At 64.7% G+C, this 46,855-nt stretch carries 45 protein-coding genes; 27 read left to right on the forward strand and 18 right to left on the reverse strand.

Annotated features, from left to right (window positions below; translation table 11 throughout):
* Nucleotides 1-188: 188 nt before the first annotated feature.
* Entirely contained in the window at nt 189-695 is a 507-nt protein-coding gene (locus tag GGD63_RS32475; RefSeq protein ID WP_183248163.1) for a MarR family winged helix-turn-helix transcriptional regulator, read from the reverse strand.
* 82 nt (nt 696-777) lie between these two features.
* Between GGD63_RS32475 and GGD63_RS32480 the strand changes: the two genes are divergently transcribed.
* The 3 genes from GGD63_RS32480 to GGD63_RS32490 are packed head-to-tail and all read left to right on the forward strand — an operon-like array spanning nt 778 to nt 3,584.
* Nucleotides 778-1,986: a cytochrome P450 gene (locus tag GGD63_RS32480; RefSeq protein WP_183248164.1), complete on the forward strand. Its 1,209-nt coding sequence runs from the start codon at nt 778-780 to the stop codon at nt 1,984-1,986.
* Nucleotides 1,987-1,998: 12 nt separating this feature from the next.
* Nucleotides 1,999-2,322, forward strand: coding sequence for a 2Fe-2S iron-sulfur cluster-binding protein (locus GGD63_RS32485; RefSeq protein WP_183248167.1), 324 nt, complete (start codon nt 1,999-2,001; stop codon nt 2,320-2,322).
* Between the two features lie 50 nt (nt 2,323-2,372).
* A complete protein-coding gene (locus GGD63_RS32490; protein ID WP_183248168.1) occupies nt 2,373-3,584 on the forward strand; it encodes an ABC transporter substrate-binding protein in 1,212 nt (403 codons plus the stop codon).
* 300 nt (nt 3,585-3,884) lie between these two features.
* On the opposite strand, the gene GGD63_RS32495 is transcribed toward GGD63_RS32490, so the two are convergent.
* Nucleotides 3,885-5,147, reverse strand: coding sequence for an NAD(P)/FAD-dependent oxidoreductase (locus GGD63_RS32495; protein ID WP_183248170.1), 1,263 nt, complete (start codon nt 5,145-5,147; stop codon nt 3,885-3,887).
* A gap of 311 nt (nt 5,148-5,458) precedes the next feature.
* On the opposite strand from GGD63_RS32495, the gene GGD63_RS32500 reads away from it, so the two are divergent.
* Nucleotides 5,459-6,631 carry an ABC transporter substrate-binding protein gene (locus GGD63_RS32500; protein WP_183248172.1) on the forward strand — a complete coding sequence of 391 codons (1,173 nt, stop codon included), beginning with the start codon at nt 5,459-5,461 and terminating at the stop codon, nt 6,629-6,631.
* Between the two features lie 283 nt (nt 6,632-6,914).
* On the opposite strand, the gene GGD63_RS32505 is transcribed toward GGD63_RS32500, so the two are convergent.
* The 9 genes from GGD63_RS32505 to GGD63_RS32545 form a co-directional block, all read right to left on the reverse strand.
* On the reverse strand, nt 6,915-8,786 hold the full coding sequence (locus GGD63_RS32505; RefSeq protein WP_183248174.1) for a bifunctional sugar phosphate isomerase/epimerase/4-hydroxyphenylpyruvate dioxygenase family protein: 1,872 nt from the start codon (nt 8,784-8,786) through the stop codon (nt 6,915-6,917).
* Nucleotides 8,783-9,520, reverse strand: a complete 738-nt coding sequence (locus tag GGD63_RS32510) for an ABC transporter ATP-binding protein (protein ID WP_183248176.1) — start codon at nt 9,518-9,520, stop codon at nt 8,783-8,785. The genes GGD63_RS32505 and GGD63_RS32510 overlap by 4 nt, the downstream gene beginning before the upstream one ends.
* Nucleotides 9,521-9,532: 12 nt before the next feature.
* Complete coding sequence (locus GGD63_RS32515) at nt 9,533-10,276, reverse strand: ABC transporter ATP-binding protein (protein WP_183248177.1); 744 nt, start codon at nt 10,274-10,276, stop codon at nt 9,533-9,535.
* The gene (locus GGD63_RS32520) at nt 10,273-11,271 is read right to left on the reverse strand and encodes a branched-chain amino acid ABC transporter permease (protein ID WP_183248179.1); all 999 of its coding nucleotides are present in this window, start codon (nt 11,269-11,271) and stop codon (nt 10,273-10,275) included. Before GGD63_RS32520 ends, GGD63_RS32515 begins: the two co-directional genes overlap by 4 nt.
* Complete coding sequence (locus GGD63_RS32525; protein WP_183248181.1) at nt 11,268-12,143, reverse strand: branched-chain amino acid ABC transporter permease; 876 nt, start codon at nt 12,141-12,143, stop codon at nt 11,268-11,270. Before GGD63_RS32525 ends, GGD63_RS32520 begins: the two co-directional genes overlap by 4 nt.
* A 241-nt stretch (nt 12,144-12,384) precedes the next feature.
* On the reverse strand, nt 12,385-13,515 hold the full coding sequence (locus GGD63_RS32530) for an ABC transporter substrate-binding protein (protein WP_183248183.1): 1,131 nt from the start codon (nt 13,513-13,515) through the stop codon (nt 12,385-12,387).
* A gap of 56 nt (nt 13,516-13,571) precedes the next feature.
* Nucleotides 13,572-14,450 carry a shikimate dehydrogenase gene (locus GGD63_RS32535; RefSeq protein WP_183248185.1) on the reverse strand — a complete coding sequence of 293 codons (879 nt, stop codon included), beginning with the start codon at nt 14,448-14,450 and terminating at the stop codon, nt 13,572-13,574.
* 144 nt (nt 14,451-14,594) lie between these two features.
* Nucleotides 14,595-15,533, reverse strand: coding sequence for a LysR family transcriptional regulator (locus tag GGD63_RS32540; protein WP_183248187.1), 939 nt, complete (start codon nt 15,531-15,533; stop codon nt 14,595-14,597).
* A 247-nt stretch (nt 15,534-15,780) separates the two neighbouring features.
* Nucleotides 15,781-15,960, reverse strand: coding sequence for a hypothetical protein (locus tag GGD63_RS32545; RefSeq protein ID WP_183248247.1), 180 nt, complete (start codon nt 15,958-15,960; stop codon nt 15,781-15,783).
* A 164-nt stretch (nt 15,961-16,124) separates the two neighbouring features.
* Between GGD63_RS32545 and GGD63_RS32550 the strand changes: the two genes are divergently transcribed.
* The 7 genes from GGD63_RS32550 to GGD63_RS32580 all read left to right on the forward strand — a co-directional run bounded on the left by GGD63_RS32550 (nt 16,125) and on the right by GGD63_RS32580 (nt 21,440).
* On the forward strand, nt 16,125-16,853 hold the full coding sequence (locus GGD63_RS32550) for a LuxR family transcriptional regulator (protein WP_183248189.1): 729 nt from the start codon (nt 16,125-16,127) through the stop codon (nt 16,851-16,853).
* A gap of 82 nt (nt 16,854-16,935) precedes the next feature.
* Complete coding sequence (locus GGD63_RS32555; protein ID WP_183248191.1) at nt 16,936-17,595, forward strand: acyl-homoserine-lactone synthase; 660 nt, start codon at nt 16,936-16,938, stop codon at nt 17,593-17,595.
* Between the two features lies 1 nt (nt 17,596).
* Nucleotides 17,597-17,815, forward strand: a complete 219-nt coding sequence (locus tag GGD63_RS32560; RefSeq protein WP_183248193.1) for a hypothetical protein — start codon at nt 17,597-17,599, stop codon at nt 17,813-17,815.
* Between the two features lie 300 nt (nt 17,816-18,115).
* Nucleotides 18,116-19,033 carry a branched-chain amino acid ABC transporter permease gene (locus GGD63_RS32565; protein ID WP_183248194.1) on the forward strand — a complete coding sequence of 306 codons (918 nt, stop codon included), beginning with the start codon at nt 18,116-18,118 and terminating at the stop codon, nt 19,031-19,033.
* Nucleotides 19,030-19,974 carry a branched-chain amino acid ABC transporter permease gene (locus GGD63_RS32570; RefSeq protein WP_183248196.1) on the forward strand — a complete coding sequence of 315 codons (945 nt, stop codon included), beginning with the start codon at nt 19,030-19,032 and terminating at the stop codon, nt 19,972-19,974. The genes GGD63_RS32565 and GGD63_RS32570 overlap by 4 nt, the downstream gene beginning before the upstream one ends.
* Complete coding sequence (locus GGD63_RS32575; RefSeq protein WP_183248198.1) at nt 19,967-20,734, forward strand: ABC transporter ATP-binding protein; 768 nt, start codon at nt 19,967-19,969, stop codon at nt 20,732-20,734. Before GGD63_RS32570 ends, GGD63_RS32575 begins: the two co-directional genes overlap by 8 nt.
* On the forward strand, nt 20,727-21,440 hold the full coding sequence (locus GGD63_RS32580; RefSeq protein WP_183248200.1) for an ABC transporter ATP-binding protein: 714 nt from the start codon (nt 20,727-20,729) through the stop codon (nt 21,438-21,440). Before GGD63_RS32575 ends, GGD63_RS32580 begins: the two co-directional genes overlap by 8 nt.
* Nucleotides 21,441-21,555: 115 nt before the next feature.
* Here GGD63_RS32580 and GGD63_RS32585 read toward each other — a convergent pair whose 3' ends face one another.
* From GGD63_RS32585 to GGD63_RS32595, 3 genes are all read right to left on the reverse strand, one after another.
* Nucleotides 21,556-21,918, reverse strand: coding sequence for a hypothetical protein (locus tag GGD63_RS32585; protein WP_183248241.1), 363 nt, complete (start codon nt 21,916-21,918; stop codon nt 21,556-21,558).
* Nucleotides 21,919-22,508: 590 nt separating this feature from the next.
* Nucleotides 22,509-23,945, reverse strand: a complete 1,437-nt coding sequence (locus tag GGD63_RS32590; protein ID WP_183248202.1) for a glutamine synthetase family protein — start codon at nt 23,943-23,945, stop codon at nt 22,509-22,511.
* A gap of 193 nt (nt 23,946-24,138) precedes the next feature.
* A complete protein-coding gene (locus tag GGD63_RS32595; RefSeq protein ID WP_183248204.1) occupies nt 24,139-25,497 on the reverse strand; it encodes an aromatic ring-hydroxylating dioxygenase subunit alpha in 1,359 nt (452 codons plus the stop codon).
* A gap of 115 nt (nt 25,498-25,612) precedes the next feature.
* On the opposite strand from GGD63_RS32595, the gene GGD63_RS32600 reads away from it, so the two are divergent.
* Both GGD63_RS32600 and GGD63_RS32605 read left to right on the forward strand, forming a co-directional pair.
* Nucleotides 25,613-26,398: an IclR family transcriptional regulator C-terminal domain-containing protein gene (locus tag GGD63_RS32600; RefSeq protein ID WP_183248205.1), complete on the forward strand. Its 786-nt coding sequence runs from the start codon at nt 25,613-25,615 to the stop codon at nt 26,396-26,398.
* A 68-nt stretch (nt 26,399-26,466) separates the two neighbouring features.
* The gene (locus GGD63_RS32605; RefSeq protein WP_183248207.1) at nt 26,467-26,799 is read left to right on the forward strand and encodes a PRC-barrel domain-containing protein; all 333 of its coding nucleotides are present in this window, start codon (nt 26,467-26,469) and stop codon (nt 26,797-26,799) included.
* A gap of 40 nt (nt 26,800-26,839) precedes the next feature.
* On the opposite strand, the gene GGD63_RS32610 is transcribed toward GGD63_RS32605, so the two are convergent.
* Nucleotides 26,840-27,235 (reverse strand): group II truncated hemoglobin, encoded by a 396-nt coding sequence (locus GGD63_RS32610; RefSeq protein WP_183248243.1) that lies wholly within the window; start codon nt 27,233-27,235, stop codon nt 26,840-26,842.
* Nucleotides 27,236-27,372: 137 nt separating this feature from the next.
* Nucleotides 27,373-28,281: a helix-turn-helix transcriptional regulator gene (locus GGD63_RS32615; RefSeq protein WP_183248209.1), complete on the reverse strand. Its 909-nt coding sequence runs from the start codon at nt 28,279-28,281 to the stop codon at nt 27,373-27,375.
* Between the two features lie 137 nt (nt 28,282-28,418).
* On the opposite strand from GGD63_RS32615, the gene GGD63_RS32620 reads away from it, so the two are divergent.
* The 4 genes from GGD63_RS32620 to boxB all read left to right on the forward strand — a co-directional run bounded on the left by GGD63_RS32620 (nt 28,419) and on the right by boxB (nt 34,292).
* Nucleotides 28,419-29,960, forward strand: a complete 1,542-nt coding sequence (locus GGD63_RS32620) for a benzoate-CoA ligase family protein (protein WP_183248211.1) — start codon at nt 28,419-28,421, stop codon at nt 29,958-29,960.
* Between the two features lie 235 nt (nt 29,961-30,195).
* Nucleotides 30,196-31,008 (forward strand): alpha/beta fold hydrolase, encoded by an 813-nt coding sequence (locus GGD63_RS32625; RefSeq protein WP_183248213.1) that lies wholly within the window; start codon nt 30,196-30,198, stop codon nt 31,006-31,008.
* Nucleotides 31,009-31,138: 130 nt separating this feature from the next.
* Nucleotides 31,139-32,827, forward strand: coding sequence for a 2,3-epoxybenzoyl-CoA dihydrolase (boxC, locus tag GGD63_RS32630; RefSeq protein WP_183248215.1), 1,689 nt, complete (start codon nt 31,139-31,141; stop codon nt 32,825-32,827).
* Nucleotides 32,828-32,840: 13 nt separating this feature from the next.
* The gene (gene boxB, locus GGD63_RS32635) at nt 32,841-34,292 is read left to right on the forward strand and encodes a benzoyl-CoA 2,3-epoxidase subunit BoxB (RefSeq protein WP_183248217.1); all 1,452 of its coding nucleotides are present in this window, start codon (nt 32,841-32,843) and stop codon (nt 34,290-34,292) included.
* Nucleotides 34,293-34,458: 166 nt separating this feature from the next.
* Here the strand turns inward: boxB and GGD63_RS32640 are convergent, their stop codons facing one another.
* Entirely contained in the window at nt 34,459-35,259 is an 801-nt protein-coding gene (locus GGD63_RS32640; protein WP_183248219.1) for an SDR family oxidoreductase, read from the reverse strand.
* A 215-nt stretch (nt 35,260-35,474) separates the two neighbouring features.
* A complete protein-coding gene (locus GGD63_RS32645; RefSeq protein ID WP_183248221.1) occupies nt 35,475-36,533 on the reverse strand; it encodes a polysaccharide deacetylase family protein in 1,059 nt (352 codons plus the stop codon).
* Nucleotides 36,534-36,699: 166 nt separating this feature from the next.
* Between GGD63_RS32645 and GGD63_RS32650 the strand changes: the two genes are divergently transcribed.
* From GGD63_RS32650 to phoB, 10 genes are all read left to right on the forward strand, one after another.
* Nucleotides 36,700-38,094 carry an OmpA family protein gene (locus GGD63_RS32650; RefSeq protein WP_183248223.1) on the forward strand — a complete coding sequence of 465 codons (1,395 nt, stop codon included), beginning with the start codon at nt 36,700-36,702 and terminating at the stop codon, nt 38,092-38,094.
* 2 nt (nt 38,095-38,096) lie between these two features.
* Nucleotides 38,097-38,399 carry a hypothetical protein gene (locus tag GGD63_RS32655; RefSeq protein ID WP_183248225.1) on the forward strand — a complete coding sequence of 101 codons (303 nt, stop codon included), beginning with the start codon at nt 38,097-38,099 and terminating at the stop codon, nt 38,397-38,399.
* A 441-nt stretch (nt 38,400-38,840) separates the two neighbouring features.
* Nucleotides 38,841-39,896, forward strand: coding sequence for a lysylphosphatidylglycerol synthase domain-containing protein (locus tag GGD63_RS32660; RefSeq protein WP_183248226.1), 1,056 nt, complete (start codon nt 38,841-38,843; stop codon nt 39,894-39,896).
* 74 nt (nt 39,897-39,970) lie between these two features.
* Nucleotides 39,971-41,269 carry an ATP-binding protein gene (locus tag GGD63_RS32665; RefSeq protein ID WP_183248228.1) on the forward strand — a complete coding sequence of 433 codons (1,299 nt, stop codon included), beginning with the start codon at nt 39,971-39,973 and terminating at the stop codon, nt 41,267-41,269.
* A gap of 144 nt (nt 41,270-41,413) precedes the next feature.
* The gene (gene pstS, locus GGD63_RS32670; protein WP_183248230.1) at nt 41,414-42,427 is read left to right on the forward strand and encodes a phosphate ABC transporter substrate-binding protein PstS; all 1,014 of its coding nucleotides are present in this window, start codon (nt 41,414-41,416) and stop codon (nt 42,425-42,427) included.
* A 142-nt stretch (nt 42,428-42,569) separates the two neighbouring features.
* Complete coding sequence (gene pstC / locus GGD63_RS32675) at nt 42,570-43,559, forward strand: phosphate ABC transporter permease subunit PstC (protein ID WP_183248245.1); 990 nt, start codon at nt 42,570-42,572, stop codon at nt 43,557-43,559.
* A gap of 1 nt (nt 43,560) precedes the next feature.
* Nucleotides 43,561-44,406 carry a phosphate ABC transporter permease PstA gene (gene pstA / locus GGD63_RS32680; protein ID WP_183248232.1) on the forward strand — a complete coding sequence of 282 codons (846 nt, stop codon included), beginning with the start codon at nt 43,561-43,563 and terminating at the stop codon, nt 44,404-44,406.
* Complete coding sequence (gene pstB / locus GGD63_RS32685; protein WP_130363637.1) at nt 44,403-45,221, forward strand: phosphate ABC transporter ATP-binding protein PstB; 819 nt, start codon at nt 44,403-44,405, stop codon at nt 45,219-45,221. Before pstA ends, pstB begins: the two co-directional genes overlap by 4 nt.
* A gap of 11 nt (nt 45,222-45,232) precedes the next feature.
* On the forward strand, nt 45,233-45,949 hold the full coding sequence (gene phoU / locus GGD63_RS32690) for a phosphate signaling complex protein PhoU (RefSeq protein ID WP_183248234.1): 717 nt from the start codon (nt 45,233-45,235) through the stop codon (nt 45,947-45,949).
* 24 nt (nt 45,950-45,973) lie between these two features.
* On the forward strand, nt 45,974-46,681 hold the full coding sequence (gene phoB / locus GGD63_RS32695) for a phosphate regulon transcriptional regulator PhoB (RefSeq protein ID WP_008143479.1): 708 nt from the start codon (nt 45,974-45,976) through the stop codon (nt 46,679-46,681).
* Nucleotides 46,682-46,855: the final 174 nt, after the last annotated feature.

Below are 46,855 nucleotides of genomic sequence, written 5' to 3' on the forward strand. Positions count from 1 at the left end.
TCCTGTCGCAATATCCTGCCGATTCTTTTGTTGCCTAAGCAACTAATTTGTGCGAACCCTTTTGGACAAGGACAACAGCGGAGGAACCGCTGCGCCTACTCTCGGAGGAAACAATGCTCGGCAGGAATGGTGCCGCGGGCAAACGCAGGCGCATGCCCGAAGACACGACGCGCCCGCGGCGCGGTGCGTCAGCTGTAGCTGCTGTCCGTCACGGCGCCGAGATTCTCATGCAGCCGGCGAAGCAGGTCGATCAGCACCTCGCGCTCGTCCTTGCTCAGGCAGGACAGCAGGCGCCGCTCGCGCTCGAACGCCGCCACGATCACCTTGTCATGCGTGGCGCGGCCCCTCGGGCTCAGCGAGATCGAATGGGTACGGCCGTCGTTGGGGTCAGTGCGGATCGAGATCAGCCCGCGCTTCTCGAGGCCGGCGAGCGTCCGGCTCACCGGGCCCTTGTCGAAACCAATGACGTGGCAGATGCGCGAGGCTGGGATGCCGGGCTCGATCGCCAGCAGCGACATGATCCGCCATTCCGTGACGTTGACGCCGAACTGCTTCTGGTAGAACGCGGTCGCGCTGTTCGAGAGCTTGTTGGCGATGAAGGTGATGAACGCCGGTACGTAACGCTCGAGGTCGAGCGTCGGCCCCGCATCCGTGGGCGCGGGCTTCTGGCGGGCTCTGGTCGAGGACGGCGGCATATCGGGTTTCTGACTCGCGGCGTGCCAGAGACCTAAGGGCATGCGCCGCCCTTTCACAAGATCAAAATGAGGGAGGACTTCAATGAGCGCACCCGGCTCCGCCGCATCAGGCGTCCCGCATCTCGACGTCGATCCCTTCGACATGATGTTTTTTGCCGACCCCTATCCCACGCATGAGCTGCTGCGGGAGGCGGGGCCGGTGGTCTATCTCGACAAGTGGAAGGTCTACGGCGTGGCCCGCTATGCCGAGGTCCATGCTGTGCTGAACGATCCCGCCACCTTCTGCTCCAGCCGCGGCGTCGGCCTGTCCGATTTCAAGAAGGAGACGCCATGGCGGCCGCCGAGCCTGATCCTGGAGGCCGATCCGCCCGCGCACACCCGCACCCGCGCCGTCCTGTCAAAAGTGCTGTCGCCGACGGTGATGAAGCAGGTGCGCGACCGTTTTGCCGCGGCGGCGGAGGAGCGGGTGGATGCGCTGATCGAAAAGCGCAGCTTTGATGCGATTGCCGACCTTGCCGAGGCGTATCCGCTGTCGATCTTTCCCGATGCGCTCGGGCTGAAGCCCGAAGGCCGCGAGCATCTGATTCCCTACGCAAGCGTCGTGTTCAACGCGTTCGGTCCGCCCAACCAGCTGCGCCAGGAGGCGATCGAACGTTCGATGCCGCACCAGGCCTACGTCGCCGAGCAGTGCCAGCGCGAGAACCTGGCGCCCGGCGGCTTTGGCGCCTGCATTCATGCGCAGGTTGACGAGGGCGCCATCACGGCCGCCGAGGCGCCGCTATTGGTGCGCTCGCTGCTCTCAGCGGGCCTCGATACCACGGTCAACGGCATCGGTGCGGCGCTCTATTGCCTCGCACGCTTTCCCGATCAGTGGCAGCGCCTGCGCAGCGATCTTTCGCTGGCGCGCGGCGCTTTCGAAGAGGCCGTGCGGTTCGAGAGCCCGGTGCAGACCTTCTTCCGCACCACGACGCGCGAGGTGGAGTTGTCCGGTGCCAGGATCGGTGAGGGCGAGAAGGTGCTGATGTTCCTCGCCGCTGCCAATCGCGATCCCAGGCGCTGGGACAGCCCTGACAGCTACGACATCACCCGTCGCACCTCCGGCCATGTCGGCTTCGGCTCCGGCATCCACATGTGCGTCGGCCAGCTCGTCGCCCGCCTTGAAGGCGAGGTGATGCTGACCGCGCTGGCGCGCCGCGTCGCGAAGATCGAGATCACGGGCGAGCCGAAGCGCCGCTTCAACAACACGCTGCGCGGGCTCGACAGCCTGCCTGTCACCATCACCCCGGCCTGACGAGGAGTCTTGATGCCCGCCATCACCTTCATTCATCCCGATGGCAAGTCCGACCGCGTCGAGACCTCAGGCGGCGAGAGCGCCATGCAGGCCGCGACTCGTCACGGCCTCGACGGCATTTTGGCCGAATGCGGCGGCAACGCCATGTGCGCGACCTGCCACGTCTATGTCGACGAGAGCTGGCTCGCGCGCCTGCCTGCGGTCGCCGACGACGAGGACGCGCTGCTCGACGGCACCGCCGCCGAGCGGCTGCCGAACAGCCGGCTGTCCTGCCAGATCAACATCACGCCCGAGCTCGACGGGCTCGTGCTGCTTCTGCCGGATCGGCAGGTCTGAATTTCGATGTGCCGGCAACGACCGGCAACCAACAAACAGGGGAGGGAATCATGAAGCATCTGAAGTGGACGCTCGCGCTGGCCGCGAGCCTGGTGACCGGCGCGGTGAACGCCGAGATATCGGACAATGTCGTGCGAATCGGCGTGCTCAACGACATCTCCGGCATCTTTCAGGACACCAATGGGATGGGCTCGGTCGAGGCCGCGCGCATGGCGGCGGAGGATTTCAACGGCGGGGCTAAGGGCATCAAGGTGGAGATCGTCTATGCCGACCACCAGAACAAGGCCGATGTTGGCAATGCCATCGCGCGCAAATGGCTCGACGTCGAGGGCGTCGATGCCATCGTCGACGTGCCGAATTCGGCCGTCGGCCTCTCCATCAACACGCTGCTGCGCGACAGCCGCATGACCTTCCTGGCATCGTCGACGGCGAGCTCAGACCTCACCGGCAAGGCCTGCTCGCCCAATACCATTCAGTGGGTCAACGACACCTGGGCGACCGGCAACACCACGGCGGCTGCGATGGTCTCGCGTGGCGGCAAGGACTGGTATTTCCTCACGGTCGATTTCGCGCTCGGGAAGGGTATCGAGGCCGAAGCGCAGAAATACATCGAGTCCCACGGCGGCAAGGTGATCGGCTCGTCAAAACATCCGCTCGGCACCTCCGATTTCGCGTCCTTCCTGTTGCAGGCGCAGAGCTCGAGGGCGCAGGTGATCGGCCTTGCCAATGCCGGCGGCGACACCATCAATGCGGTGAAGCAGGCCGCCGAATTCGGCATCCAGCAGAGCGGGCAGAAGCTCGTCGCCTTCCTGCTCTTCATCAACGACGTCCACGGCATGGGCATCAAGGTCGCGCAGGGCCTTCAACTGATGGAAGCGTTCTACTGGGACATGAACGACGACACCCGCGCCTTCGCCAAGCGTTTCGCCGCACGGCCCGGCATGAACGGCAAGATGCCGAGCGGCAACCAGGCCGGCGTCTATGCCTCGACGCTCGCTTATCTCAATGCGGTCGCGGCCGCCGGCAGCGACAATGCCAGGGACGCCGTGCCGGAGATGAAGAAGTTCAAAGGCAAGGACAAGCTGTTCGGCGACACCACGATCCGCCAGGACGGCCGCGTCGTGCATCCCATGTATCTGTTCGAGGTGAAGAAGCCGGAGGAGTCGAAATATCCGTACGACTATTACAAGCTGGTCTCGACCATTCCGGCAGACCAGGCGTTCCGCCCGTTGGCGGAGGGCGGGTGTGAGCTGGTGAAGTAGCTGCCTTCGCCTCTCCCCGCTTGCGGGGAGAGGCCGACGCGCGCGGCAGCGCACTTGCACGCCGGAGCGCGGCGGGTGAGGGGAGCCTCCGCGAGCGGGATATTCGCGGAACAAGGATCTCTCTCCACGTCATTGCGAGCGCAGCGAAGCAATCCAGAATCCCTCCGCGGGAAGACTCTGGATTGCTTCGCTGCGCTCGCAATGACGATAGGCAATATCGAGTGCTTCAACTCTTACCTTCCCCGCGGAGGCTCCCCCTCACCCCAGCGCTCTCCCCGCAAGCGGGGGAGAAGCAACGTCCTACACCACCTTGCTTGACCCCTGCGTGATCAACCTCGCCGCGCGCTGATCTCGCGCGTAGATCCACAGCCAGCTGAGTGCGACGCTGAGGCGATGGCGCAGGCCGATCAGGAAGTAGATGTGGGCTATGCCCCAGATCCACCATGCGATGGTGCCGCGCAGCTTGATCTTGCCGAAGTCGATCACCGCGAGCCGCTTGCCGATCTGGGCGAGGCTGCCGGCGTGCTTGTAGCGGAACGGGCCCGCCGATGCGCCGCGCAACCGCGCCTTGATCGTTTCGGCGACATGACGTCCCTGCTGCTTGGCCGCCGGCGCGATGCCGGGCACGGGCTTGCCATCCCAGGCATTGATGCTGACGGTGTCGCCGATCGCGAAGATCTCGGGATGGCCGGGAATGGTGAGGTCGGCTTCGACCTGCACGCGCCCGGCGCGATCGCTCGGTGCGCCCAGCCATTCGGCGGCGGGCGAGGCGCGCACGCCGGCGGCCCAGATCCGGGTCTTTGCCTCGAGCAGCTTGCCGCCGAACACGACGCCCTCACGATTGATCTCGGTGACGGGCTGTCCCAGCACGACCTCGACGCCGATCTTTTCCAGCGAGGCCTGCGCGTAAGCCGAGAGATCGTCGGCGAAGCCCGCGAGCACGCGCGGCCCGGCCTCGATCAGCACCACGCGCGCCTTGGTCGTGTCGATGTTGCGGAAATCGCCGGGCAAGGTGTGGTGCGCCATCTCGGCGATGGTCCCGGCGAGCTCGACGCCGGTCGGACCGGCACCGACGATGACGAAGGTCAGCCGCGCCGCGCGTTTCGCCGGATCGGTCTCGCGCTCGGCGCGCTCGAAGGCCACCAGGATATGGCGGCGCAGCGTGGTCCCGTCCTCCAGCGTCTTCAGGCCCGGCGCCCATGCCTCCCATTCATCATGGCCGAAATAGGCGTGCCGCGCTCCGGTCGCGAGCACCAGCGTGTCGTAAGGCACCTCGCTGCCGTCGTCGATCAGCACGCAGCGCCGCTCGGCATCGACGCCGCTCACCGTGGCAAACAGCGTCGTCACCTCGCGCCGGTCGCGCATCAAATGCCGGATCGGCCAGGCGATCTCGCTGGTCGCGAGCGAGGCTGTCGCGACCTGGTAGAGCAGCGGCTGAAACAGATGGTGGTTGCGGCGGTCGATCAGCGTGATCTCGACCGGTGCGCCCGCCAGCCGGTAGGTTGCTTCCAGCCCGCCGAAGCCGGCGCCGACGATGACGACGCGATGCGGTGTGGTGGTCATGGTGCGTCCTCGAATCTCGCTGCTCTACCTGTTCATTTAAGTGCGGATCGGGCGTCGCGGTCCAATAGCCATCATCAATCGCGGCATAGGGTGGATGTATCGATCCTGGCGCGAAAAAGCGCCGCAGGCTTGCCCCGGCCTTGGCCGAAGTAAGTAGCATTATATTTCTTGCCATCGCGGATTGGGGCGAAATATGGTGCAGGGGCAGCGCTGAGCCATTGGCGGCTCGATTGATTTTGCGTTCAATAGAGACAGGCCCGGGGCGGCGATCACCCCGTTTCCGGGACCAATAATTAAGGAGGGGAGTGGTTATGAGGACGGCATTCTGGCTGGCGGGCGCAGCGGCGCTGGTGCTGGCGAGCCCGGCATTCGCCGGCGACACCATCAAGATCGGTTTCGTCTCGACCTTCAGCGGCCCGACCGCCGTGATCGGCAACGACATGCGCAACTCGTTCGAGCTCGCGCTCGACCATCTCGGCCGCAAGATGGGCGGCAAGCCGGTCGAGGTGATCTACGAGGACGACGGGCAGAAGCCCGACGTCGGCAAGCAGAAGACCGAGAAGCTGGTGCAGTCCGACAAGGTCGATTTCATCGTCGGCTACATCTGGTCGAACGTGCTCTTGGCCTCGCTCAAGACCGCGGTGGATTCGAAGACCTTCCTGATCTCGGCCAATGCCGGCCCGTCGCAGCTCGCCGGCGAGCTCTGCTCGCCTTACGTGTTCTCGACCTCGTGGCAGAACGACCAGACCCCGCAGGCGGTCGGCACCTACATGAACCAGAAGGGCGTCAAGTCCGTATTCCTGATCGGCCCGAACTACGCGGCCGGCAAGGACATGCTGGCCGGCGTCAAGAGCACCTTCAAGGGCGAGGTGGTCGGCGAGGAATATACGGTGTGGCCGAGCCAGCTGGACTTCTCCGCCGAACTCACCAAGGCCAAGAACTCCAAGGCCGAGTCGATCTTCGTGTTCTATCCGGGCGCGGCCGGCGTCCAGTTCCTGAACCAATATGCGCAGGCCGGCATCAAGCAGCAGATCCCGCTCTATACCGCCTTCACGATCGACGAATTGTCGCTGCCGCTGCAGAAGGACAACGCGCTCGGCGTGCCCGGCGCGCAGCAATGGGTCAACGACCTGCCCAATGACGAGAACAGGAAGTTCGTCGCCGACTACCGCAAGAAGTATACCGGCCTGCGCCCGACCTTCTACGGCGCGCAGTCCTATGACGCCGCGAACCTGATCAACAGCGCCGTCGTCGCCGTGAAGGGCGACACCTCCAAGAAGGACGAAATGAAGGCCGAGATGGAGAAGGTGAGCTTCAAATCGGTGCGCGGCCCGTTCAAGTACGGCAACAACCACATCCCGATCCAGAGTTTCTACCTGCAGGACGTGGTCAAGGACGCCGAAGGCCAGCTCGCGCTGAAGACCGTCGCCACCATCGTGGAGAACGACCAGGATCGTTTCCACGACAAGTGCAAGATGAAGTGAGGTGGCCTCTCTCCTCCCTCTCCCCGTTCTTACGGGGAGAGGGGTGGGGTGAGGGGCTCTCTCCCCGAGGACGGAGTTGCTCGAATTCCTCGATAGTCTCCACAACGTCATTGCGAGCGCAGCGAAGCAATCCAGAGTCTTTCCGCGGAGCGATTCTGGATTGCTTCGCTGCGCTCGCAATGACGTGTTGAGAGAGCGTTACCCCCGATTGCGATGTGACTCGCGGAGGCCCCCCGCCGCGCTGCGCGTCGGCCTCTCCCCGCAGGCGGGGAGAGGCGAAGACCTACACCCTTGGCATGCTCGCGGGGCGCACCTCGCGCGCCTGCGCTGCAAGCCTGATGCCGGCATTGGCGGCGCCAAAGCCCTGATAATTCCGGCGCTCGACGATCTCGAAGAAGAAGCGCTCGTCGAAGATGTGGGTGTAGACCTGGAAGAACTCGCTGTCGCCCTCGCGGTCGTAGAGGATGTGGTTGGCGCGCAGCTGCGCCATCAGCTCGGGTGCGAGGTCATATTTGGCTTCGATGTCGTCGTAATAGTTGTCGGGGATATCCAGGAAATCGGCGCCGCGCTTGCGCATCGCGGCGACGGTGGCAAAAATATCCCGGCACGCGAAGGCGACATGCTGCACGCCTGAGCCGAAGAACTCCGAGATGAAGCGCGCCGGCAGGGTGCGATTGGCGGAGGAGCCGTTGAGCACGAAGCGCAGGCTCTGGTCGGCGTTGATGATGGCCTGGCTCTGCACGAGGCCTCTGGGATCGGCGATCTCCATCTGCGGCAGGCGCTTCAAGTCGAGGATGCCGGTGTAGAACAATAGCCAGGACAGCATCTCGTCATAGGGCATCGACTGCGCGATGTGGTCGACGGCGATCAGGGCGTCCGTGCTGGCGTCGCTTGCGACCGGTTCGAAATCGGTGTCCCAGTTCTTGCCGGCCTGATCGAGGAAATAGAGCAGGCTGCCGCCGACGCCGTGGATCGCGGGAATCTCCAGTTCGCCCGGCCCAACCGGCTGGTAGAAGGTGCGCGCCTTCAGCGTCTCGGCACGCTGCATGGCAAGGCCGGCGTTGTCGACATCGAGCGCAATGGCGCAGACGCCGGGCCCGTGGGTCACATAGTGCGAATGCGCAAAACCGTCGGTCTCGCAATTGATGACGAGCTCGACCTTGCCCTGCGACCAGCGCTCCACGGCCTTGCTGCGGTGCCTGCCGCTCCTTCGGAAGCCGAGTTGCGAAAACAGCCGGGCAAGCTCACCGGCCTTGGTCTCGTTGACGGCAAACTCGATGAACCCGGTGCCGCGGCTCTTCGCCTTCGGGGCCAGCGGCTCGCCGGCAAATTTCGGCCAGTCCGGCGCTAGCTGGTCCTCCAGCAGGATCAGCGAGCGCAGGCCGTCGACCGCAGTTTGCGCGGCCGAGCCGGCGCGGAACTGGTCGTTGAATATCTCCAGCGACAGCGGTCCGGCATAGCCGGTCGCCGCGATCGCCGCCATGAACTCGCCGACCGGCAGGTCGCCCTGTCCGGGGAAGGAGCGGAAGTGCCGGCTCCACGACAGGATGTCGAGCTCGAGCTTCGGCGCATCGGCAAGCTGGACCAGGAAGATCTTGTCGCCGGGAATCGAGGCCATGGCGCGGGTCGGAAATCCCGGCGCCAGCGCATGAAAGCTGTCGAGAATGATGCCGATCGCAGGGTGATCGGCGCGACGCACGATCTCCCAGGCATCGCGATAGTCGTTGACGTGGCGGCCCCAGGCCAGCGCCTCGTAGCCGACGCGCAGGCCACGTTTCGCGGCGCGCTCGCCAAGCTCGCGAAAGTCGTCCGCGGCGCGGTCGATGCCGCCGAGCGAGGCTGGCGACACGTTGGAGCAGATCAGCAAGAGATCGGTGCCGAGCTCCTGCATCAGATCGAACTTGCGTTCCGCGCGTGCGAAATTGCGCGTGCGCTGCGGTTCCGGCATGCCCTCGAAATCGCGGAACGGCTGGAACGCGCAGATCTCGAGATTGAGGTCCTTGCAAAGTTTTGCGATGTCGCGCGGGCCTGCGCCGAACGACAGCAGATCGTTCTCGAAGATCTCGACGGCGTCGAAGCCGGCGGCTGCGATGGCGCGGAGCTTTTCGTCGAGGGCACCTGAAAGGGAGACGGTCGCGATCGAGCGTTTGGTCATGCTGCGTTGTCCTCCATCGCGCCCCCAAGGAACAATTGCCCAATGCGGGGATCGTTCAAAATGCGCTCTGCCTTGTCGACCATGCGGGTCTGGCCGAGTTCGAGCACGATACCGAAATCCGAGATCTCCAGCGCCGAGCGCGCGTTCTGCTCGATCATCAGGATGGTGACGCCGCGGTCGCGGAGGCTCTTGAGGATATCGAAGGTCTGCTGCACCATCAGCGGCGACAGGCCGATCGAGGGCTCGTCGATCAGCACCAGCTTGGGTTCGAGCAGCAGCGAGCGGGCGATCTCGAGCTGCTTCTGCTCACCGCCCGAAAGCGTCGATGCCTGCTGCGCCGATTTGCGGCGCAGCGCCGGAAACAGGTCGAGGGCCGCCTCGATCCGCTTGGGGAGGTCGAGGCCCTTCTCGGCGGCGACGCCGCCAAGCTCGATATTGTGGCGTACCGACAGCTCCGGAAAGATGTTGCGGCCCTGCGGCACGTAGCAGATGCCGGCATTGAGCAGCGCGCGCTGACTCAGATTCGTGACGTCGCGGCCGGCAAAGCTGATCTTGCCTTCGCGCAGCTTCAGGAGGCCGAAGATCGCCTTGAACACGGTGGACTTGCCGGCGCCGTTGGGGCCGATGATGGTGGTGATGGTCGCCTCCGGCACGGCGAAACTGGTGCCGTTCAGGATCCTCATCTTGCCGTAGCCGCCGACGAGGTTGTGAACCGAGAGGATCGGGTCGCTCATGGCTCGCTCTCCCTAATGCCCGAGATAGGCTTCGATCACGGCGGGATTCTTGCGGACCTCGTCCGGCCGTCCCATCGCCAGCACCTTGCCTTCCGCCATCACCATCACGCGCGAGCACAGCGTCATCACGAATTCCATGTTGTGCTCGATCACGACGAAGGTCGCGTTCTTTTCGCGGTTGATCGCGACCAGCCGCTCTTTGAGATCCGCCAGCATCGACGGGTTGACGCCGCCGGCGGGCTCGTCGAGCAGCACCAGACGCGGTCCGCCCATGAAGGCCATGGCGGCATCGAGCAGCTTTTGCTGGCCATAGGAGAGGCCGCCGGCGGGTTCGTCGGCGAGATGGTCGAGCTTGAAGAAGCCGATCATCCGGTTGGCGGCGTTCGTCAGTCCGGCGTCGGAGCGGCCGACCAGGCGCGAGGCCATGTTGCCCTGGTGCTCCTGCCCCGCAAGGATCAGGTTCTCGCGCACCGAGAGTTTGGGGAACACCTGCAGGAGCTGGAAGGTGCGGCTGACCCCGAGCTTGTTGAGCTCGGAGGGGCGCAGGCCGGTGACCACCTGCCCGTCGAGTTTCACCTCGCCGCCCGATGGCGTGAGCTGGCCGAGGATGCAGTTGAACAGCGTCGACTTGCCGCAGCCGTTCGGGCCGATCAGGCCGAGGATCTCGCCCTCGCGGACGTCAAAGCTGACGCCGTCGACGGCGTGGATGCCGCCAAAGCTCTTCTTGATATTGGTGACTTCGAGGACCGCGCTCATTGCACCGTCTCCAGGCGCGACTTGGCGACGGCGCGCAGCGCGGAGGCCGCCTTGGTGCGCCGCGCGGCCATGTAACGATCAAGGATTCCCAGAATGCCGGTCGGCGACCAGATCAGCAGCAGCATCACCGCGACCGCATAGAGCATCAGATAATAGCCTTCGGTGAAGCGCAGCCATTCCGGCAGCAGCACAGCGATCATCGCGCCGAGGAAGGGGCCGAAATAGAAGCCGGCGCCGCCGACGATCACCATCATCAGCAAATCGAGCGAGAGCGACAGGTTGAAGGGAACAGGGTCGATATATTGCGTCAGCGGCGCATAGAGCGCGCCGGCGACGCCGCCGAGTGCCGAGCCGATCGCAAACGCCATCAGCGTGTAGCGCCGCGTGTCGATGCCGAGCGATTGCGCGCGCAACGGATTTTCGCGCAGCGCCATGAAGGCGCGGCCCCAGGGCGAGCGGATCAGCCACCACACCGCCAGCGACACGATCGCGAGCGAGCCGAGGCAGACATAGTAGAACGGCAGCGGCTTGTTGGTGGCGATCCCGAAGATGTTCGGCCGCGGAATGTTGGAGATGCCGTAGATGCCGCCGGTCAGCCAGCTCTCATTGCGGAACACGAGGAAGGCCAGCGTCGAGAAGGCGAGGGTGACGAAGGCAAGGTAATGGTGCTGCACGCGCAGCGCGGGATAGCCAAGCACCCAGCCGACCGCGAAGCTCAACATGATTGCAACGAGGATCGCCGCCGGCAGCGGCCAGCCATGGGTGGTCATGATCGCGGCGGCATAGGCGCCGATGCCGACGAACGCGCCCTGCGCCAGCGAGACCTGGCCGGCATAGCCGAGCGTGAGGTTGAGGCCCATCGCGGCGATGCTCATCACCGCCCACTGGCTCAGGATGAACAGGCCGTAGCGGTTGAAGTTCATGGGGACGACGATCAGCGCGGCGATGACGGCAAGGCCGAGCGCGATCTTCAACGGTTTTGCGAAGCCGCTCATACGGTGCGCTCCTCGGCGCGGCCGAGCAGTCCCTGCGGCCGGAACAGGATGACGGCGATCAGGAAGATCATCGGGACGGCGGCGCGGTACTGCGTCGAGACATAGGCGGCCGCGAGATTGTCGAGCACGCCGATCAACAGGCCGCCGGCAATCGCGCCGCGCACCTGGTTGAAGCCGCCGACGATCGCGGCGATGAAAGCGGCCTGGCCCAGCACCTCGCCGGAGGAGAATTTTGCGAGGTAGATCGGCGTGATCAGCAGCGAAGCCAGCGCCACCAGGAAGGCGTTGATCAGGAAGGTCAGGAGGATCATGCGTTCGACAGGGACGCCGATGATGCGCGCCACCGTCGGGTTCTGCGCCGCGGCCTGCATCTGGTGGCCGAGCGAGGTGCGGTTCAGCAGCGTCGTCAGGCCGAGAACGGCCAGAATGGCGACGGCGAGGACGCCGATGCTCTGCAGCGACACGGCGTGGCCGAGGATCGAGATGTCTCCGGTCGGCACGATCGGGGGGAAGGGCGAGGCTTCCGCGCTGAAGAACTGCTTGACGGCCTCCTTGATGCCGATCGCGAGCGCCATGGTCGCAATCGCGAGCGGCAGCACGCCATGGCGCATCATCGGGTCGACCAGCAGCATCTTGAAGGCGAGGCCGAGCAGGATCATCGACAGCAGGATGCCGAGGATGATCGCGAGCCAGAACGGCGCGCCGGCATGCATCGCCGCCAGCATCAGGAAGGCCGGCAGCATCACGAACTCGCCTTGCGCGAAATTGATGGTCTGCGAGGTCTGCCACAGCAGCGTGAAGCCTACCGCGACCAGCGCATAGATGGCGCCGGTGGCTAACCCTGCGACCAGTAAATCGAATAGGTTGGACATGTTCCCCTCTTTCCTCTCCCTCTCCCCGCTCTTTCTTTCTTCTCCCTCTCCCCGTTCTTACGGGGAGAGGGCAGGGGTGAGGGGCCTCTCCCCGCGAATTCAATTATCACCGTGACTGCGGTGGCACCCCTCACCCCAACCCTCTCCCCGCGAAGAGCGGGGAGAGGGAAAGGAGAGATCTCTCCCCGCATCCGCCTTCGCTCAAGCTTCGGCGAGACGCGTGTGGGGAGAGGGCAGCGCCTCACTTCACCTTCGGCAGTACCTGCTTCACGACCTGCTTGCCTTCGACCACCTCGACCAGGAAGCTCTGGCGGTCGATGTCGCCGGTGTCGCTGAAGGTGACGTCCATCAGGATGCCCGGCTCGTCCGCGGCCTTGATGGTCAGGCCGTGCAACGTGTCGGCAAACTTCTTCGGGTCGACCTTGCCCATCTTCTCGGTGGTGGCTTTCACCATGTAGACGGCGAGGTAGCCCTTCAGGCCGTTATGATCAGGGACGTAATTGTACTTCTTGGAAAACTTCTCGCGGAACCCCTTGATGAGGTCGACCGGCGCGTCGGTGGTGAGGCCGACATGGCCGCGCGCACCGTTGGCGGCATCGCCGGCGAGCTCGATCACCTTCTGGCCGATCAGCGTGGTCTCGCCCATCAGCGGCGCGGTGACGCCCTGACGCTTCAGCTCCTTGAGGATGCGTGCGCTCTCTTCTTCATTCAGATACACGAACACCGCGTCGGGATTGGCAGCCTTGATCTTGCCGACGTCGGCGGCGAAGTCCGCCTGGCCCGCTTCGGTCGAGAGGTCGGCAACCACCTTGGAGCCGAGCCGGTCGAGCTCCTTGACCACGACATCGCGGCCGCCGCGGCCGAAGTCATTGTTGACCCAGACCACCGCGACCGTCTTCGCTTTCATCTCGTCGTGGATGTACTTTGCGACCTTCGGCATCGATGATTGCTGGCCGAACGAGGTGCGGAACAGGAACTTGTTGCCGCCTTGCGTCAGCTCGGCGGCTTCGCCGCCCATGATCTGCGCGATGCCGGCTTCGGCCGCGAGCGGCGCGGTCACCTTCACCGAGCCGGAATAGCCGGGCCCGAGCAGCACATAGGGCTCGGCGTCGAGCGCCTTCTGCACCTGGGCGCGGGCGACGCCGGGGTTGGATTGGGAGTCGGCGTGGGTTACCTCGAGCTTGCGGCCGAGCACGCCACCCTTGGCGTTGATCTCCTCGATCGCGAGATCGATGCCGTTCTTCCAGTTGGTGCCGACGGTGGCGCCGCCGCCCGAGAGCTCGGCGACGTCGGCGAGCTTGATCGCCTGGGCGTGGACGCTGGTTGCAGTCGCGAAGGCAAGCAGGGCGCCTGCCAGCAAGGTCGATTTCATGATCTCCTCCCGGTTTTCGTTGATGTTGTCCGCGGCCTTGTGTCCGGCCGCTTCCGTTACGCTGCGTGATAGGCCGAACTTCGTGCCGCCATCACCTCGTCGAATGCCTCTCCCATGACTTCGGTCGATGGAGCAAGGCCGGTGAACAGTTCGAACGCGTCGGCAGCCTGGTAGATCGCAAGCTCCCGCCCGGTCATGATACGCGCGCCCATGGCTTTGGCCGCCGCCAGCAGGGGCGTGATCAGCGGCGAATAGACGGCGTCGGCGACCCACAGGTTTTCGCGCAGCAGCGAGGCCGCGACCGGGGTGTCGCGGTTCGGCAGCATGCCGACCGGCGTGCCGTTGACGAGGCCGGTTGCGCCATGAAGCGCGTCCTCGACGCTTCGGGCCACCCGCGCGCCACCATGCTCGGCCAGCAGCGCAGCGAGTTTCTCGGCGCGCGCCGGTTCGCTGTCGAAGATCCGGAGGTCGGTCACCCCAAGGCTCGCCAGCGCAAAGGCGATCGCCTTGCCGACGCCGCCGGTGCCGATCACGGCCACTGCATTTCCGGAAGCCGCCAGCAGCGGCGCGACCGCGCGCGCAAAGCCCGTCGTGTCGGTGTTGTGGCCGATCAGCCGGCCGTCCCTGACGACGACGGTGTTGACCGCCGCCATGGTCGCCGCAGCCGGTGCCAACTCGTCGAGCAGCGGGACCACCGCCTCCTTGTAGGGAAAGGTGACGTTGACGCCGGCAAAGCCGAGCCGCCGTACGCCTTCCAGCATCAGGCTGAGTCCGGCGGCGTCGGCGCCGGCGACCTCGATGAGCTGGTAATGGCCGCGCAGGCCTAGCGCCTCGGCGGCGCGCTCGTGCATGGCGGGTGACGCGGAGTGCGCGATCGGCGCGCCGATCAGGCCGGTGAGGAGCTTCTTGCTGGCGGCGTATCCGCGCTTCGACATGGTTCGCTATCGTCTCGCTGGGAGCGTTCGATCCCGGCCAATAGCGGGGAAATCGACGCAAGTCCAAGGGGGCCTCCACTTGCGACGATAGTCTTTCCCCCGCCTAACACAATTACCCTTTTATCCGGCAAACCTAACATAATGTTATTTCTTGCGGCCGCGCCCCGCGGAGGCCTTGCCATTGCCGCGGGACGGCTCGACAGCGCGCATCTCGGCGCGCAGGGATTCGATGAAGTATTCGACGTGGAGCGACAGCGGCGCGCCGCGCTTGACCGCGATATAGGTGTCGAACCGCGTCGGCTCGGTGATCTTCAAGAGCTCGATTCCGGGATAGCCGCCATGGGCAACCGTGAACTGGTCGATGATGGCGATGCCGAGGCCCGCCTTCACCAGCGCGCAGACCGTGGTGCCGAAGCGCGCACGGATGGTGATGTTGTAGTCGAGCCGGTGGCGCGCGAAGATCTCGGCCATGATCCGGCCGTAAGGGTCGTTGGGATCGATGCCGATCAGCGGGTAGCGGGTGATCTCGGCAGCAGAGACCTGCTTGCGGCCGGCGAGCTCGTGGCCCGGCGGCACGATGCAATAGAGCTCGCCCGAGGCGAGCGGCAAGAAGTCGAGCCCGGAATGCTCCAGCCGGTAGCTCATCGCGACACACTCGCCGCGGCCGAGCAGCAGATAGTCGATGGCCTCCTCGATCTTGAGGATGTTGATGTCGATGCCGAGATCGGGATAGCGGCGGCGGACACGCTCGATCGCACGGGGCACCATCACCTGCGAGATGCTCGGCACCGAACCGATGCGCAATTCCGACAGGCCGCCGCGCCCGATCTTGGAGATGATCTCGGAGAGATCGTCGACCTTCTTGTAGACGCCGTTGATCTGCTCGAAGATGTTCTCGGCTTCCGGCGTCGGGAAATAGCGGCCGTTCTGGCGCTGGAAGAAGCGGATGCCGAGCGAGCGCTCGGTGTACTTGACGAGGCGGCTGATGCCCGGCGCCGAGACGTTGAGCAGCTTCGCCGCGCCGCCAATGGTGCCCGTCACCATCACGGCACGGATCACTTCAACCTGGCGCAGCGTCATCATGGTCTGGCATCCGAAAGACGATCGTGGCGGCGATCATCTCACGAGAGATGCGATGTCATCCAGCGGCAAGTGTGTTGTGATGTGAAGAGCGCGCTGCCTTACCAGGGGAGGGTGAGCGCGCAGCCCAATCGTAAGGGATGACGGAGCAATTTCTCTTTCAGAGTGTTTCGACTAAAATCTGCGCGTTCAGATGGAAAGGTATCGTCGCGCGATCTTTTGCAGCGGCGTCGCTTGCTGCAACTGCTTTCTAGCTCGCCGGGCCCTCGGGCGAAATGCTGTCCGCCAACTCCGCGCGCTCGCTCTGCAGCACCTCGCGCGCGAACTCGATGATCTTCTGCTTGTTTGCCGTTTCGCGCACGGCGAAAAACACGCGGTTCAATTCCAGGCCGAGCACGCTGTTGAGGGCGATGTTCTCGTCGTCCATCATTGTTTTCCCGCTTTCTACGCCTTTAGGTGTAACTTGACGTCACTTCTTCCACAAGTAGATTAAGGCCTTAGAGCAGGTCGCTACCGGTAAACTACGGGACCAGCGAATTGAGGCAGCCCTCGAATACGTGCTATACGGGACGGTGTGGGTCAGGAATTGCACCGATGTCCGCCGTAGACTATGGCCGGGAGGCGCTCGACTTCATTGAAGGCCTTGGGGCTTATCGCACCGTCCCAGACGCGATGAATGCGCTTGAAACAGTCTTCGGTCGCTTCGGCTTCGAAACCATCATCGTGACGGGGCTGCCGAATCCCGATCAGCGCTTCGCGCAGATGGTGCTCGCCAAGCGCTGGCCCGCGGGCTGGTTCAGTCTCTACACCCAGAACAATTACGACCGCGTCGATCCGGTGGTGCGGCTGTGCCGGCAATCGGTCAACCCGTTCGAATGGTCGGAAGCTCCCTATGATGCCGAGCTCGAGCCTGATGCGGCCGAGGTGATGAACCGCGCCGGCGATTTTCGTATGTCGCGCGGCTTCATCGTGCCGATCCACGGGCTCACCGGCTATGAAGCCGCGGTGTCGCTCGGCGGCGTCCATCTCGACCTCAATCCCCGCAGCAAGCCGGCGCTGCACCTGATGGCGATGTATGGCTTCGACCACATCCGCCGTCTGCTCGAGCCGGCGCCGTATCCCTCGACGCGTCTCACCCCGCGCGAGCGCGAGGTGATCTCGTGGGCCTCGCAGGGCAAGTCGGCCTGGGAGATCGGCGAGATCCTGCACATCACGCAGCGCACGGCCGAAGAGCATCTTGCAACCGCCGCGCGCAAGCTCGGTGCGGTCAACCGCACGCATGCAGTGGCGCTGGCGATTCGCAGCAAGATCATCAATCCCTAAGCGACGTACTGGGAAATTTCCCAATATCGAACCTGCGTCTTTTCGCAGATTCTGCCCCCATTGAGGATGAATGGGGGTTTTCATGATTCACGCAATTTCCGCGGTAAATCGCCACCTTTACGAAGACGTACTCGAACAACATTTCAGGCTGCGCCACGACATCTTTGTCGAGGAGCGGCGCTGGGAGACGCTGCGCCGGCCGGATGGCCGCGAGATCGATTCCTATGACGACGAGGATACCGTCTATCTGCTTGCGCTGGAGGGCCGGCGTGTCGTCGGCGGCCACCGGCTCTACCCGACGACCAAACCTTCGATGATGAGCGAGGTCTTCCCGCATTTGGCGGCGGTGCGCGGCTGTCCCGTGGATCCGCTGGTCTGGGAGTGGTCACGCTACTTCGTCGTCCGCGACCGCCGCGACGGCGCTCTCAATCTGCAACTGATGGCGGCGGTGCAGGAGTTCTGCCTCAATCAGGGAATCGCGCAGGTCAGCGCGATCATGGAGACCTGGTGGTTGCCGCGCTTCCACGAGGCCGGCTTCGTCGTGACGCCGCTCGGCCTGCCGGCCCTGGTGGAGAACGCATGGACCATGGCGGCCACCATCGACATTCGTCGGGAGACGCTCGATGCCCTGCATGATCGCATCGGCATGGCTTCCATCGTGCAGCAGGACGGCCCGCGTCTGGATGCCGTCGCCCGTGCCAACCTCTGCGGTCTTGCTGCCGCGCAACGAAAGAGCGCCTGAGATGTCGAACATGATGCGGGACAGCCAGATCATGGCGCAAACCCAGGACGAGAACCTCGGCTACATGTCCGACATGGCGATGGAGCTGGCGCAGATGGCGGAAGACTCCGGACTGACGACGCTCGCCTATCTGTTCCGGATGGCGGCGCTGGAGGCTTCGACCGTCAACAGCGTGCTCGCCGAGCCGGACGATTTTCCCCAGCAGATGACGTCGCACTAGACGCATCCTTGCTTCATTCAGCGACGCTCGCACCCTCTCCCCAGCCGGGGAGAGGGTGATGTCATTTGGGGTGCGGCAGGTTGCCCCATCCTGCGCGGCAGCCTTTTTGCATTGCGAGGCGCGTCTCGGCGGCGTGCGCCGGATGCAACAAAGTGCATGTTTGCTGTCGAATCGCTCTTGCCTCGGAACGATACTGCCATTACCCATTTTTCGGCCTTGAAGAGGCAGGGGGAGCTCTTTCACTGATGGCGACTGTGTTCGAACATCGGCGCGACGCTGCGTGCGCCTGAAAGAGTTTTGATGCTGCTCGTCGTCGAACAGTTCCTGAACGGATTGCAGTTTGGCCTGCTCCTGTTCCTGCTCGCCGCCGGCCTGACGCTGGTGTTCGGGATCATGGATCTCGTCAACCTCGCGCACGGCTCGCTCTACATGATGGGCGCCTATTTTGCCGCGACCTTCGCGGCATGGACCGGCAGCTTCCTGCTCGGCGCGCTGATGGCGCTCGGGGCTACGCTGGCGCTCGGCATCGTGCTCGAGGTGACGGCGCTGCGGCATCTCTACGGCCGCGACCATCTCGACCACGTGCTCGCGACCTTTGGCCTGATCCTGTTCTTCAATGAAGCGGTGCGGCTGATCTGGGGCCCGGCGGGCCTTGCGCTGCCGCTGCCGGCCTGGCTCACCGTGCCGGTGCCGATCCTGCCCGGCATTCACTATCCCGCCTACCGCCTCGCCATCATCGCGGTGGCGTTGCTGGTCGCGCTGCTGCTCTACCTAGGCGTGATGCGCACCCGCATCGGCATGCTGATCCGCGCCGGCGCCTCCAACCGCGAGATGATCGGCGCGCTCGGCATCAACATCAAGCTGCTCTACACGCTGGTGTTCGGCCTGGGGGCCGCGCTCGCCGGCCTTGCCGGCCTGATGCAGGCGCCGATTCTCACCGTGCAGATCGGCATGGGCGAGAACATCCTGATCCTCGCCTTCGTCATCATCGTGATCGGTGGCATCGGCTCGATCCGCGGCGCGTTCCTCGCCGCGATCTTCGTCGGCATGATCGATACGCTCGGCCGCGCCTTCCTGCCCAATCTGCTGCGGCAGGTGCTGAGCGGCGCCGCAGCCTCCACCGCCGCGCCCGCGCTGTCCTCCATGCTGATCTATCTCTTGATGGCGATCGTGCTGGTGGTGCGGCCGGAGGGGCTGTTTCCGGCCAGCCGTCGATGAAGGGTTTGAGCGTGAGCAAGGCCGTCACGGCCCTGATGCTGGCGGGCCTCGTGCTGCTGCCGCTCTATTCGCAGCTGTCCGGCAACGTCTTCATCCTGACGCTGTTCACCCGCATCGTCATCCTGGCGCTGGCGGCCGCGAGCCTCAACCTCATCATGGGCTTCGGCGGCATGATGAGCTTTGGCCACGCCGCCTATCTCGGCATCGGTGGTTACGCGGTCGGCATGCTGGCGCAGGAAGGCGTTGGCTCCGGCTTCATCCAGTTCCCGGTCGCGCTCGCGGCTTCTGCGATCTATGCGCTCGTGATCGGCGCGCTCTCGCTCCGTACGCGTGGCGTCTATTTCATCATGATCACGCTCGCTTTTGCGCAGATGGCCTATTACGTCGCCTCGGGCCTGGCGCGCTATGGCGGCGATGACGGCCTCACCGTCTACAAGCGCAGCGATTTCTCCGGGCTGATCGACCTGTCGAACCGCACGCAGTTCTACTATCTCTGCCTTGCCTGCCTGTTCGGCGTCATCTTCCTGATCTGGCGCATCGTCAATTCCCGCTTCGGCCTCGTCGTGCAGGGGCTGCGCTCCAACGAGCAGCGCATGCAGGCGATCGGCTTTCCGGCCAAGCGCTACCAGCTGGTCTGCTTCGTCATATCAGGGACGATGTGCGGCCTTGCCGGTGCGCTGCTCGCCAACAACACCGATTTCGTCAGTCCGGCCGTGATGTACTGGACCCGTTCCGGCGATCTCATGGTGATGGTGATCCTGGGGGGCATGGGCACGCTGTTCGGCCCCGTCATGGGCGCGGTGGTATTCCTGCTGCTGGAAGAATTCCTGTCGCAGATCACCGAATATTGGGCGCTGATCATGGGCCCGCTGCTGCTATTGATCGTGCTGTTCGGCCGTGGCGGCATCATGGGCATGCTCGGGAGGGCTGGCCGTGGCTGAACCCCTGCTCCGCGTCGAAAAGCTGGTGCGCCGCTTCGGCGGCATCGTCGCGACGGACAACGTCTCGCTCGACGTCGCGTCCGGCGAGCTGCACGCCATCATCGGCCCGAACGGCGCCGGCAAGACCACGCTGATCAGCCAGCTCACCGGGCATCTCTCGCCGCATGCGGGCAGCGTCTCGCTCGGTGGTCGCGATATCACCTATCTGCCGGCCTATCGCCGCTGCGCGCTGGGGCTCGCCCGCTCGTTCCAGATCACCTCGCTGCTGCTCGACTTCACTGCCGCGGACAACGTCGCGCTGGCGGCACAGGCGCATGCCGGCACCTCGTTCCGCTTCTTCGCCAACGCGCGCAAGGAGAAGGGCCTGCGCGATGCCGCCCACGCCGCGCTCGATCGCGTCGGCCTCGGCCATCGTGCCGATGTCGTGGTGAACAGGCTCAGCCATGGCGAGCGGCGCGAGCTCGAGCTTGCGGTTGCGCTCGCGAGCAAGCCGAAGCTCTTGCTGCTCGACGAGCCCATGGCTGGCCTTGGCGTGACTGAATCGCAGCGTATGGTGAAACTCCTCCAGGAGCTGCGCAAAGAGGTCTCGATCGTGCTGGTCGAGCACGACATGCCCGCGGTGTTTGCGCTGGCCGACCGCATCTCGGTGCTGGTCTATGGCCGCGTCATCGCCTCGGGCGATCCGGCCGCGATCCGCGCCAACGAAGAGGTCAAGCGCGCCTATCTCGGCGACCAGCATGTGGTGACGCATCATGGCTGACACGCTGCTCGAGGTCGACGGCATCGAGACCTGCTACGGCCTGTCCCAGGTGCTGTTCGGCCTGTCGCTGTCGATCAGCTCGGGCGAGATGGTGTCGCTGATGGGCCGCAACGGCATGGGCAAGACCACGACCATCCGCTCCATCATGGGCCTGACACCCGCGCGATCAGGTGCGATCCGGTTTGCGGGGGCCGAAGTGCGGCAGTTTCCGTCGTACCGGATCGCCAAGCTCGGCGTCGGGCTTGTGCCCGAGGGGCGGCAGATCTTCCCGAATCTCACCGTGCGCGAGAACCTGGTTGCGGCGGCTGCCGACCGTTTCGGCAGCCGTAATCCCTGGACGCTGGCTGCGATCTATTCCCTGTTCCCGCGGCTTGCTGAGCGCGCCGCCAACATGGGCAACCAGCTCTCCGGCGGCGAGCAGCAGATGCTCGCGATCGGCCGCGCGCTGATGACCAATCCGAAGCTGCTGATCCTGGATGAAGCGACCGAAGGTCTCGCGCCGCTGATCCGCGAAGAAATCTGGCACTGCCTGTCGCTGCTCAAGAGCCGGGGTCAGTCGATCCTGGTCGTCGACAAGAACGTCGACCATCTCGCCCGCATCTGCGACCGCCACTACATCATCGAGCGCGGCAAGACGGTGTGGAGCGGCACGTCCAACGAGCTGATGGCCGAGCCGGATCTGCAGCACAAGTATCTCGGTATTTGAGCCCCGCTCCAGCAGCGTCGTCATTGCGAGCGCAGCGAAGCAATCCAGACTGCCGCTGCGGAAAGGTTCTGGATGTCGCTGCGCTCGCAATGACGGAAGAGATAGATGTGATCCCTCACCAATAAATTCCGTGCCGGTGCAGCTCGCGGATCACCCGCGCCTCTGTGGATGGCTGCCGGCGCTTCGGCTTGGCGGTTTCGGTCGTGCTGGCCACCGGCGCAGCAGCTGGTTGGGTGGGTGCAGTCGCGGCTGGCGCTGGCGTTGCCGGAGCGGTTGTGACTGACGTTGCAGCCGGTGCCGTAGTCGCCGTCTGCACGTTTGGCGCCGGAGCCTGGGTCGCCTGCGGTGACGCCGTCCCCGGCTGCTCGACGGCCCGTTGACTAGCATCGGTTGCTGCCAGGCTGAGGCTCCGCGAACCGCCGGCGTGGGCCCCGGTTGCGAGCAGCGACATCGCTGCGATCAGGATCAGCTTGCGCATGATAACCCTCGTCATCTGGTCAATCCGTCTTGCCCAATTTGCATGCACCGGCCACTAACGCGTGAAGCGATGCATCCCGATCTCGATCAGGGTTGCCCGGCAGGACAGGCGATAGATCAGGCTGAACAATCGACCCCACATGACCGAACTCCGTTGTTGATCACGCCGTAAACTTATAGACCGCGCGCCTTTCCGGCGTTTTTCTCGGCTTGGAGAAAATGGCTTCGTCCGGGGTGGAGCGATGTCGTCGGAACATTCCGGATGAAGTCGCCTCACAGGGGTGTGAGTACTGCATCGGGCAGAGGCCAGCTGGATTCCGATAGAGGCCGGTAGTTCTCCCGACATGAAGCGCGCGCGGCGCGGCGGTATCGTGCGGCGTCTTCAGGCTTGGCTGTTGAATGAGCTCCGATCGCGAAGAAAACCCGCCGATCCTCATCTGCTCGAAATGCAGGCGCCCGATGAAGTTCCTGGCGACACTACCGGGAATAGTCACACTACCTCCGGAGCACGCCTATACTTGCGTCCCCTGTGGTCGCGTCGACACGATTCCGCTGAAGTAAGTCGCCGCTGCCGGATTGCGCCGGACCTGTTCAGAACATCTCGAAATATTCGCGATGCTCCCAGTCGGTCACTTCGGCCAGGAAGCGGTCGATCTCGGCGTTCTTGATGTGGGTGTAGTAGTCGACGAACTCTGCACCGAACTTTTCGCGAAAGAACGGGTCGTCCTTCAGTGCGGCGACGGCATCGCGCAAGCTCTTCGGCAGCAGTGGTGCCTTGGTCTCGTAGGGTGTATCGGCCGACGGTCCGGGATCGAGCTTGCGGTCGACGCCGTCGAGGCCCGAGAGAATCTGCGAGGCCATGTAGAGATAGGGATTGGCGGCGGGCTCGCCGATGCGGTTCTCCAGGCGCGTGGCGGCATCGTTGGCGCCGCCGAGCACGCGGATCATGACGCCGCGATTGTCGCGGCCCCAGATCGCGCGGTCCGGCGCCAGCGAATAGGAGCGATAGCGCTTGTAGCCGTTGATGGTCGGCGTGGTGAACACGGTGGATGCGCGGGCGTGGTCGAGCAGGCCCGCGAGGTAGGACTTGCCAAAGGCGCTGAGTGGCTCGCCGCCGTCTTTCGCCATGAAATGGTTCTCAGCCGTCGCGCGCGAGACGATCGACTGATGCAGATGCCAGCCGCTCGCGAACACGTTCGGCAGTTTCGGCCGGCACATGAAGGTGGCGTGATAGCCGTGGCGGCGGGCAATCTGCTTCACGGCGCTGCGGAACAGCACCATGTTGTCGGCGGGCTCCAGGCCCTTCCTCGGCGCAAAGGTGAACTCGCACTGGCTCGGTCCGAACTCGACCTCGACCGAGCGCAACGGCAACCCCAGCGCGACGACATCGCGTCGAAGAATCTCCAGCACCGGCTCCATCTGATCGAAGCGCTGCTCGGTGAGATATTGATAGCCATGGCTGAGCAGGCTCACCGATGGCGGCGTGCCGGGCTGGCCGGCGTCCTCCGGACGCATGTGCGGGTCGTCGAGCCTGAAGATGTGGAATTCGACCTCGAGTCCCGCAACGAAATCGTAGCCGCGCGCGCCGAGCTCATCGAGCACGCTCTTGTAGAGCCCGCGCGTTGCGAAGGGCACGGGGCGACCGTCATTGAAATAGAGGTCGCAGAGCACCCAGCCCGTGGTCGGCGCCCAGGGCAGCACGCGAAACGTGGTGGGATCGGCAACCATCAGCACATCGGCAGCGCCTTCCATCTCCTTCATGCCGAAGCCGCCGCCTGACGTGAACACCGGAAACACCGTGCGGTGCGAGGTGTCCTTGGCGAGCATGGTCGTGGTGATGGAACAGCCGCTCTCCAGCGCAGCGATCGCCTCGGAAGCGACGATGGTCTTGCCACGCAAAATGCCGTGCTGGTCGGGGAAGGCGAGGCGGATGACCTCGAGGCTCCTGTCCTCGACGATGCGGCGCATGCGCAGTGCTGCGTCCTTCTGCTCATCCGACCACAGCGCATGGCGCGCGACGAAAGTCACTTTGCTAGTTCCTTCTCGCTCGATGAGAGTATAGCGCACACTGTCATCCTCCGCGAAGGCGGACGATCCAGTATTCCAGAGACGGTGACGTATCCTCGAGAGGCCGCGGCGTACTGGATGCCCCGCTTTCGCGGGGCATGACAGCAGAGATTGTGGAGCCGCCGTTGCGACCCGCCCGCAGCGAATGGCATCGTCACTCCGCTGCCGTCAGCCGGTGCACGTTGTCCGCGATCTCCTTCGGCACCGGCGCCGTCCACGGTGCGCCGCGGCGGCGCTTGACGTCGACCTCCATCCAGTAGGTCTCCCACCCCCGCGTCGGCCCGATGCCGTCCATGGTCGCGGGGCCCTGGATGCTGCGTGCGTTGGTCTCGTCCAGGAACAGCATCGGCTTCTCGCCGCCCTGGACCTTCTCGATCTCCTGCCGCAGCAGGCGGCGGAACTGCACGATCGCCTTGTCGGATTGTCCGAGATGCTCCTTGGTGCGATCCTGGATCGCGCCCATCGACTCCACCGCCCACTGGTCGTGGACGTTGATGTCGTTGCCCATGCCGGTATAGGTCGCGGTCTGCTGCTCGTGCGGATCGAATCCGTAATCGTTGCTGCGGTTCTTGCGCGACTTGTAATCAGGCAGCTCGTAGAGCTCGAGCCGCTGGTCGCGCATCTTCTGCTTGTCGACCGGGTTGGTGTAGCTCGTGAAGATCGCGTACCAGTAGCAGTTCTCGTCATCGACAGGCACGTGCCACTGCGTGATCGTCATCTCCGTGCTCATGGGGATGACGAAGCCGTGCGGGAACAGCTGATTGGTGACGCGCACATGGGTGCGCTCCTCGTCGATCTCGCGCAGCGCGATCAGCCGCAGGCCATATTCGGTGTGCTCGACATTGATGATCGGCCGGTCGTATTCGCGCAAGATCTTTGTCATCGGCAGATCGCTGCCGGCGGAGGCGCCGCGGAATTGCTTGCCGTAGGCGGTGGAGGTGTCCTCGTCCTCGAAGAACCGGTGCAGGTAGGAAGCGTGCGCGGGATCGATGCCGACCTCCAGCGCCTGCAGCCAGTTGCAGGCCATGTGGCCCTTGAACGCGAAAGTGTGGCTACCCGGCGCAATGAAGCAGTCGATCTCCGGGAACGCGGGCGGCTCGCCTTCGCCGAGATAAGCCCAGAGGATGCCGCTCTTCTCCACCACGGGATAGGAGCGCTGGCGGATGTTCTGGCAGAGCTTCGAGTCCTTCGGCTCGGCCGGTGTCTCGATGCACTGGCCGGTGGCGTCGAACAGCCAGCCATGGAAGGCACAGCGCAGGCCGCCATGTTCGAGGCGCCCGAAAACGAGATCGGCGCCGCGGTGGGCGCAATGGCGATCGATCAGGCCGTAGCGCCCGGTCTCGTCGCGGAACAGCACCAGGTTCTCGCCGAGCAGTTTTACGGGACGGATCGGCCGCGCTCCCTCCAGCTCATCCACCAGCGCCGCCGGCTGCCAGTAGCTCCGCATCAGCCTGCCGCAGGGGTCCTTCGGCCCGGTGCGGGTGATCAGGTCGTTCTGCTCCTGGCTCATCATGGCGGTCGCGTCCTTTTTCTGGAGGGGCGGTATGTTCGCCTATTGAACGAATGGGCGAATTATGACATGCCTTGGATCGGCAGCAAGCACTATTTTGCAGGATTGTCCTGGCACCATGCCCAAGCTGAAGCGGAGTGAGACTGACGGGCGGGCGACGGATTTCGTCGAGGCCCTCGATCGCGGCCTGCGCCTGCTTCAGTGCTTCGGCACGACCGCAGGCCCGATGACGCTGAGCGATCTCGCCCGCGCGGCCGATCTTCCGCGCGCGACCGCGCGGCGTATGCTGTTCACGCTCCAGCGTGGCGGCTTTGTCAGCGGCGACGGAAAACTGTTCTCGCTGACGCCGCATGTGCTGACGCTGGCGGCGTCCTATTTGCGATCCAACCAGCTCGTCACGGTGCTGCAACCGGTGCTCGATCGCGTCGCCACCGCAGCGAATGAAATCTCCTCGCTCGCGGTGCTCGACGGCGACGATGTCGTCTTCATCGCCCGCAGCAGTCCGGCGCGCATGTTCTCGGGTGGGCTGGAAATCGGCTACCGCCTGCCGGCCTTCTGCACCTCGGTCGGCCGCGCCATGCTCGGCCGGCTCGACGATGCCGATCTCGCCGCGCGCCTGAAGACGATGAAGCGCGAGGCGCTGACGCCGCAGACGGTGACAGACCCGAAGGCGCTGCTCGCGCGCATTGCCGCCGATCGCGCCCAGGGCTATGCGCTGGTCGACCGCGAGGCCGAACCGCATTTCCGCTCGATCTCGGTCCCGGTTCGTCGCTACGACGATGTGATAGTCGCCGCCATCAACATGGGCGCCCATGTCGATCGCGTGCCGGCGCAGGAACTGATCGACCGCTTCCTGCCGCTGTTGCGGGAAGGCGCGGAGGCGGTGCGACTGCAGCTTCTGTAGCTGCATTCCCGCCGGCTCGAAACCGGTGCTATAATGGTCACAAAGCACAAGAGACGAGGGAGGACACCGTGCAACACACCATGGTTCCCAGTGATCGCGTGCAGCACGTCGCCGTCTATGGTTGTGACGGCACGAAGCTCGGCACGATCGAGCGGTTGATGCTCGACAAGGTGAGCGGAACGGTCGCCTACGCCGTGATCAAGACCGGTAGGCTGCTCGGTACTCATCACCATTATCCGGTGCAGTGGAGCGCGTTGAAATATGATCCGGCCCGTCAGGCCTTCCAGGTCGAGCTGACGCCGGAGCAATTGAGCAGCGGCCCTTGCGAAGTCGATGGCGAGGAGTTCGATTGGGGCGACCGCTCGCGGCCCTACCAGCATCCGAACTACTGGTCGATCTAGCGGCGTCGGAAGTACGGGGCTTACGCCCCGGTAAGCAGTGTCACGTCCGGTTGCGCATCCAATCGGCGAGGCCTGATACCGCCTTATCGAGGTCCTGCCGCGCAGCGAGGTCGGCAATCGTCTCTTCCAGCGCGCCACGCATGCAGAGCATCCACGCGTCGCGCTCGGCGTCCCCAATGGCGAAGCCGAAATGGCGCTGGCGCAGCCGCGGATGGCCCTTCTCAGGGGTATAGAGCCGCGGGCCGCCGGTCCATTCGGTGAGATAGCGCTTCAGCACGTCCCTGATCAGGCCGAGATCGGCCGCATGCATGGCGCGGATCACTTGCGCCTCCGGCAGCGTGTCCATCCGCTCGTAGAAGCGGTCGACCAGGCGATCGATCGTGGCACTGCCGCCGATCCGCTCGAACATGGAGATTGCGACGTCGCTTTCGGTCATCATGGGTCCCAAGGCTTGCTGCTGGGCGTTGATATATGTCGTCGGTGCCGGCACACAAACTCCGCTGTCGTCCCGGACAAGCGAGCGCTTGTCCGGGACGACAGCGGAGTGTGTAGCTTTAGTGAGGTCCAAACGATTTACAGCGCCACGCTGCGCAGCCCGAAGCTGCGCGCTTCGTTCTGCAGCACCGGCCGCACCGCGTCGATCAGGCGCGCCGCCGCGGCATCGACCGACAGCCCCGCCGTATCCACCACCGCCGTCGCGCGCGAATACAGCGGCTCGCGGCTGAGCAGGATGTTGCGCAGCTCCGTCATCGCCGAGCGATCATCCGCCATCGGGCGCAAATCGCCCTGGCGGCGGACGCGCGCCATGTGCTCTTCCGGCTCGGCCTTCAGCCAGATCGTGTAGAACGACGACAGGATCTGGTCGAAGGTCAGCGGTTCGGAGACGATGCCGCCGCCGGTCGCCAGCACCATCAACTCGTTACGCGCGAGCAGCTGTTGCAGCGCCGCCTGCTCCATGCGGCGAAAGCCTTCCTGGCCGTACAGCGCGATGATCTCGGCGACCGAGAGTCCGTTCTGCTGCTCGACCTCCTTGTTGAGCTCGACAAAGCTCCAGCCGATCTTCTTCGCCAGCATCCGCCCAAGCGTCGACTTGCCGGCGCCGCGCAGGCCGATCAGTGCGATGCCGCAGAACGGCGCACGTCGCGGCGCAGACGCGCTGCCGCCGGCGAGCAGGTCCTTGGCCTGCGCGATCTGCGCGGGCGTCGCCTTGCGCAAGAGGTCGCGAAACATCTGCCAGTCCGGCGTCGGATCGGCTGAGGGAAGCAGGTCTTCGAGATGCGCGCCCATCGCGCCGGAGACTCGGCGCAGCAGCACGATGGAGACGTTGCCCTTGCCGCTCTCGAGCTGCGCGATGTAGCGCTCCGAAATCCCTGACACCTTGGCGAGCACTTTTCGCGACATACCGCGCAGCGCGCGCATGGTGCGCACACGCTGGCCGAGCTGTTCGAGGAAGCGGGATTCGGCGTCGGGACTGTCGGTCATGAGCCTTCTTTACAGATGCCTCCTTTACAGAAGGTCCTGCGGCGCGTTTTAATGAAACATAGTGCCTGCTGGCATTGACAGCAAGGCGCCGGAGTGTCTTTCTATGAATTATAATTCTAAATTCGGGGGAGATGTCCGTGAGCGAGGGATCCTATAACGCGGTGACCTGGCTGCTCGACCGTAACGTCGAGGAGGGCAGGGGAAGCAAGCTCGTCTTCGACGACACCGTCTCGCGGCTCACCTATGGCGAGCTCCAGCAACAGACCCGGCGCGCCGCCAACATGCTGCGCCGGCTGGGCGTCCGCCGCGAGGAGCGCGTGGCGATGATCATGCTGGATACGGTCGATTTCCCGATCGTCTTCCTGGGCGCGATCCGCGCCGGCATCGTGCCGGTGCCGCTCAACACGCTGCTGACATCAGATCAATACGCCTACATCCTCGCCGACTGCCGCGCGCGCGTGCTGTTCGTCTCCGAAGCACTCTACCCCGTCATCAAGGACGTGGTCGGCCGCATGCCGGATCTCGAGCATGTCGTGGTGTCCGGCGCCAAGCAGAATGGCCATAAGCAACTCGCCGAAGAACTCGCCGGCGAAAGCGATCAGTTTACCACTGCCGCGACGCACCCCGATGAGCCCGCGTTCTGGCTCTACTCATCAGGCTCGACCGGCATGCCCAAGGGCGTGCGTCATCTGCATTCGAATCTGCAGGCCACGGCGGACACCTACGCCAAGCAGGTGCTCGGCATCCGCGAGAGCGACGTGTGCCTGTCCGCGGCAAAGCTGTTCTTCGCCTATGGCCTCGGCAACGCGCTGACCTTCCCGATGTCGGTCGGCGCCACCGTGATCCTGAACAGCGAGCGGCCGACGCCGGCGCGCATGTTCGACCTGATGAACCGCTACAACCCGTCGATCTTCTACGGCGTGCCGACACTGTTCGCGGCCATGCTCAACGACGAGACGATGAAGGCCGCGCGCGCCGGCAAGGCTCTGCGCATCTGCACCTCCGCCGGCGAGGCGCTGCCGGAATCCGTCGGCAACAGCTGGAAGGCACGCTTCGGCGTCGACATCCTCGACGGCGTCGGCTCGACCGAGCTGTTGCACATCTTCCTGTCGAATGCGCCCGGCGACATCAAATACGGCTCGTCCGGCAAGCCGGTGCCGGGCTATGCGGTGCGGCTCGTCAACGAGGCCGGGCAGGATGTCGCCGACGGCGAGGTCGGCGAGCTCCTGGTCGATGCGCCCTCGGCCGGCGAGGGCTACTGGAACCAGCGCCACAAGAGCCGCCGCACCTTCGAGGGACCGTGGACCCGCACCGGTGACAAATACATCCGCGACGCGGACGGCCGCTACACCTTCTGCGGCCGCGCCGACGATATGTTCAAGGTCTCCGGCATCTGGGTCTCGCCCTTCGAGGTCGAGAGCGCGCTGATCACGCACCCCGCGGTGCTGGAAGCCGCCGTCGTGCCCGAGGCCGATCCGGAAGGCCTGTTGAAGCCGAAAGCCTTCGTCGTGCTGCGCCCCGGCGCCAAGACGACGGAGCTGCAGGAGATGCTGAAGGAGCACGTCAAGCAGAAGATCGGCCCGTGGAAATATCCGCGCTGGATCGACGTGGTGGAGTCCTTGCCGAAGACGGCGACGGGGAAAATCCAGCGGTTCAAGCTGCGGGAAGGGACGAATTGATGGTGCAGGCGGCGGACGCGCTTGCTTACCCTCCCCTGGAGGGGGAGGGTCGGCACGCGATCGAGTGCAGCGAGATGCGTGACGGGGTGGGGTGATCTCTCCACGCGGGCACTGCATCTGCGGAGAGACTGTCACCCCACCCCGCTTCACATCTCGCTGCGCTCGTTGTGAATCGACCCTCCCCCTCCAGGGGAGGGTGGGCATCTCGGCCTTGGCCAGGAATGGGACTTCGACCATGACCAACCTCACCCCCACCGGCGTCCTCAGCATCGGCAGCGCCAGCCTCGAATACAAATGGCTCGCGCCGCAAATCGCGGACGCTCCCACCATCGTCATGCTGCATGAAGGCCTCGGCTCGGTCGGCCTCTGGGGCGACTTCCCGGAGAAACTCCAGCAGGCGACCTCCGCTGGCATCTTCGCCTATTCGCGCGCTGGCTACGGCCAGTCGAGCCCGGTCACGCTGCCGCGGCCGCTCGATTACATGCAGCGCGAGGCGCTGGACGTGCTGCCGAAGATCCTCGATGCGATTCCCTTCAAGCGCGGCCTGCTGCTCGGCCATTCCGACGGCGCCTCGATCGCGACGATCTATGCTGGGGCGCATCAGGATCATCGCCTGAGCGGCCTCGTGCTGATCGCACCGCATTTCATCGTCGAGGACATCTCGGTGACATCCATCGCCGCGATCAAGACAGCCTTCGAGACCACGGACCTCAAGGCAAAGCTCGCACGCTGGCACAAGGACGTCGCCAACGCCTTCTACGGCTGGAACGGCGCCTGGCTCGATCCGAAGTTCCGCGACTGGGACATCTCGGAATATCTCGCCTACATCCGTGTGCCCATCATGGTCCTGCAAGGTGTCGACGACCAGTATGGCACCCTGCGTCAGGTCGAGATCGCGCAGGAGGAGTGCTACTGTCCGGTCGATCTGAAAATCATTCCAGGCGCGGGGCATTCCCCGCATCGCGAGGCGCCGGGGCCCACGCTCGACGCCATCGCGCAGTTCGCAAAGGCCGCCTTGTGGGACGATCCCGGCCTTCAGGCGGCTTGAGGTATATCGCGTGCGTGCCTAGATGAAGCAAAGTGCATAATGGCCCCGGGTTCGGGCTAGACTTACCCGTAAAGATGCATTATTGTGCATCTAACGCTCCGAAACGCATAATCAAGCTCAAGGGTGGCCCATGGCCGGGGAAGATCGGCGCCTCGCAGGCGGCGCGACATTCATCGATTTCCAGACCGAACCGTCCCGCTACAAGCACTGGAAGCTCGCGGTCGACGGCGACGTCGCAACGCTGACCATGGACGTCGACGAGAACGGCGGCCTGTTCGAGGGCTACCTGCTCAAGCTCAATTCCTACGATCTCGGCGTCGATATCGAGCTGGCCGACGCGATCCAGCGCCTGCGCTTCGAGCATCCGGAGGTGAAGGTCGTGGTGATGCGCTCGGCCAAGAACCGCGTGTTCTGCGCCGGCGCCAACATTCGCATGCTCGCGGGCTCCACCCATGCCCACAAGGTGAACTTCTGCAAGTTCACCAACGAGACCCGTAACGGCATGGAAGACTCGTCGGAGAATTCCGGCCAGCGCTTCATCACCGTGGTGAACGGCTCGGCCGCCGGCGGCGGCTATGAGCTGGCCCTTGCGACCGACCACATCATCCTCGCCGACGACGGCTCGTCTGCTGTCGCCCTGCCTGAAGTGCCGCTGCTCGCGGTGCTGCCGGGCACCGGCGGCCTCACCCGCGTCGTCGACAAGCGCAAGGTGCGCCGCGACCGCGCCGACTTCTTCTGCACCATCGAGGAAGGCGTGAAGGGCAAGCGCGCCGTGCAGTGGCGTCTCGTCGACGAGATCGCGCCGAGCTCGAAATTAGAGGCCAAGATCGCCGAGCGTGCCAGGGAGTTTGCAGTGGCCTCGAAGCGCAAGGGCAGCGGCAAGGGCATTACGCTTTCCCCGCTCAAGCGCGTGATCGGCGAGACCAGCATCCATTACGGCTTCGTCACCGTCGATATCGACCGCGCCGCACGCATCGCCACCATCTCGATCAAGGCCCCCGAAGCCGCACCGCCCGCCGACATCGACGGCATGATGGCGCAGGGGGCTGCGTTCTGGCCGCTCCAGGTCGCGCGCGAGCTCGACGACGCCATCCTTCACTTGCGCATCAACGAGCTCGAGATCGCGATGCTGGTGTTCAAGAGCCATGGCGATCGCGCCCATGTGCTCGCCAGCGACGCCTTCCTCGAAGCCAACAAGGCGCATTGGCTGGTCAACGAGATCAGGCACTATTGGAAGCGCGTGTTGAAGCGCATCGACGTCACTTCGCGCACGCTGGTGACGCTGGTCGAGCCCGGCTCCTGCTTTGCCGGCACGCTGGCCGAGCTCGTCTTCGCCGCGGATCGCTCCTACATGCTGATCGGCACGCGCCAGGGCGACAACCGTCCACCGCCGTCGATCGAGCTCTCCGCGCTGAACTTTGGCCCGTATCCGATGAGCCACGGCCTGACGCGGCTGGAATCGCGCTTCCAGGCCGATCCATCCGACGTGGAGCGTGCGGAAGCAACGCTCGGCACCAGTCTCGACGCCGAGCAGGCCGAGGAGCTCGGCCTCGTCACCTTCGCGCTCGACGACATCGACTGGGACGACGAGGTCCGCGTATTCCTGGAGGAGCGCGCCAGCTTCTCGCCCGACAGCCTCACCGGCATGGAAGCGAGCCTGCGCTTCGTCGGTCCGGAGACAATGGAATCAAAGATCTTCGCCCGCCTCACCGCCTGGCAGAACTGGATCTTCCAGCGCCCCAACGCGGTCGGCGAGGAAGGCGCGCTGCGCCGCTACGGCAGCGGCCAGAAGCCGAAATTCGATATGACGCGAGTTTAAGGAGAGCACGGCCATGAACATGAACATCATGAACGTCGACTACTCGACCAAGATTCCCAACAACGTGAATCTCGCCGAAGACCGCCAGGTGCTCAAGGCGCTGGAGGGTTGGCATCCCGGTTATATGGACTGGTGGAGCGACATGGGGCCGGAAGGTTTCCAGGAATCCCTGGTCTATTTGCGCACCGCTTACTCCGTCGATCCGCGCGGCTGGGCCAAGTTCGACTATGTCCGCATGCCCGAATATCGCTGGGGCATTCTCCTTGCTCCCCAGGAAGAAAATCGCGTCGTCCCCTTCGGCGAGCACTACGGCGAGCCTGCCTGGCAGGAAGTCCCGGGCGAGCATCGCGCCATGCTGCGCCGCCTGATCGTGATCCAGGGCGACACCGAACCCGCCTCGGTCGAGCAGCAGCGCCATCTCGGCAAGACCGCGCCCTCGCTCTACGACATGCGCAACCTGTTCCAGGTCAATGTCGAGGAAGGCCGGCATCTCTGGGCGATGGTCTACCTGCTGCAAAAGTATTTTGGCCGCGACGGCCGCGAGGAAGCGGATGATTTGCTGCGCCGCCGCTCCGGCGATGCCGACGCGCCGCGCATGCTGGGCGCCTTCAACGAGGCGACGCCGGACTGGCTGTCCTTCTTCATGTTCACCTACTTCACCGACCGCGACGGCAAGATGCAGCTGCACTCGCTGGCGCAGTCGGGCTTCGATCCCTTGTCGCGCACCTGCCGCTTCATGCTGACGGAAGAAGCGCACCACATGTTCGTCGGCGAGACCGGCATCACCCGCGTCGTGCAGCGCACCTGCGATGCGATGAAGGCGGCCGGCATCACCGACCCGACCGATATCGCGAAGGTCCGAGCGCTCGGCGTCATCGATCTTCCGACCATCCAGAAGAAGCTGAACCTGCACTACACGCTGTCGCTCGACCTGTTCGGCTCGGAGGTCTCGACCAACGCGGCCAACGCCTTCAACGCCGGCATCAAGGGCCGTTATCACGAGACCCAGATCGAGGACGATCACCAGCTCAAGAACTCGACCTATCCGGTGCTCAAGCTGATCAACGGCGAGATCAAGCTGGTCGACGAGCCGGCGCTGACCGCGCTCAACATGCGCCTGCGCGACGACTACAGCCAGGATTGCGTCAAGGGCATGCTGCGCTGGAACAAGGTGATCTCGACCGCCGGCTACGACTTCCAGCTCAAGCTGCCGAACGTCGCCTTCCACCGCCACATCGGTGAGTTCAAGGACGTGCACGCCACGCCCGACGGCATCCTGATCGACGATGCCACCTGGGCGAAGCGCAAGGACGAGTGGCTGCCCTCGACCGCGGATGGCGACTTCATCACCTCCCTGATGCAGCCCGTCACCGAAATCGGCCAGTTCGCCTCCTGGATCTCCCCGCCCAAGGTCGGCATCGATAACAAGCCCGGCGATTTCGAGTACGTGAAGATCGAGTCGTAGCGGCTGCTCGCGAGGCGCGATGAGCGCGCCGCACACTCACTGTCATCGCCCGGCTTGACCGGGCGATGACAGTATTCCAGCGACGGTCGTGACAGAGCCGAGAGGCCGCGGCGTACTGGATGCCCCGGTCAAGCCGGGGCATGACAGCGGAGTTTGAAACGGGGACCTACCCCGCAATCTCCAGCCCCGCATTCGCATACACCACGCCGCCGTCGACGGCGATGGTGTTGCCGACCACGTAGTCGCCCGCGCGCGAGGCGAGATAGATCGCCACGCCCGCCATGTCCTCGTCGGTCCCGATCCGCCGCGCCGGAATGCGCTTTGCGACCTCGTCCGCATGGTCGCGCGCGGCGCGGTTCATGTCGGACTTGAACGCGCCCGGCGCGATCGCGGTGACGTTGATGTTGTCCTTGATCAGCTTCGTCGCCATGCGCCGCGTCAGATGGATCACGGCGGCCTTGCTGGCGGCGTAGGAATAGGTCTCGCTCGGATTGACGAAGATGCCGTCGACCGAGGCGATGTTGATGACCTTCGACGGCCGCTCTGCGCTGGCTGCGGCGCGGAGCGGCTTCGCCAGCGCCTTGGTCAGGAAGAACAGCGACTTGACGTTGAGGTCCATCACCTTGTCCCAGCCGCTTTCGGGGAATTCGTCGAATTCCGCGCCCCAGGCAGCGCCGGCATTGTTGACGAGGATGTCGAGCTTCGGCTCCAGCTTGACGATTTCGCCGGCGAGCCTGTTGCAGCCTTCGACGGTGGAGATGTCGATCGGCAGCGCGATGCATTCGCCGTCATATTGCGCGGTGAGCTCCTGCGCGGTCGCCTCGCACGGTCCGGCCTTGCGCGCGGTGATGTAGACCTTCGCAGCGCCGGCGCTGAGGAATCCCGCCGCAATCATCTTGCCGATGCCGCGCGAGCCGCCGGTCACGAGCGCGATGCGGCCTTTGAGCGAGAACAGATCGTTGAACATGATTCCTCCCTTGGTTGGCGCCCGTTGTGAGCGGGACGGGGAGGGGAGTCAAGGAAAGGCCCCTCCATCGTCGTCCTGGCGAAAGCCAGGACCCATTACCCCAGGGAGGTGTCGTTGGAATGGGCTGTGGCCAGAGCCTTCGCAACACAGGCGGTGGTGGTAATGGGTCCTGGCTTTCGCCAGGACGACACCTCAGTTTATGGCGACAGCGGCGGCTACGCCGCCGCGATCCGTCGAAAGCCGTTCCACATCGCCGTCGCCGCACCCGAGGTAAGCACCGGCAAAATCCGTGTGTCCTGGTAGTTGCCGTTGAGCGAGACGCGCGGCAGTGCGGTCATGTGGCCGGCGTTCTCGGCGAACAGCATGCCGGGCCGCGTCGTCACCGCGGTCTTGAATCCGGCGGAGGCGGCAAGGGTGAATTCACGCTCGCCAGCCGCATCGCGGTCGCCATAGGGATAGGCGAAGTGCAGCACGCGATGCTCAAGCGCCCGCTCGATCCGCGTGCGGCTCTCCGCCATCTCCTGCGCGGCGATCTCCTCGCTTTGTCTTGCCAGATTGCAATGGCTGATGGAGTGCGCGCCGATCGTGACCAGGGGATCCGCCGCCAGCTGCTTCACGCCGTCCCAGGACAGGCAGAGGCCGCGGCACAGCGCTTCCATGTCGACGCCATGTCGGGTGCAGAGCGCTGCGATCTCGCGCGCGAGATCATGTTCGCCGGGCAGCGCGCGCAGCCAATCGTGCAGGCGATCGAACGCCGCCTGCTTTGCGGCCGGCGTCGTCGCATCGAGCCGCAGCGTGGAATTGCCGATTGTGACCTCGATCTGTTCGGCCTTGGCGATCACGGCCTCCAGCGCGGTCCACCACAGCCGCCCGGTGCCTTCCGCGAAATCGCTGGCGACATAGACCGCCAAAGGCGCGTCAAATTCGCGCAGCACCGGCAGCGCATAGTCCAGATTGTCGCGATAGCCGTCGTCGAGCGTGAAGGCAGCGAAGCGGCGGTTGAATCGTCCCTGCGCCAGCCGCTCATGCAGCTCGTCCATGCTGACGATGTCGATGTCGCGCGTGCGCAGATGGCTCAGCGTCGCGCGGAGGAACTCGGGCGTGACTTCGAGATGCCGGTTCGGCTGGAACGCGTCCTCGCGGGCCGGCCGCACGTGATGCAGCATGAAAATGGCGCCAACGCCCGAGAGCAGCGGACGCAGCAGATGGTGCGCACCACTGAAGTAGAGTGCCCCCAGCCCGGCGCGGATGACATTATTGCGGAGTTGTTTCATTGCAGGCTGGCAGACCCCCGGGCATTCCGCCCTCAACTTAGGGGCGGACCCTTGAAGAAAAAGTTATTCCAATTGTCCACGCAGGGCCTTCGGAAGGGCACCATTTCCGGTTTGACAGCCCGCCAAGGGTTTGTTTTGTCTCCGGTTCCAGAGTTCGGGTCGTCGAATGCAGAAGCTTTTCAGGTGGGCCAGCAAATGGTGGCCGGGGCTCATCCCCCTGGCCGTCATGTGGGGATTTGCGGCCTGGAATAATACCGTGCCGGTCGAGGCGGATTTGTCCGCGCGCAGCTCGGCGGCGCTAAAGGATACCGTTCTGGACAAGACCCGGATCGCGGTGGACGGCCGCGACGTCAGCCTGGCCGCGGACGCCTTTTCCGAGGAGGGGCGTCGCGATGCGGTGATGGCGGTCGAACTGGTCCCGGGCGTGCGCCTGGTCGACGATCGGACCCGCCTCGTTCCCGAGGCAAAACCCTTCGTCTGGAACGCCGAGCGCGACGTGGTGCGGGTGACGCTGTCGGGTTCCGCCCCCCTGCCGTCGATCAAGGCCCGCCTGACCGAGGCGGCGCGCAAGGAGGTCGGCGGCGTCGAGGTGGCCGATCAGATGGGTCTTGCGCGCGGCGCGCCGCCGCGCTTCGAGGCTGCCGCGATGCTGCTGCTCGACCAGATCGGCAAGCTCAAGGACGGCAAGATCACGATATCCGACACCAAGGTCAATCTGTCGGGTATGGCGCGCGAGCTCGGCGGTCGCGAGGCGATCGCGGCCGCGCTGAAGAATCTGCCCGAGGGGTTCTCGATCGCCGCCAACGAGATCAAGGCGCCGCCCTACATCTTCCAGGCCTACAAGGATCCGGTCGCCGCGACCGTGACGTTGACCGGCTACGTCCCCGACAACAATGTCCACGCGGCGATCGCCACCAGCGCGTCGCGAAAGTTCTTTGGCGAAAAGGTCGTCGACAATCTCAAGTCCAGCATCGGCGCGCCCGCCTCCTTCAATCCCGCCGTGGTCGCAGCACTCGGGGCGCTGTCGCGGCTGTCGACCGGCACGCTCGTGGTGTCCGACCGCGAGGTGAAGCTGTCGGGCGATGCGCTCTATGAAGGCGCCGCCAACGACATTCGCGCAGGCCTAGGCAAGGACTTTCCGAAGACCTGGCAGTACAAGCCGGAGATCACGGTGAAGCCGGCGCCGGGCCCGGTCGACGGCACGGTCTGCCAGCAGCTGTTCTCCGAGCTTCTGGGCAAGGGCAAGATCCGCTTCGCGGCCAAGCGCGCCGACATCGATCCGGATTCCGCCGGCGTCCTCGATCACCTGATCGAGACGGCGCTGCGCTGCCCGAACGCCAATATCGAGGTTGCGGGCCACACCGATGCTGACGGTGAGGACTCTTTCAACCAAGCGCTGTCCGAGAAGCGGGCGCAGGCGGTGATCGACTACCTGGTCAAGGCCGGCCTGCCCGCCAGCCGCTTCAGCGCGGTTGGCTATGGTGCAACGCAGCCCGTCGCCGGCAACGACACCGACGACGGCAAGGCCCAGAACCGCCGCATCGAATTTCTGGTGAGGTGACGATGCCCTATCTCGTCTCGTTTCATATGGGCTGGCTGATCGGCTCGGTGCTGCTGGGCTTCTGCATGGGCTGGATTTCGGTGGTTCAGCGCGGCAACGGCACCTCGAAGGTGACCGCGCGCTGGCTCGCTTTGCTCGCCGCGGGCCTGGTCGCGGCCTCGCTCGCGCATGTGGTCCCTGGCCGCTTCGGCTACTGGCTCGACCTCGGTCTGATCATGTTCGCCTGCTACCTGGTCGGCTGCACCATCGGTGCCTGGCTGCGCGACCGGGTGGTCGCGCGGACCGCGCCGCCGTCGGCTGTGTGATGTTGCCATGCACCCTGACCATTGGGTCAGGGGGCGCCTTTGGCACGTCCGGAAATCCGTGAACGGGGCCCGGAATGTCCCCCTCTTTCAAGAGGCCGGCGCGGCCCATAGATTGATTTCGGCTTAAGGCGTGACGGAACATTGTACGGCCGAAATCATCAAAACTTCATGGCGACTGCGCAGGATTGCCACGGAGATTCGCGTCAAGCCTTGCCGCCGAAAGCGCCAAACCGTGCATCCGGAGCTCGCAACCTGCCTAAAACATTGAAGGCACGAGTTTTTGTTCGAATTGCCGAATTCCACTCGGCGCCAAAACGCGCTAGTGGAGAGGCGGAGGGCGTGCGCGATGCCGGAGCCGGCGGTGAGGGGCCGTCGCGTGCCTGTGCGTCGTTCGCCTGTTCGCCGGCCGTCCTGGCCGCTGAAGTGTTGTTCGAGGTCTAGATGCTGGAAGCCATACGCAGGGCGATGACGTTTCTGCGCCAGAAGCAAATCCTGCATAAGCTTGGAGTTGTGATCAGCGTCGCGGTCATCGGCATCGCTTGCTATGTGCTCTACCACATGCTGCGCGGCATCGATGTCAACGAGGTCCTCGAAGCCATCAAGAGCACCGAGCCGAGCCAGATTGCGATGGCCGCGCTGTTCGTGGCCGCCGGCTATTTCACCCTGACCTTCTACGACCTGTTCGCCACGCGCGCGATCGGCCATGCCCACGTGCCCTACCGCATCAACGCGCTTGCCGCCTTCACCAGCTATTCGATCGGCCACAATGTCGGCGCCAGCGTCTTCACCGGCGGTGCGGTGCGCTATCGCATCTATTCGGCCTACGGGCTGAACGCGATCGACGTCGCGAAGATCTGCTTCCTCGCCGGCCTGACCTTCTGGCTCGGCAATGCCGCCGTGCTGGGCCTCGGCATCTCCTACCATCCGGAGGCGGCGGCCGCGATCGACCAGCTTCCGCCCTGGCTGAACCGGACGCTGGCGCTGATGATCATCGTGGCGCTGGTCGCCTATGTGGTCTGGGTCTGGACCCAGCCGCGCGTGGTCGGCCGCGGGCCCTGGACCGTGGTGCTGCCGGGCGGACCGCTGACGCTGCTCCAGATCGCGATCGGCATCATCGACCTCGGCTTCTGCGCGCTGGCGATGTACGTGCTGGTCCCGGACGAGCCCAATCTCGGCTTCGTCGTGGTCGCGGTGATCTTCGTCTCGGCCACCCTGCTCGGCTTTGCCAGCCACTCGCCCGGGGGCCTCGGCGTGTTCGACGCCGCCATGCTGGTCGGCCTCTGGCAGATGGACCGGGAGGAGCTCCTCGGCGGCATGCTCCTGTTCCGCGTGCTCTATTATCTGTCCCCGTTCGTCATATCTGTAATCTTGCTGACGTTTCGCGAGGTTATAATCGGTGCCCGATCGAAGCGCTTGCAGCAGGCGGCGCTCAAGCTCGACCCCGGCCCGGCGCCTGAAGCCGCCTATGTGAGAGAGCGCCGCGACGGCGGCGTCTGACCGGCGCCAAGCCCTTAAGACAAGGCCCTTAAGACAAGGCCGTTAGGACACGTCCTCCAGGAGAAGCCCGCCCGATGGCGATCGACGCCCCTTCTTCTCCCTCTGCCCAGCCCTGGTCCGACCGGCTGCGGCACTCGACCGTCATCCTGATCGCCGCGGCGCTGGCGCTGTCGGTGGTGGTCTCGCTCGGGGAATTGTCGGCGCTGCACGCCATTGCCGTGTTCCTCTGCATCGCCGCCGCGGCGCTGATCCCCTGGCGGCTGCACGATCCCGCCGCCTCGCGCGACGATGTCAGGCGCATCAATCCGGTCGAGAGCGCCGCGGTGGCCGCGGTCGTCGCCGGCATGCCGGATCCGGCCGTGCTGCTCGACCGCGCCGGCCGCGTCATCCATCTCAATGCCGCAGCCGCCCAGCTCGCGCCGGCGCTGCGGCGGAACGAGCTGGCCCAGTTCGCGCTGCGCTTGCCGGAGATCATCACGGCGCTGCGCGAGTCGATCGCGACCACGGAGCCGCGGCGCGCGACCTATCTCGACCACGTCCCGGTCGATCGCTGGATGGAGCTCATCATCACGCCGGTGCCGGTGCCGACCTCGTTCGGCGGCGCCGACAAGTGCATGCTGATGACGTTCCACGACCAGACGCCGCTGCGCCGGGTCGAGGAGATGCGCGCCGACTTCGTCGCCAATGCCAGCCACGAGCTGCGTACGCCGCTCGCCGCGCTGTCGGGTTTCATCGACACGCTGCAGGGCCAGGCCAAGGACGATCCCAAGGCGCGGGAACGCTTCCTCGGCATCATGCACAACCAGGCCACCCGCATGGCGCGCCTGATCGACGATCTGCTGTCGCTGTCGCGGGTCGAGCTGTCGGCTCATGTGCGGCCCGATACCCTGGTCGACCTGCTGCCGATCATCCGCCAGGTCGCCGACGGGCTGGAGCCGCTGGCGCGCGAGCGCCAGGTCGAGGTCGAGATCCATCTGCCGGAGCCGCCGGTGATGATCGCGGGCGACCGCGAGGAGCTGCTCCGCCTGTTCGAGAACCTGATCGAAAATGCGCTCAAATACGGCGCCTCGGGCGGACGCGTCATCGTGTCGCTGACCTCGAGCGCCGCCGCTGACGGAACTCAGGAAATCCGGGTCATGGTCCGCGATTTCGGCCCCGGCATCGCGCCCGAGCACCTGCCGCGGCTGACCGAGCGGTTCTACCGGGTCGATGTCGGCGACAGCCGCTCGCAGGGCGGCACCGGGCTCGGATTATCGCTGGTGAAACATATTCTTAACCGTCATCGCGGCCGGCTTTTGATCGAAAGCGTGCCCCGCCAGGGGGCTACCTTCACCGCCTGCTTTCCCCAGGCAAAGGCTCCGGTTCAAGCCTGAAACTCAAGCGATTTCAATCGCTTGGGCGTGTCATCTGACTGTCACGAAACCTTCGTAAAAGCACAGCCGACCGCTCCTAAAGGGGCGGCACGGGGAGCGCGATCGGGCGCGGATGGCGCTTCGCTCCCCTGTATGGAGACCAGCATGAATTTCATCAAAACTATCGTCGCTGCTGGCTTGGTCGCCGCATCGACGACGGCGGCGCTCGCCGCCGATATCACGGGTGCCGGTGCGACCTTCCCGTTCCCGATCTATTCCAAATGGGCTGACGCCTACAAGAAGGAGACCGGCAACGGTCTGAACTACCAGTCGATCGGCTCGGGCGGCGGCATCAAGCAGATCCAGGCCAAGACCGTGACCTTCGGCGCCAGCGATGCGCCGCTCAAGGCCGAGCAGCTCGAGAAGGATGGCCTCGTCCAGTGGCCGATGGTGATGGGCGCCATCGTTCCCGTCGTCAACATCGAGGGCGTGAAGCCGGGCGAGATGGTGTTCGACGGCGAGACCCTGGCCAGCATCTATCTCGGCAAGATCACCAAGTGGGACGACGCCGCGATCAAGAAGCTCAATCCGAACGTGAAGCTGCCCTCGGAAGCCATCACCGTGGTCCGCCGCTCGGACGGTTCGGGCACCACCTTCAACTTCACCAACTACCTCGCCAAGGCCAGCGCGGACTGGAAGAGCAAGGTCGGCGAGGGCACCGCGGTCGAGTGGCCGGTCGGCGTCGGCGCCAAGGGCAACGAGGGTGTGTCGGGCAACATCAGCCAGACCAAGAACTCGATCGGCTACGTCGAGTACGCCTACGCCAAGCAGAACAAGCTGACCTATACCGGTCTCGTCAACAAGGCCGGCAAGCAGGTGCAGCCGACCGTCGAGGCCTTCCAGGCGGCCGCCTCCAACGCCGACTGGGCCAAGGCTCCCGGCTACTACGTCATCCTGACCGACCAGCCCGGCGACAAGTCCTGGCCGATCACCGCGGCGACCTTCATCCTCATGCACAAGGAAGCCACCGACAAGGCGGCCTCGCAGGAAGCGATCAAGTTCTTCCGCTGGGCCTTCAAGAACGGCGGCAAGGCGGCTGAGGAGCTCGACTACATCCCGATGCCCGAGGGCGTCGTGACCCTGATCGAGAAGACCTGGGCTGCCGAGATCAAGAGCTAAGTGAAGCTCTCGTGTTCCGGACATGGTGCCGGGACAGTCCGCAAAGACCTCCGCTCCGGATCGGCCTTGCGCCGCATCCGGAGCGCGCCACCAACAACAAGCGTATATAAATAAACGGGTACAGGGGATCGGCGTGGCTGAGATGGCTGTCGAGAGCAACGTAATTGATGCTGCCGGACCGTATGATCGCGCCAAGGCCTTGAGCGCGTTCAAGCTCGGCGACGTCACCTTCTACTGGATCACACGGCTTTCCGCGATCTCGGTGCTGCTGATCCTCGGCGGCATCATCATCTCGCTGATCGTCGGCGCCTTCCCGGCGATGAAGGAATACGGCATCTCCTTCCTGTGGACGCAGCGCTGGGCGCCGTCGGCCGATCCGCCCGTGCTCGGCGCGCTCGGGCCGATGTACGGCACGCTCGTCACCTCCTTCATCGCGATGCTGATCGCCATCCCGGTTGGTCTGGGCATTGCGATCTTCCTCACCGAGCTGTGTCCGCAATGGCTGCGCCGCCCGATCGGCATGGCGGTCGAGCTGCTCGCCGGCATCCCTTCGATCATCTACGGCATGTGGGGCTTCTTCGTGCTGGGCCCGTTCCTGGCCAACACTTTCCAGCCCTTCATGATCAAGATCTTTGACGGCGTTCCTGTCCTCGGTGCGATCTTCGCGGGACCCCCGTCCTATCTCAGCCTGTTCAATGCGGCGCTGATCCTTGCCATCATGGTGCTGCCCTTCATCACCTCGATCTCGGTCGACGTGTTCAAGACGGTGCCGCCGGTCCTGAAGGAAGCCGCCTACGGCGTCGGCTGCACCACCTGGGAAGTCGTCCGCAGCGTGGTGATCCCCTACACCCGCGTCGGCATCATCGGCGGCGTCATGCTGGCGTTGGGCCGCGCGCTCGGCGAGACCATGGCGGTGACCTTCATCATCGGCAATTCGTTCCGGATCTCCTCCTCGATCTTCGCCCCGGGCACCACGATCTCGGCGGCGATCGCATCCGAGTTCGCCGAGAGCGACGGGCTGCACCAGTCCGGCCTGATCCTGCTCGGCCTGCTGCTGTTCGTGTTGACGTTCTTCGTGCTCGCCGGCGCGCGGTTGATGCTGCTGCGTCTGGAAAAGAAGGCGGGGAAGTAACATGAACCCGATTTACGTACGCCGCCGCCGCAAGGACATCATCGTCCGCGGGCTCTGCATTGCCGCCGCCGCCTTCGGCGTCACCTGGCTCGCGCTGATCCTGATCACGCTGCTCTACAACGGCATCGCCGGTCTGAATCTGCAGATCTTCGTCGCGGACACACCGCCTCCGGGCTCGACCGAAGGCGGCCTGCGCAACGCCATCGTCGGTTCGATCATCATGACCGTGCTCGGCGTCGGCATCGGCGCGCCGCTCGGCCTGTTCGCCGGTACCTATCTCGCCGAGTATGGTCGCAACGACAAGCTGACCTCGGTGATCCGTTTCATCAACGACATCCTGCTCTCGGCGCCCTCGATCATCATCGGCCTGTTCATCTACGGCGCGGTGGTGGTGCCGATGCGCGGCTTCTCGGCGATTGCGGGCGCGCTCGCGCTCGCCGTGATCGTCATTCCGGTGGTGCTGCGCACGACCGAAGACATGCTGCTGCTGGTGCCGAACGCGCTGCGCGAGGCGGCCTCCGCGCTCGGTCTGCCGCGCTCGTTGGTGATCAAGCGCATCGCCTATCGTGCGGCCCGATCGGGTCTCATCACCGGCGTGCTGCTCGCCACCGCCCGCGTCGCCGGCGAGACCGCGCCGCTGCTCTTCACCGCGCTGTCGAACCAGTTCTTCAGCCTCGGCCTGAACAAGACGATGGCGAACCTGCCGGTGACCATCAACAACTTCGTGCAGAGCCCCTACGCCTACTGGAAGCAGCTCGCCTGGAGCGGCGCGCTGCTGATCACGATCACCGTGCTTGCCCTGAACATTGGCGCGCGCATCCTCGGCGCCGAGAGGACTGCAAAATGACCGACCTTTCCGTATCCGTGAGTTCCAACGCCCATCTGGCCTCGCAGCCGCTGCCGGAAGCGCCTGCCAAGGTGACGGTCCGCAACCTCAACTTCTATTACGGCGAGCACCACGCGCTGAAGAACATCAACCTGACGCTCGGCACCAACCGCGTCACGGCGTTCATCGGCCCGTCGGGCTGCGGCAAGTCGACCCTGCTGCGCATCTTCAACCGGATGTACGACCTCTATCCGGGCCAGCGCGTCACCGGTCAGCTCATGCTTGACCAGACCAACATCCTCGACCCCAAGCTCGACCTCAACCTGCTGCGCGCTCGCGTCGGCATGGTGTTCCAGAAGCCGACGCCGTTCCCGATGACGATCTACGAGAACATCGCCTTCGGCATCCGTCTCTACGAGAAGATCTCGAAGTCCGAAATGGACGACCGCGTCGAGAAGGCGCTACGCGGCGGCGCGCTGTGGAACGAGGTCAAGGACAAGCTCAACGCCTCGGGCCTGTCGCTTTCCGGCGGCCAGCAGCAGCGCCTCTGCATCGCCCGTACCGTCGCGGTGCGGCCTGAAGTGATCCTGTTCGACGAGCCCTGCTCGGCGCTCGATCCGATCTCGACCGCCAAGGTCGAGGAGCTGATCCAGGAGCTGTCCGAGAACTACACGATCGCGATCGTCACCCACAACATGCAGCAGGCGGCGCGCGTCTCGGACAAGACCGCCTTCATGTATCTCGGCGAGTTGATCGAGTTCGACGACACCAGCAAGATCTTCACGTCGCCGAGCGATCGGCGCACGCAGGATTACATCACCGGCCGGTTCGGCTGAGGAGACAGGACATGGGTTCTGAACATACCGCAAAGGCCTTCGACACCGACCTCCAGGAGCTCACCCGCCTGGTCGCCGAGATGGGCGGCATCGCCGAGCGCATGATCGTCGATTCCGTCGACGCGCTGATCCGCCGCGACATCGCGCTCGGCCAGCGCGTCGTCACCACCGACGCCGATCTCGACGCGCTGCAGAAGAAGATCGAGGAGCGCGCCGTGCTCACCATCGCCCGCCGCCAGCCGATGGCGGTGGATCTGCGCGAGATCGTCGGCGCCATGCGCGTTGCGACTGATCTCGAGCGCATCGGCGACCTCGCCAAGAACATGGGCAAGCGCGTCGCCGCGCTGGAGACGGATTTCCATCCGCTGAAGCTGTTCCGCGGCCTGGAGCACATGACCGACCTCGTGCAGCAGCAGGTCAAGTCGGTGCTGGACGCCTATGCCGCGCACGATCTGCCGGCGGCGATGGCGGTGTGGAAGGGCGACGAGGAAGTCGACGCCATCTGCACCTCGCTGTTCCGCGAGCTCCTCACCTACATGATGGAGGATCCGCGCAACATCTCGTTCTGCATCCATTTGATGTTCTGTGCCAAGAACATCGAGCGGATCGGCGACCACGCCACCAACATCGCCGAGACCGTGTTCTACATGATCGAGGGCCAGGCCATCACCGACAAGCGGCCGAAGGGCGACATGACGACCTTCGCCACGACGGTCCCGAATACCTGAAGACTTTAAGGAGCGACGACAACCATGGGCGCACGCATTATGGTGGTTGAGGACGAGGAAGCTCTCACCGAGCTTCTCCGCTACAACCTCGAAGGCGACGGCTATGACGTCGAGACGGTGATGCGCGGCGACGATGCCGACACCCGCCTCAAGGAGCACATCCCCGACCTGATCGTGCTCGACTGGATGCTGCCGGGCCTCTCGGGCATCGAGCTGTGCCGGCGGCTGCGGACCCGTCCCGAGACCAAGCAGCTTCCCATCATCATGCTCACCGCGCGCGGCGAGGAGAGCGAGCGGGTGCGCGGTCTTGCGACCGGCGCCGATGATTACATCGTCAAGCCGTTCTCGGTGCCGGAGCTGCTGGCACGCGTGAAGGGCCTGTTGCGGCGCGCCAGCCCGGAGCGGCTCGCCACCGTGCTCGCCTATGGCGACATCGAGCTCGATCGCGACAAGCGCCGCGTGGCGCGCTCGGGCCGGCCGATCGATCTCGGCCCGACCGAATATCGCCTCTTGGAGTTCTTCCTGGAGCACCCCGGCCGCGTGTTCTCGCGCGAGCAGCTGCTCGATAGCGTCTGGGGTCGCGATATCTACATCGACGAGCGCACCGTCGACGTCCATATCGGCCGCCTGCGCAAGCTGCTCAATCTCGGCCGCGAGCAGGACCCGATCCGCACCGTCCGCGGCGCGGGCTACGCGCTCGACGATCGCTTTGCGAAGGCGGAGCAGACGTAAGGCACGCGGCCTCGACAATCACAGCCGTCGTCCCGGACAAGCGAAGCTCTCGGCAACGCGCAGCATTGTCCGGAGCGGTGCGCCGATCCGGGACCCATATGTGGACGGCCCCCGTGGCACAAGAGCATTTTGAGGTTTGATCGGATCGCTTGCATCCATATGTCCGGCCTGTCG

The organism is Bradyrhizobium sp. cir1, assembly GCF_014198245.1.
In the GTDB taxonomy this organism is placed as follows: domain Bacteria; phylum Pseudomonadota; class Alphaproteobacteria; order Rhizobiales; family Xanthobacteraceae; genus Bradyrhizobium.

Excerpts from the sequence above, each read along its gene's own strand:
- GGD63_RS32475 (WP_183248163.1), bottom strand. The coding sequence starts at position 695 with ATGCCGCCGTCCTCGACCAGAGCCCGCCAGAAGCCCGCGCCCACGGAT.
- GGD63_RS32480 (WP_183248164.1), top strand. The coding sequence starts at position 778 with ATGAGCGCACCCGGCTCCGCCGCATCAGGCGTCCCGCATCTCGACGTC.
- GGD63_RS32485 (WP_183248167.1), top strand. The coding sequence starts at position 1,999 with ATGCCCGCCATCACCTTCATTCATCCCGATGGCAAGTCCGACCGCGTC.
- GGD63_RS32490 (WP_183248168.1), top strand. The coding sequence starts at position 2,373 with ATGAAGCATCTGAAGTGGACGCTCGCGCTGGCCGCGAGCCTGGTGACC.
- GGD63_RS32495 (WP_183248170.1), bottom strand. The coding sequence starts at position 5,147 with ATGACCACCACACCGCATCGCGTCGTCATCGTCGGCGCCGGCTTCGGC.
- GGD63_RS32500 (WP_183248172.1), top strand. The coding sequence starts at position 5,459 with ATGAGGACGGCATTCTGGCTGGCGGGCGCAGCGGCGCTGGTGCTGGCG.
- GGD63_RS32505 (WP_183248174.1), bottom strand. The coding sequence starts at position 8,786 with ATGACCAAACGCTCGATCGCGACCGTCTCCCTTTCAGGTGCCCTCGAC.
- GGD63_RS32510 (WP_183248176.1), bottom strand. The coding sequence starts at position 9,520 with ATGAGCGACCCGATCCTCTCGGTTCACAACCTCGTCGGCGGCTACGGC.
- GGD63_RS32515 (WP_183248177.1), bottom strand. The coding sequence starts at position 10,276 with ATGAGCGCGGTCCTCGAAGTCACCAATATCAAGAAGAGCTTTGGCGGC.
- GGD63_RS32520 (WP_183248179.1), bottom strand. The coding sequence starts at position 11,271 with ATGAGCGGCTTCGCAAAACCGTTGAAGATCGCGCTCGGCCTTGCCGTC.
- GGD63_RS32525 (WP_183248181.1), bottom strand. The coding sequence starts at position 12,143 with ATGTCCAACCTATTCGATTTACTGGTCGCAGGGTTAGCCACCGGCGCC.
- GGD63_RS32530 (WP_183248183.1), bottom strand. The coding sequence starts at position 13,515 with ATGAAATCGACCTTGCTGGCAGGCGCCCTGCTTGCCTTCGCGACTGCA.
- GGD63_RS32535 (WP_183248185.1), bottom strand. The coding sequence starts at position 14,450 with ATGTCGAAGCGCGGATACGCCGCCAGCAAGAAGCTCCTCACCGGCCTG.
- GGD63_RS32540 (WP_183248187.1), bottom strand. The coding sequence starts at position 15,533 with ATGATGACGCTGCGCCAGGTTGAAGTGATCCGTGCCGTGATGGTGACG.
- GGD63_RS32545 (WP_183248247.1), bottom strand. The coding sequence starts at position 15,960 with ATGATGGACGACGAGAACATCGCCCTCAACAGCGTGCTCGGCCTGGAA.
- GGD63_RS32550 (WP_183248189.1), top strand. The coding sequence starts at position 16,125 with ATGTCCGCCGTAGACTATGGCCGGGAGGCGCTCGACTTCATTGAAGGC.
- GGD63_RS32555 (WP_183248191.1), top strand. The coding sequence starts at position 16,936 with ATGATTCACGCAATTTCCGCGGTAAATCGCCACCTTTACGAAGACGTA.
- GGD63_RS32560 (WP_183248193.1), top strand. The coding sequence starts at position 17,597 with ATGTCGAACATGATGCGGGACAGCCAGATCATGGCGCAAACCCAGGAC.
- GGD63_RS32565 (WP_183248194.1), top strand. The coding sequence starts at position 18,116 with ATGCTGCTCGTCGTCGAACAGTTCCTGAACGGATTGCAGTTTGGCCTG.
- GGD63_RS32570 (WP_183248196.1), top strand. The coding sequence starts at position 19,030 with ATGAAGGGTTTGAGCGTGAGCAAGGCCGTCACGGCCCTGATGCTGGCG.
- GGD63_RS32580 (WP_183248200.1), top strand. The coding sequence starts at position 20,727 with ATGGCTGACACGCTGCTCGAGGTCGACGGCATCGAGACCTGCTACGGC.
- GGD63_RS32585 (WP_183248241.1), bottom strand. The coding sequence starts at position 21,918 with ATGCGCAAGCTGATCCTGATCGCAGCGATGTCGCTGCTCGCAACCGGG.
- GGD63_RS32595 (WP_183248204.1), bottom strand. The coding sequence starts at position 25,497 with ATGATGAGCCAGGAGCAGAACGACCTGATCACCCGCACCGGGCCGAAG.
- GGD63_RS32600 (WP_183248205.1), top strand. The coding sequence starts at position 25,613 with ATGCCCAAGCTGAAGCGGAGTGAGACTGACGGGCGGGCGACGGATTTC.
- GGD63_RS32610 (WP_183248243.1), bottom strand. The coding sequence starts at position 27,235 with ATGACCGAAAGCGACGTCGCAATCTCCATGTTCGAGCGGATCGGCGGC.
- GGD63_RS32615 (WP_183248209.1), bottom strand. The coding sequence starts at position 28,281 with ATGACCGACAGTCCCGACGCCGAATCCCGCTTCCTCGAACAGCTCGGC.
- GGD63_RS32625 (WP_183248213.1), top strand. The coding sequence starts at position 30,196 with ATGACCAACCTCACCCCCACCGGCGTCCTCAGCATCGGCAGCGCCAGC.
- boxC (WP_183248215.1), top strand. The coding sequence starts at position 31,139 with ATGGCCGGGGAAGATCGGCGCCTCGCAGGCGGCGCGACATTCATCGAT.
- boxB (WP_183248217.1), top strand. The coding sequence starts at position 32,841 with ATGAACATGAACATCATGAACGTCGACTACTCGACCAAGATTCCCAAC.
- GGD63_RS32640 (WP_183248219.1), bottom strand. The coding sequence starts at position 35,259 with ATGTTCAACGATCTGTTCTCGCTCAAAGGCCGCATCGCGCTCGTGACC.
- GGD63_RS32645 (WP_183248221.1), bottom strand. The coding sequence starts at position 36,533 with ATGAAACAACTCCGCAATAATGTCATCCGCGCCGGGCTGGGGGCACTC.
- GGD63_RS32650 (WP_183248223.1), top strand. The coding sequence starts at position 36,700 with ATGCAGAAGCTTTTCAGGTGGGCCAGCAAATGGTGGCCGGGGCTCATC.
- GGD63_RS32655 (WP_183248225.1), top strand. The coding sequence starts at position 38,097 with ATGCCCTATCTCGTCTCGTTTCATATGGGCTGGCTGATCGGCTCGGTG.
- GGD63_RS32660 (WP_183248226.1), top strand. The coding sequence starts at position 38,841 with ATGCTGGAAGCCATACGCAGGGCGATGACGTTTCTGCGCCAGAAGCAA.
- GGD63_RS32665 (WP_183248228.1), top strand. The coding sequence starts at position 39,971 with ATGGCGATCGACGCCCCTTCTTCTCCCTCTGCCCAGCCCTGGTCCGAC.
- pstS (WP_183248230.1), top strand. The coding sequence starts at position 41,414 with ATGAATTTCATCAAAACTATCGTCGCTGCTGGCTTGGTCGCCGCATCG.
- pstC (WP_183248245.1), top strand. The coding sequence starts at position 42,570 with ATGGCTGTCGAGAGCAACGTAATTGATGCTGCCGGACCGTATGATCGC.
- pstA (WP_183248232.1), top strand. The coding sequence starts at position 43,561 with ATGAACCCGATTTACGTACGCCGCCGCCGCAAGGACATCATCGTCCGC.
- pstB (WP_130363637.1), top strand. The coding sequence starts at position 44,403 with ATGACCGACCTTTCCGTATCCGTGAGTTCCAACGCCCATCTGGCCTCG.
- phoU (WP_183248234.1), top strand. The coding sequence starts at position 45,233 with ATGGGTTCTGAACATACCGCAAAGGCCTTCGACACCGACCTCCAGGAG.
- phoB (WP_008143479.1), top strand. The coding sequence starts at position 45,974 with ATGGGCGCACGCATTATGGTGGTTGAGGACGAGGAAGCTCTCACCGAG.